Annotated in this window: 52 protein-coding genes and 1 rRNA gene (1 of these 53 cut by a window edge); 24 read left to right on the top strand and 29 right to left on the bottom strand. The window is 66.5% G+C overall.

What is annotated here, in order from left to right; all coding sequences use genetic code 11:
• The first annotated feature begins 29 nt into the window (after positions 1-29).
• Positions 30-142: ribosomal RNA gene (gene rrf / locus ASC83_RS16920) — 5S ribosomal RNA — on the top strand.
• A gap of 324 nt (positions 143-466) precedes the next feature.
• Here rrf and ASC83_RS16925 read toward each other — a convergent pair.
• The 5 genes from ASC83_RS16925 to ASC83_RS16940 form a co-directional block, all read right to left on the bottom strand.
• Positions 467-1,234, bottom strand: a complete 768-nt coding sequence (locus tag ASC83_RS16925) for a class II glutamine amidotransferase (RefSeq protein ID WP_056065199.1) — start codon at positions 1,232-1,234, stop codon at positions 467-469.
• A 91-nt stretch (positions 1,235-1,325) separates the two neighbouring features.
• Entirely contained in the window at positions 1,326-2,783 is a 1,458-nt protein-coding gene (locus ASC83_RS16930; protein WP_056065201.1) for a DHA2 family efflux MFS transporter permease subunit, read from the bottom strand.
• Between the two features lie 59 nt (positions 2,784-2,842).
• Positions 2,843-3,064 (bottom strand): 4-oxalocrotonate tautomerase, encoded by a 222-nt coding sequence (locus ASC83_RS16935; protein ID WP_255356922.1) that lies wholly within the window; start codon positions 3,062-3,064, stop codon positions 2,843-2,845.
• 13 nt (positions 3,065-3,077) lie between these two features.
• Positions 3,078-3,329, bottom strand: coding sequence for a cysteine-rich CWC family protein (locus ASC83_RS23665; RefSeq protein WP_082522517.1), 252 nt, complete (start codon positions 3,327-3,329; stop codon positions 3,078-3,080).
• A gap of 202 nt (positions 3,330-3,531) precedes the next feature.
• Positions 3,532-5,742, bottom strand: coding sequence for a malate synthase G (locus ASC83_RS16940; protein ID WP_056065203.1), 2,211 nt, complete (start codon positions 5,740-5,742; stop codon positions 3,532-3,534).
• A gap of 230 nt (positions 5,743-5,972) precedes the next feature.
• Between ASC83_RS16940 and ASC83_RS16945 the strand changes: the two genes are divergently transcribed.
• The 3 genes from ASC83_RS16945 to ASC83_RS16955 all read left to right on the top strand — a co-directional run bounded on the left by ASC83_RS16945 (position 5,973) and on the right by ASC83_RS16955 (position 9,663).
• Complete coding sequence (locus ASC83_RS16945) at positions 5,973-7,898, top strand: acyl CoA:acetate/3-ketoacid CoA transferase (RefSeq protein ID WP_056065205.1); 1,926 nt, start codon at positions 5,973-5,975, stop codon at positions 7,896-7,898.
• A 151-nt stretch (positions 7,899-8,049) separates the two neighbouring features.
• The gene (locus ASC83_RS16950; RefSeq protein ID WP_015016104.1) at positions 8,050-8,985 is read left to right on the top strand and encodes a LysR family transcriptional regulator; all 936 of its coding nucleotides are present in this window, start codon (positions 8,050-8,052) and stop codon (positions 8,983-8,985) included.
• A gap of 30 nt (positions 8,986-9,015) precedes the next feature.
• Complete coding sequence (locus tag ASC83_RS16955; RefSeq protein WP_056065207.1) at positions 9,016-9,663, top strand: response regulator transcription factor; 648 nt, start codon at positions 9,016-9,018, stop codon at positions 9,661-9,663.
• A gap of 147 nt (positions 9,664-9,810) precedes the next feature.
• Here ASC83_RS16955 and ASC83_RS16960 read toward each other — a convergent pair whose 3' ends face one another.
• The gene (locus ASC83_RS16960; protein ID WP_056065209.1) at positions 9,811-12,486 is read right to left on the bottom strand and encodes a PAS-domain containing protein; all 2,676 of its coding nucleotides are present in this window, start codon (positions 12,484-12,486) and stop codon (positions 9,811-9,813) included.
• Positions 12,487-12,728: 242 nt separating this feature from the next.
• Here ASC83_RS16960 and ASC83_RS16965 point away from each other — a divergent pair, with 242 nt between their 5' ends.
• A complete protein-coding gene (locus tag ASC83_RS16965) occupies positions 12,729-14,099 on the top strand; it encodes a dicarboxylate/amino acid:cation symporter (protein ID WP_056065211.1) in 1,371 nt (456 codons plus the stop codon).
• Positions 14,100-14,271: 172 nt separating this feature from the next.
• Positions 14,272-14,718: a DUF2214 family protein gene (locus ASC83_RS16970; RefSeq protein WP_056065213.1), complete on the top strand. Its 447-nt coding sequence runs from the start codon at positions 14,272-14,274 to the stop codon at positions 14,716-14,718.
• Between the two features lie 95 nt (positions 14,719-14,813).
• Here the strand turns inward: ASC83_RS16970 and ASC83_RS16975 are convergent, their stop codons facing one another.
• On the bottom strand, positions 14,814-15,107 hold the full coding sequence (locus tag ASC83_RS16975) for a PsiF family protein (RefSeq protein WP_056065216.1): 294 nt from the start codon (positions 15,105-15,107) through the stop codon (positions 14,814-14,816).
• A gap of 84 nt (positions 15,108-15,191) precedes the next feature.
• Positions 15,192-15,716 (bottom strand): hypothetical protein, encoded by a 525-nt coding sequence (locus ASC83_RS16980; RefSeq protein ID WP_056065782.1) that lies wholly within the window; start codon positions 15,714-15,716, stop codon positions 15,192-15,194.
• Between the two features lie 110 nt (positions 15,717-15,826).
• Here ASC83_RS16980 and argS point away from each other — a divergent pair, with 110 nt between their 5' ends.
• The 6 genes from argS to ASC83_RS17010 all read left to right on the top strand — a co-directional run bounded on the left by argS (position 15,827) and on the right by ASC83_RS17010 (position 22,125).
• The gene (gene argS, locus ASC83_RS16985; RefSeq protein ID WP_056065218.1) at positions 15,827-17,536 is read left to right on the top strand and encodes an arginine--tRNA ligase; all 1,710 of its coding nucleotides are present in this window, start codon (positions 15,827-15,829) and stop codon (positions 17,534-17,536) included.
• 15 nt (positions 17,537-17,551) lie between these two features.
• Complete coding sequence (locus tag ASC83_RS16990) at positions 17,552-18,208, top strand: SPOR domain-containing protein (RefSeq protein ID WP_056065220.1); 657 nt, start codon at positions 17,552-17,554, stop codon at positions 18,206-18,208.
• Between the two features lie 112 nt (positions 18,209-18,320).
• Positions 18,321-18,977: a thiol:disulfide interchange protein DsbA/DsbL gene (locus ASC83_RS16995; protein WP_056065222.1), complete on the top strand. Its 657-nt coding sequence runs from the start codon at positions 18,321-18,323 to the stop codon at positions 18,975-18,977.
• Positions 18,978-19,085: 108 nt separating this feature from the next.
• Entirely contained in the window at positions 19,086-19,745 is a 660-nt protein-coding gene (lptA, locus tag ASC83_RS17000; protein WP_056065224.1) for a lipopolysaccharide transport periplasmic protein LptA, read from the top strand.
• A complete protein-coding gene (gene lptB / locus ASC83_RS17005) occupies positions 19,742-20,524 on the top strand; it encodes an LPS export ABC transporter ATP-binding protein (protein ID WP_056065226.1) in 783 nt (260 codons plus the stop codon). Before lptA ends, lptB begins: the two co-directional genes overlap by 4 nt.
• A complete protein-coding gene (locus ASC83_RS17010) occupies positions 20,524-22,125 on the top strand; it encodes an RNA polymerase factor sigma-54 (protein WP_056065228.1) in 1,602 nt (533 codons plus the stop codon). The genes lptB and ASC83_RS17010 overlap by 1 nt, the downstream gene beginning before the upstream one ends.
• A 62-nt stretch (positions 22,126-22,187) precedes the next feature.
• Here ASC83_RS17010 and ASC83_RS17015 read toward each other — a convergent pair whose 3' ends face one another.
• On the bottom strand, positions 22,188-22,667 hold the full coding sequence (locus ASC83_RS17015) for a glutaredoxin family protein (protein WP_056065230.1): 480 nt from the start codon (positions 22,665-22,667) through the stop codon (positions 22,188-22,190).
• 239 nt (positions 22,668-22,906) lie between these two features.
• On the opposite strand from ASC83_RS17015, the gene ASC83_RS17020 reads away from it, so the two are divergent.
• Genes ASC83_RS17020 through ASC83_RS24015 form a run of 4 tightly spaced genes read left to right on the top strand, consistent with a single transcriptional unit; the run spans position 22,907 to position 25,462 of the window.
• Positions 22,907-23,389 carry a thioesterase family protein gene (locus tag ASC83_RS17020; RefSeq protein ID WP_056065784.1) on the top strand — a complete coding sequence of 161 codons (483 nt, stop codon included), beginning with the start codon at positions 22,907-22,909 and terminating at the stop codon, positions 23,387-23,389.
• Positions 23,386-24,678: a class I SAM-dependent RNA methyltransferase gene (locus ASC83_RS17025; protein WP_056065232.1), complete on the top strand. Its 1,293-nt coding sequence runs from the start codon at positions 23,386-23,388 to the stop codon at positions 24,676-24,678. Before ASC83_RS17020 ends, ASC83_RS17025 begins: the two co-directional genes overlap by 4 nt.
• Positions 24,668-25,153 carry a putative toxin-antitoxin system toxin component, PIN family gene (locus ASC83_RS17030; protein ID WP_056065234.1) on the top strand — a complete coding sequence of 162 codons (486 nt, stop codon included), beginning with the start codon at positions 24,668-24,670 and terminating at the stop codon, positions 25,151-25,153. Before ASC83_RS17025 ends, ASC83_RS17030 begins: the two co-directional genes overlap by 11 nt.
• Positions 25,154-25,189: 36 nt before the next feature.
• Positions 25,190-25,462 carry a hypothetical protein gene (locus tag ASC83_RS24015; protein WP_156379548.1) on the top strand — a complete coding sequence of 91 codons (273 nt, stop codon included), beginning with the start codon at positions 25,190-25,192 and terminating at the stop codon, positions 25,460-25,462.
• 89 nt (positions 25,463-25,551) lie between these two features.
• On the opposite strand, the gene ASC83_RS17035 is transcribed toward ASC83_RS24015, so the two are convergent.
• Positions 25,552-26,376 carry a hypothetical protein gene (locus ASC83_RS17035; RefSeq protein WP_082522509.1) on the bottom strand — a complete coding sequence of 275 codons (825 nt, stop codon included), beginning with the start codon at positions 26,374-26,376 and terminating at the stop codon, positions 25,552-25,554.
• An 8-nt stretch (positions 26,377-26,384) separates the two neighbouring features.
• On the bottom strand, positions 26,385-28,127 hold the full coding sequence (locus tag ASC83_RS17040) for an FMN-binding glutamate synthase family protein (protein WP_056065239.1): 1,743 nt from the start codon (positions 28,125-28,127) through the stop codon (positions 26,385-26,387).
• Positions 28,128-28,343: 216 nt separating this feature from the next.
• Here ASC83_RS17040 and ASC83_RS17045 point away from each other — a divergent pair, with 216 nt between their 5' ends.
• The 3 genes from ASC83_RS17045 to ASC83_RS17055 all read left to right on the top strand — a co-directional run bounded on the left by ASC83_RS17045 (position 28,344) and on the right by ASC83_RS17055 (position 30,726).
• Positions 28,344-29,201 carry a YecA family protein gene (locus ASC83_RS17045; protein WP_056065241.1) on the top strand — a complete coding sequence of 286 codons (858 nt, stop codon included), beginning with the start codon at positions 28,344-28,346 and terminating at the stop codon, positions 29,199-29,201.
• 24 nt (positions 29,202-29,225) lie between these two features.
• Complete coding sequence (locus ASC83_RS17050) at positions 29,226-30,044, top strand: sterol desaturase family protein (protein ID WP_056065242.1); 819 nt, start codon at positions 29,226-29,228, stop codon at positions 30,042-30,044.
• Positions 30,045-30,165: 121 nt separating this feature from the next.
• The gene (locus ASC83_RS17055; protein ID WP_082522510.1) at positions 30,166-30,726 is read left to right on the top strand and encodes an IPTL-CTERM sorting domain-containing protein; all 561 of its coding nucleotides are present in this window, start codon (positions 30,166-30,168) and stop codon (positions 30,724-30,726) included.
• A gap of 55 nt (positions 30,727-30,781) precedes the next feature.
• Here ASC83_RS17055 and ASC83_RS17060 read toward each other — a convergent pair whose 3' ends face one another.
• The 8 genes from ASC83_RS17060 to ASC83_RS17095 form a co-directional block, all read right to left on the bottom strand.
• The gene (locus tag ASC83_RS17060) at positions 30,782-31,282 is read right to left on the bottom strand and encodes a nuclear transport factor 2 family protein (protein ID WP_056065246.1); all 501 of its coding nucleotides are present in this window, start codon (positions 31,280-31,282) and stop codon (positions 30,782-30,784) included.
• Positions 31,283-31,366: 84 nt separating this feature from the next.
• A complete protein-coding gene (locus ASC83_RS17065) occupies positions 31,367-33,262 on the bottom strand; it encodes a cyclic nucleotide-binding and patatin-like phospholipase domain-containing protein (protein ID WP_056065787.1) in 1,896 nt (631 codons plus the stop codon).
• Between the two features lie 217 nt (positions 33,263-33,479).
• On the bottom strand, positions 33,480-34,385 hold the full coding sequence (locus ASC83_RS17070; RefSeq protein WP_056065248.1) for an alpha/beta fold hydrolase: 906 nt from the start codon (positions 34,383-34,385) through the stop codon (positions 33,480-33,482).
• A gap of 108 nt (positions 34,386-34,493) precedes the next feature.
• Complete coding sequence (locus ASC83_RS17075; RefSeq protein WP_056065250.1) at positions 34,494-35,021, bottom strand: CinA family protein; 528 nt, start codon at positions 35,019-35,021, stop codon at positions 34,494-34,496.
• Positions 35,021-35,545: a phosphatidylglycerophosphatase A gene (locus ASC83_RS17080; protein WP_056065252.1), complete on the bottom strand. Its 525-nt coding sequence runs from the start codon at positions 35,543-35,545 to the stop codon at positions 35,021-35,023. Before ASC83_RS17080 ends, ASC83_RS17075 begins: the two co-directional genes overlap by 1 nt.
• Positions 35,546-35,563: 18 nt before the next feature.
• A complete protein-coding gene (locus ASC83_RS17085) occupies positions 35,564-36,043 on the bottom strand; it encodes a universal stress protein (protein ID WP_056065254.1) in 480 nt (159 codons plus the stop codon).
• A gap of 110 nt (positions 36,044-36,153) precedes the next feature.
• On the bottom strand, positions 36,154-37,824 hold the full coding sequence (locus ASC83_RS17090) for a DUF4139 domain-containing protein (protein ID WP_056065256.1): 1,671 nt from the start codon (positions 37,822-37,824) through the stop codon (positions 36,154-36,156).
• Between the two features lie 68 nt (positions 37,825-37,892).
• Positions 37,893-38,777 (bottom strand): LysR family transcriptional regulator, encoded by an 885-nt coding sequence (locus ASC83_RS17095; RefSeq protein ID WP_056065258.1) that lies wholly within the window; start codon positions 38,775-38,777, stop codon positions 37,893-37,895.
• 142 nt (positions 38,778-38,919) lie between these two features.
• Here ASC83_RS17095 and ASC83_RS17100 point away from each other — a divergent pair, with 142 nt between their 5' ends.
• The 3 genes from ASC83_RS17100 to ASC83_RS17110 all read left to right on the top strand — a co-directional run bounded on the left by ASC83_RS17100 (position 38,920) and on the right by ASC83_RS17110 (position 42,644).
• On the top strand, positions 38,920-39,960 hold the full coding sequence (locus ASC83_RS17100; protein ID WP_056065260.1) for an NAD-dependent epimerase/dehydratase family protein: 1,041 nt from the start codon (positions 38,920-38,922) through the stop codon (positions 39,958-39,960).
• Positions 39,961-39,993: 33 nt separating this feature from the next.
• A complete protein-coding gene (locus ASC83_RS17105; RefSeq protein ID WP_056065263.1) occupies positions 39,994-41,175 on the top strand; it encodes a hypothetical protein in 1,182 nt (393 codons plus the stop codon).
• A 128-nt stretch (positions 41,176-41,303) separates the two neighbouring features.
• Positions 41,304-42,644, top strand: a complete 1,341-nt coding sequence (locus ASC83_RS17110) for a ferric reductase-like transmembrane domain-containing protein (protein WP_235509405.1) — start codon at positions 41,304-41,306, stop codon at positions 42,642-42,644.
• Between the two features lie 22 nt (positions 42,645-42,666).
• Here ASC83_RS17110 and ASC83_RS17115 read toward each other — a convergent pair whose 3' ends face one another.
• The 7 genes from ASC83_RS17115 to apaG all read right to left on the bottom strand — a co-directional run bounded on the left by ASC83_RS17115 (position 42,667) and on the right by apaG (position 49,633).
• Positions 42,667-43,218: an RNA polymerase sigma factor gene (locus ASC83_RS17115; protein ID WP_056065265.1), complete on the bottom strand. Its 552-nt coding sequence runs from the start codon at positions 43,216-43,218 to the stop codon at positions 42,667-42,669.
• Between the two features lie 6 nt (positions 43,219-43,224).
• Positions 43,225-43,428: a DUF2892 domain-containing protein gene (locus ASC83_RS17120; protein ID WP_056065267.1), complete on the bottom strand. Its 204-nt coding sequence runs from the start codon at positions 43,426-43,428 to the stop codon at positions 43,225-43,227.
• Between the two features lie 121 nt (positions 43,429-43,549).
• Positions 43,550-44,524, bottom strand: coding sequence for a thiamine-phosphate kinase (gene thiL, locus ASC83_RS17125; protein WP_056065269.1), 975 nt, complete (start codon positions 44,522-44,524; stop codon positions 43,550-43,552).
• A 56-nt stretch (positions 44,525-44,580) separates the two neighbouring features.
• Complete coding sequence (locus ASC83_RS17130; RefSeq protein WP_056065271.1) at positions 44,581-45,708, bottom strand: YbdK family carboxylate-amine ligase; 1,128 nt, start codon at positions 45,706-45,708, stop codon at positions 44,581-44,583.
• Positions 45,698-46,960, bottom strand: coding sequence for a cation:proton antiporter (locus ASC83_RS17135; RefSeq protein ID WP_056065273.1), 1,263 nt, complete (start codon positions 46,958-46,960; stop codon positions 45,698-45,700). Before ASC83_RS17135 ends, ASC83_RS17130 begins: the two co-directional genes overlap by 11 nt.
• A gap of 158 nt (positions 46,961-47,118) precedes the next feature.
• The gene (locus ASC83_RS17140) at positions 47,119-49,137 is read right to left on the bottom strand and encodes a site-specific recombinase (RefSeq protein ID WP_056065276.1); all 2,019 of its coding nucleotides are present in this window, start codon (positions 49,135-49,137) and stop codon (positions 47,119-47,121) included.
• A gap of 88 nt (positions 49,138-49,225) precedes the next feature.
• The gene (gene apaG / locus ASC83_RS17145) at positions 49,226-49,633 is read right to left on the bottom strand and encodes a Co2+/Mg2+ efflux protein ApaG (protein WP_056065793.1); all 408 of its coding nucleotides are present in this window, start codon (positions 49,631-49,633) and stop codon (positions 49,226-49,228) included.
• A gap of 88 nt (positions 49,634-49,721) precedes the next feature.
• Here apaG and rpe point away from each other — a divergent pair, with 88 nt between their 5' ends.
• Entirely contained in the window at positions 49,722-50,402 is a 681-nt protein-coding gene (gene rpe, locus ASC83_RS17150; protein ID WP_056065278.1) for a ribulose-phosphate 3-epimerase, read from the top strand.
• A gap of 69 nt (positions 50,403-50,471) precedes the next feature.
• Here the strand turns inward: rpe and ASC83_RS17155 are convergent, their stop codons facing one another.
• From ASC83_RS17155 to ASC83_RS17165, 3 genes are all read right to left on the bottom strand, one after another.
• Entirely contained in the window at positions 50,472-50,864 is a 393-nt protein-coding gene (locus ASC83_RS17155; protein WP_056065280.1) for a hypothetical protein, read from the bottom strand.
• A gap of 127 nt (positions 50,865-50,991) precedes the next feature.
• Positions 50,992-53,169 (bottom strand): HAMP domain-containing sensor histidine kinase, encoded by a 2,178-nt coding sequence (locus ASC83_RS17160; protein WP_056065283.1) that lies wholly within the window; start codon positions 53,167-53,169, stop codon positions 50,992-50,994.
• The gene (locus ASC83_RS17165; protein ID WP_056065285.1) at positions 53,166-53,864 is read right to left on the bottom strand and encodes a response regulator transcription factor; all 699 of its coding nucleotides are present in this window, start codon (positions 53,862-53,864) and stop codon (positions 53,166-53,168) included. The genes ASC83_RS17160 and ASC83_RS17165 overlap by 4 nt, the downstream gene beginning before the upstream one ends.
• A 230-nt stretch (positions 53,865-54,094) precedes the next feature.
• On the opposite strand from ASC83_RS17165, the gene ASC83_RS17170 reads away from it, so the two are divergent.
• Positions 54,095-55,426 carry the 5' portion of an SPFH domain-containing protein gene (locus tag ASC83_RS17170; protein ID WP_056065287.1) on the top strand. It continues 18 nt past the right edge of the window, so 1,332 of the gene's 1,350 nt are visible here — the first part of the coding sequence; the start codon lies at positions 54,095-54,097; its stop codon lies off the right edge, out of view.

Consider the following 55,426-nt stretch of genomic DNA (forward strand, 5'->3'; position numbering starts at 1 on the left):
CTGCCCAGCCTGCCCAGCACCAAGTTATGCCTGATGACCATAGCAAGTTGGTCCCACTCCTTCCCATCCCGAACAGGACAGTGAAACGACTTTGCGCCGATGATAGTGCGGGTTCCCGTGTGAAAGTAGGTCATCGTCAGGCTCTTACAGCCCAGAAAACCCCAGTCAGATATGACTGGGGTTTTTTGCTTTGCAGACATCGAAAATGTGCCAACGGCAATAGGCGCTACTCAACGCTTCCGGGTGACACGGTCTACTCGATGGGCCTCTGCCTCATCGGGCTGCAAGACGGGCGCGCATACATGAGCCACTCGGGCCGCTCAGATCAGCGCCGACGAGTTGGTACAGATCCATTCGCTCCCATCGAACACAGCGTGAACCGATCGGGAGAACCTCGCGAGAGGCGGCGTTCATTCCTATGGCGCGTGCAATTTGCCGTTTCTACCGCGCCGATGCATCGCCTGCATCAGATAGGCAGCCGCCGACCTTGCTCAAACACCAGCAGTTCGCCTTTTCCGAAGGCGGTCCACGTTTCGTTGGTCGTGAGGGGGCTGGTCACGATCACTGCCACCTGATCGTTCACGCCAGTCTCCTTTGAAAAATCCAGCTGGAGGTCTTCGTCACTCAGCTGCGCAGCGCCGAAGGGATGGCGGCGCTCTATGTAGTGCAGGTGGGTGGAGGCGTGTGCCCACAACGCCTGTCCATTGGAAAGCAGGAAATTGAATGTGCCGTGGGGCGCTATGCGCGCAGCGAGTTCCTTGAGCGTTAGCGTCAGCTCTGGAACAGAAGGCACGCTGGCGTGCGATTTGGCCAACTCCTGCATGATCCAGCAAAACGCATGCTCGCTGTCGGTATCGCCTACGGGGCGGAAATGCGAATGCAGGCGAGGGCGGAAGTCTTTCAAATCTCCGTTGTGGGCAAAGACCCAGTAGCGGCCCCACAGCTCACGCACGAACGGATGGCAGTTCTGCAGGCTCACCATGCCTTGGGTGGCCTTGCGGATATGGGCGATGACGTTTCGGCTCTTGATGGGGTAACGGCGAATGAGTTCGGCCACCGGCGAGTCCACGGCCGCCAGATGGTCCACGAAGTGCCGAAGCCCCTTGTCCTCAAAAAACGCGATTCCCCAGCCATCGGTATGGTGGTCGGTCTTACCGCCGCGTTGCGCAAAGCCCGTGAAGCTGAAGGTCACATCGGTGGGTACATTGCAGTTCATGCCGAGGAGTTGGCACATGGCGGAGGTTCCGTTTCTTTGATTTCTTGAAAGGCTTGATGGGGCAATGCGCGCATCCGCCTTCAAGCATCAGGACAAGGCATGCCTGCTGTCAATCTGGCCGCGCCTCGCGCAGCTGCCAGGCGGCCACCAGCGCCAGCCCGCACAGAAAAGTCAGCATCAAAAAGGTTTCACCGAATGCTGCGATGCGCGCCGGGTTGCTTGCTCCGGCCGTCAACGAGGCGCCATGTGCGCCGAGTCGCCATTCGAGCACGATGCCGCACAGGCTGACCCCGGCTGCGCCGCCCAGCATGCGCAAGAAGCCAATGGCGCTGGAGCCCTGAGAAATGAGCGACTTGTCCAGCGGGCGCATGGAGCCCAGATTCAGCGAGGGCAGAATGAAGCCGAGTCCAATGCGTCCCAAGATCGCAAAAGCGACGAGCATCCACAGCGACGAGCCAAGGCCCACAAACACCATCAGCCCGAACGACAGGGCCAGCAAACCGAGCCCGGTGCTGACCAACAAATGGGTGGGCTGCCGGTCCGCCAATCGGCCCACCATGGCGATGGTGGCGGCCAGAACGAACCCTGCCGGCAGCATGAGGGTGCCCACGTGCGATGCCGACAGCTCCAGCCCCAGTTGCATGAACACCGGCAACAGGTAGGTAGAGCCGAACAAGGCGGTGCCGTAGATGAATGCCACCACACTGCCCATGGCGAACTGCCGGTATTGGAAGAGGCGCAGGTCCATGAGCGGCTTGCGTCCGGTGCGCAGCAGCCTGCGCTGCCAGGCAATGAAACAGGCGACGGCCACCACCGCACCCACCAGCAAGCCTACCGCCTCGACGTGAGAGCCGCCATGCAGCGACACCAGGCCGTTCAGCAGGCATAGCGTTCCCACCGTGCCCAGCAGAAGGCCTCGCCAGTCCAGCGCCTGGCCTTGCCGATTGGCCTCAACCCCTCCAGGGGCGGTGACCGGTACAAACTTGTACGCCAGCCAGATGGAGGCCAGGCAGAGTGGCACCACCATGAAAAAAATGGAGCGCCAGCCAAACCAATCCACCAGCAAGCCGCCCATGCTCGGGCCGATGGCCGGTGCCAGCACGACGCCCATGCCGAAGATGCCGCTGGCGCGCCCCTGCTCATGGGGCTGGAAGGCATACAGGATGATCACGGCCGGGATGGGCTGCACCACACCCGCTGCCAGCCCCTCGGCGACGCGTGCTGCCAGCACCAGGCCAAAGTCGCGCGCCAAGCCGCCCCCCACGCCGCCAATGAGCAGGAGCAACATCGCGCCCACATAAGTCGCGCGGTAACCGTACCGCGACAACAGCCAGGGGGTGGTGAGCATGGACACGGTGGTGGCCACCATGAACCCGGAGGTGACCCATTGGGCGCGCTCCTGGCCCAGTGAAAAGTAGTGGCTCATGTCCGGTATCGCCACGTTGACGATGGTGGAGGACATGATGGAGGCCATGGTGCCGACCATCACGGACAGCAACAACAGCCACCGGTAGCGCTCGCCATAACGCTCGCGCAATACGGCCAGAGACCCCGAAGCGGTGCTCATGAAGCGATCCAGCAGAGAGGCGATGCCACGGGGTCAGTGACGGAGGGAGGCTGCACCACTCAGGATGTGCGCTCCAGCCACAACTTGCCGCCCGTGGCCCAGTTCTCGCGCTTCACATCGGTGATCAGGATGTCCACCGACTCGGGCGAGCCGCCCAGGATCTCGACGGATACGCGGGTGATCTCTTCCACCAGCTTCTTCTTTTGCTCGACCGTGCGGCCTTCTATCATTTCGATGTGGTACGTAGGCATGTCTTGTCCCTTCGCGCGCTGTGAAAACAGCGAAAAGCCCAAATCATATCGGCGAAGGCGGGTGGCCTGCGGCGGAGGGTTGCTGTGCGTCTGGCGCCGGCGCGCCGCAAGCCGCGCAGATACAGACCTTGCCGCGTGCCTCCTGCGGCAAAGCGGCCAAGGCCGCAGGGTCGATGGTCTGCGTCATGCACCAGCAGCTTTCTGCTGGGCGACCCGCTGCGATAGCGCACTGATTGGGCTGCCCGCACAGCGGGCAGGCAGACGGAACGGGGTGGGTAGGTGGTGCTGCAGGCATAGGCGTGAGCGCGTGGGCGTCGGTGCCAGTGTACGGCGCAGCTTGCCCCAAACGCGGTCGCCGCTTCTCACACAACTGAACAAGGTGAGCCGGAGTACTGCCTGAAAGAAAAATAGCTGCTAGTGCACATGTTGATTGCGCTAGCAGCTATCAAAAGTAGAGCGGGCAGCGCCGTGAATACGGCACTGCCTGCAGTCGGGAATCAGGCCGCTTGTGCTGCCTTCAGCTTCAGGCGCCAGGCGTGCAGCAGTGGCTCGGTGTAGCCGCTGGGCTGTTCCATGCCCTTGAAGACCAGGTCACACGCTGCCTTGTAGGCCATGCTGGTGGCAAAGTGTCCGGCCATGGGCTGGTACAGCGGGTCACCCGCGTTTTGCTGGTCCACCACGGCGGCCATGCGCTCGAAGGTCTCGCGCACCTGCGCTTCTGTCACCACGCCATGGTGCAGCCAGTTGGCCATGTGCTGGCTGCTGATGCGCAGCGTGGCGCGGTCTTCCATCAGGCCCACGTTGTGGATGTCGGGCACCTTGGAGCAGCCCACGCCCTGGTCCACCCAGCGCACGACGTAGCCCAGAATGCCCTGGGCGTTGTTGTCCAGCTCCTGCTGCTTCTCGGCGTCGCTCCAGTTCGGGGCGGCGGCCACGGGCACGGTCAGCAGGCCGGTCAGCAGGTTGTCACGCTCGGCGTTCACATCGGTCTTTTCCAGCTCGATCTGGATGTCGCTCACCTTCACCTGGTGGTAGTGCAGCGCGTGCAGCGTAGCGCCCGTGGGGCTGGGCACCCAGGCGGTGTTGGCACCGGCCTTGGGGTGGGCGATCTTCTGCTTGAGCATCTCGGCCATCAGGTCGGGCATGGCCCACATGCCCTTGCCGATCTGCGCCTTTCCGCGCAGGCCGCACGACAGGCCCACGAGCACGTTGTTCTTCTCGTACGACTGGATCCAGGCGCTGGTCTTCATGTCGCCCTTGCGCACCATAGGACCAGCGTGCATGGCGGTGTGCATTTCGTCGCCGGTGCGGTCCAGGAAGCCGGTGTTGATGAAGGCCACGCGGGCCGATGCGGCGGCGATGCAGGCCTTCAGGTTGACGGATGTGCGGCGCTCCTCGTCCATGATGCCCAGCTTCACGGTGTTGGCAGGCAGGCCCAGCAGTTGCTCCACGCGGCCGAACAGGTCGCTCGCAAAGCCCACCTCGGCGGGGCCGTGCATCTTGGGCTTGACGATGTAGACGCTGCCCTTGCGGGAGTTGCGGATGCCGTCTTTGCCGTGCCCTTGCAGGTCGTGTAATGCAATGGCAGTGGTCACTACCGCGTCCATGATGCCTTCGGGGATCTCGCGCTGCGTGCCCTGTGCGTCGGTCCAGAGGATGGCCGGGTTGGTCATCAGGTGGCCCACATTGCGCAGGAACATCAGCGAGCGGCCATGCAGGCGTACTTCGCCGCCTTGGGGGGCCGTGTAAACACGGTCAGGGTTCAGCCCGCGCGTGAAGGTCTTGCCGCCCTTGGCGACCTGCTCGGTCAGCGTGGCCTGGATGATGCCCAGCCAGTTGCTGTAGCCCAGCACCTTGTCTTCTGCGTCCACGGCGGCCACGGAGTCTTCCAGGTCCAGGATGGTGGAGAGGGCCGCTTCCAGCACCAGGTCGCTCACGCCCGCAGCGTCGCTCTGGCCGATGGGGGTAGACCGGTCGATCTGGATATCCAGGTGCAGGCCGTTGTGCTGCAGCAGCACCGATGAAGGCGCTGCTGCGCTCCCCTGGTAGCCCTTGAACTGCGATGCGTCCTTCAGGCCTGTGGTGCTGCCGTTGGCGAATGACACCACCAGCTGGCCGCCTTCCACTTTGTAGCCAGTCGAATCCTTGTGCGAGCCCGAGGCCAAAGGCGCCGTGTCGTCCAGCACCTGGCGCGCAAACGCAATCACCTTGGCGCCGCGCACGGGGTTGTAGCCCTTGCCTTTTTCGGCGCCGCCTTCTTCGCTGATGGCGTCCGTGCCATACAGCGCGTCATACAGGCTGCCCCAGCGCGCGTTGGCGGCGTTGAGTGCATAACGTGCGTTCAGGATGGGCACCACCAGCTGCGGGCCGGCCTGCGTGGCCAGCTCGTCGTCCACGTTGGCGGTGGTCGCCTTCACATCGGCGGGCTGGGGCACCAGGTAGCCGATCTTTTCGAGGAAGCTGCGGTAGGCCACCATGTCCTTGATGGGGCCGGGGTTGGCCTTGTGCCAGGTGTCCAACTCGGTCTGCAGGCGGTCGCGCTCGGCCAGCAGGGCGATGTTGCGCGGGGCCAGGTCCGACACGATGGCGTCAAAGCCCTTCCAGAAGGCGGCGGCATCGACACCCGTGCCGGGCAGCACCTTGTCTTCGACAAAGCGGTACAGGGAGGTGGCCACTTGCAGGCCGTGGACTTGGGTGCGTTCGGTCATGGGGTGCCTCAAGAAGAGTGGTGAAAACGGAGATCAATGAAAAACGGTGCCCGCAACAGCAGGCCATGGACAGACTGTATTGCAAATGTTTGCCCACATAAATACGCTGAAAATCTCTAAACCAGTGACTTTTACGCAAAACTGGTGACAGTCCGTAGTCACCCTGAATGGTGCTTTCGCCCGTTACCCACTACGCTGCGCGCACAACAAACCCACCGGGAGACAAACCCATGCAGGCACCCCTGGACGCCAGCGCGCTCAACGCGGCCCACAAGAACAAGATCGTGAGCGCCGCCGATGCCGTGCAGCTCATCCACGATGGCGACACCGTGGCCACGGGCGGCTTTGTGGGCATCGGCTTTGCCGAAAGCATTGCCGTGGCGCTGGCCCAGCGCTGGGAAACGACCCAAACCCCGCGCGACCTCACGCTGGTCTACGCCGCAGGCCAGGGCGACGGCAAGCAGCGGGGCCTCAACCACCTGGGCCACGCCGGCCTGCTCAGGCGCGTGATCGGCGGGCACTGGAGCCTGGTGCCGCGCATCCAGAAGCTGGCGGTGGACAACCAGATCGAGGCCTGGAACCTGCCCCAGGGCGTGATCACGCATTTGTTCCGCGACATCGCTGCAGGCAAGCCCGGCACGCTCACGCGCGTGGGCCTGGACACCTTTGTGGACCCGCGCCACGGCGGCGGCAAGCTCAACGCGCGCACCACCGAAGACTTGGTGCGCATCCTGCCCATCGACGGGCAGGACTACCTGTTCTACAAGGCCTTTCCGATCCACGTGGGCATCATCCGCGCGACCACGGCCGACGCCGACGGCAACCTCACCATGGAGCGCGAGGCGCTCACGCTCGAAGCGCTGGCGATTGCCATGGCCGCGCGCAACTCGGGCGGCGTGGTCATCGCCCAGGTCGAGCGCATCGCCGAGCGCGGCACGCTCAACCCCCGGCAGGTGAAGGTGCCCGGCGTGCTGGTGGACGCCGTGGTGCTGGCCACCGAGCCCGCGCACCACCACCAGACCTTTGCCGAGCCCTACAGCGCCGCGTTTGCGGGCGAGCTGCGCGTGCCCATGGACACGCTGGAGGCCATGCCGCTCACCGAGCGCAAGATCATCGCCCGCCGCGCGGCACTGGAGCTGCGCCCGCACCAGGTGGTCAACCTGGGCATCGGCATGCCCGAGGGCGTGGCCAACGTAGCGGCTGAAGAGCGCATCATCGACCTCGTCACGCTCACGGCCGAGCCCGGCGTGATCGGCGGCATCCCCGCCGGCGGGCTGAACTTCGGCGCGGCCGTGAACCCGCAGGCCATCATCGACCAGCCCAACCAGTTCGACTTCTACGACGGCGGGGGCCTGGACATCGCGATCCTGGGCCTGGCGCAGGCCGACCAGCACGGCAACCTCAACGTGAGCAAGTTCGGCCCGCGCCTGGCGGGTGCGGGCGGCTTCATCAACATCAGCCAGAACGCCAAGACCGTGGTGTTTGTCGGCACCTTCACGGCGGGTGCGCTGCAGGTGGAGGCGGTGGACGGCCACCTGCACATCCTGCACGAAGGCGGCGCGCGCAAGCTGGTGCGCGAGGTCGAGCACCGCACCTTCAGCGGCGCAGAGGCGCTGCGGCGCGGCCAGCGCGTGTTGTATGTGACCGAGCGCTGCGTGTTCCGCCTGGTGCCCTCGGGCGAGGTGGATGGCGGCGGTGCGCTCGAGCTGATCGAGTTGGCGCCCGGCATCGACCTGCACCGCGACGTGCTGGCCCACATGGCATTCACGCCGCGCATCAGCCCCGGCCTGCAGACCATGGACCTGCGCCTGTTCGAGCCCGGCCCGCTGGGCCTGCGCGAGCAGCTGCTCAACCGCCCGCTGGTGCAGCGCTTTGAGCTGGACGCCGCGCGCCAGCTGCTGCACATCGACTTCTCGGGCCTGCAGATCAACACCGCCCGCACCATTGACGCCATCGAGCAGGAGGTGCGCCGCCTGCTCGCCCCGATCGCCGCACAGGGCGAGCGCGTGGGCGTGATCGTGAACTACGACCACTTCACCATCGCCCCCGACCTGGCCGACGCCTACACCGCCATGGTGCAGGGCCTCACGCGCGACCTCTACACCGAGGTCAAGCGCTATGGCACCGTGGGGTTCCTCAAGTCGCGCCTGGTGTGAAGTGGGGGTGATGCTGGTTCACTATTATTTATGTAGCTGCTCAAGCATATTCCACTAGCGCATGCGGCCTATTTGGCTTCAAAACCGATCACAGGCCGTGCCCGAGTCCGCCACCAGGCCCTTTGCCGCTTTATCCCCATAATCAGCGCCCATGGACAAACTCAAGGCCTTCGAATCGTTTGTGTCGGTGGCAACACGCGGCAGCCTCACCGCTGCGGCCAAGGCCGAGGGCGTGGCGCCGGCCATCATGGGGCGGCGACTCGATGCGCTGGAAGAACACCTGGGCGTGAAGCTGCTGGTGCGCACCACGCGCCGCATCAGCCTCACGCATGAGGGCAGTGCGTTTCTGGAAGACTGCCAGCGCCTGTTGTCCGACGTGGCCAATGCCGAGGCCAGCGTGTCTGAAGGGGGCGTCAAGGCCACGGGCCATTTGCGCATCACCGCACCGGCCGGCTTTGGCCGCCGCCATGTGGCGCCGCTGGTGCCGCGTTTTCGCACGGCGCACCCGGATGTGACGATCTCGCTCAACCTCAGCGACCGCGTGGTGGACCTGGCGGGCGAGGGCTATGACTGCGCCGTGCGCGTGGGCGACCTGCCCGACTCGTCGCTGGTGAGCGTGCGCATTGCCGACAACCGCCGCCTGTGCGTGGCCACACCCGCCTACCTGCAGCGCCACGGCACGCCGCGCCACCCCAGCGAGCTGGTGCAGCACGACTGCCTCACGCTGTCGAGCGAGGCATCGCAAACACGGGGCTGGGCGTTCCGCATGCCGGTCGAGGGCGGTGGCACCGAGGTCATCCACCTCAAGCCCGGCGGCCCGCTCGATTGCTCGGACGGGCAGGTGCTGCACGACTGGTGCCTGGCGGGCTACGGCATTGCCTGGCGCAGCACCTGGGAGGTGGAGGCCGAGATCGCCGCCGGGCGCCTGGTGGAGGTGCTGCACGATTTTGCGGCGCCGCCCAACGGCATCTATGTGGTGTTTCCGCAGCGCAAGCACATGCCGCTGCGGGTGCGGCTGTGGATCGAACACCTCAAGCACCAGTACGCACAGCCCGCGTTCTGGAAAGGCCCGCAGGCCGGCGGCTGATAGCCCCCGTGGCAGACTGCACAACACTCCATGTCCACCGCGCCCACGCTCCTTGTCGCTGACGACCACCCGCTGTTCCGTGCGGCTGTGCTGCACGTGCTGCGCGAGCGGCTGCCGCAGTTCCGTACGCTGGAGGCGGCCAGCGCCGCCACGCTGGGCCAGGCGCTGCAGGACCACCCCGAGGTCGAGCTGGTGCTGCTGGACCTGAGCATGCCCGGTACGCGCGGCTTCTCGGCCCTGCTGCATGTGCGCGGCGAATACCCCGAGCTGCCCGTGGTCATCATCTCGTCCAACGACCACCCCCGCGTCATCCGCCGCGCCCAGCAGTTTGGTGCTGCGGGCTTCATCCCCAAGTCCGCGCCCGCCGACGCCATGGGCGACGCCATCCAGGCCGTGCTGGACGGCGGCAGCTGGTTTCCGCCCATGGCGGCCGAACGCTCCGAGGCCGACGCCGAACTGGCCGCGAGGCTCGCGCAGCTCACGCCCCAGCAATTCCGCGTGCTGCTGTGTTTGGCCGATGGCCTGCTGAACAAGCAGATTGCGAGCGCGCTGGGCCTGGCTGAGAACACGGTGAAGGTGCATGTCACCGCCATCCTGAAAAAGCTCGCGTGCTACAGCCGCACGCAGGCGGCTGTGCTGGTCAAAAGCCTGGAGACGGAAGACGGCGTGTCTTCCTGAGCTGGAGATCTGCATCAAAACGGCCGTTGTCGCTTATTCAACGAGCTCTGGATGCCACTAAAAGCGTAGCGATGAGCGCGGCCTCTCCAACCGGGCGCAGCACCCTGCGTGAGGCGCCGTGCAAGGGCGGCCTCGCCGCGCAGCGGCTCAGGGGGATGCTCCCTGTCTCAGCAGCGTCTGGCTCACCAGCGCCCGCAGCGCGGGGGCGCGCACCGGCTTGGCCAGAAAGCCCCAGCCGCGTTCGGCGGCCTGGCGGCGCAGGGTGGCATCGCGCTCGGCGGTGACCAGGATCACGGCGGGTGTCTGGCCCCAGCGCTGGCAAAGCTGCGCGAACACTTCAGGGCCGTGGAGGCCGGCGCCCAGGTGCACGTCCAGCAGCACCAGCTGCGGTGCCTGGCCGGGCTGGGCGGCGGCCAGGGCCTCGGGCGCGCCAGCGGCCAGTGGCACCGTGCAGCCCCAGCGCTGCAGCAGGGCCTGCGTGGCGGCGCAGGTAGGGCCGTCGTCATCAATGACCCAGGCGCTGCTGCCTTGCAGGGGGGCGTCGACGGCGGGTTGCTGCGTGGTGGCGGGGGGCGCAGCCTGCTGCGCGGCGGCGGGGTTGCCCAGCGGCACACACACCCAGAACACGCTGCCGCGCCCCAGTTGCGAGCGCAGGCCAATCTCGTGCCCCAGCAAGCGGCCCAGGCGTTCGACGATGGCCAGGCCCAGGCCTGCGCCCCGGTCGTCGGCGCGGCCTTCGTCCAGGCGGCGGAATTCTTCAAAGATCTCGCGCTGCAATGCCTCGGGGATGCCGGGGCCCTGGTCGTGTACCTCGATGCGCAGGTGGTCGCCCGCCACCCGCTTCACCCGTCTGCAGCCCACCACGATGCGCCCGCGCCGGCTGTAGCGGATGGCGTTGGAGACAAAGTTCTGCAGGATGCGGCGCAGCAGGTTGTCGTCGGTGCGGACCACGGCGCGCGTGGGCACGCAGCGCAGTTGCAGGCCCTGGCTTTCGGCCAGCACGCCAAAGTTGTGGCCCAGCACCTGCAGCAGGGGCCCCAGGGCCACGTCGTGGATGTGCACATCGAACTGGCCCGACTCCATGCGCGAGATGTCGAGCAGGCTGTTGAGGATGGCGTCCTGCGCGGCCAGCGCGCCGTCGATGCTGTCCACGGCGTGCCGTTCGACGTCGCCCGGCAGATGGCTGCGCAGCAGCGAGGTGAACATGCGTGCGGCGTTCAGGGGCTGCAGCAGGTCGTGCACGGCGGCGGCCACAAAGCGGGTTTTGGAGCGGTTGGCCTGCTCGGCCTCGCGCCGCGCGGCGTCCAGGTCGCGGGTGCGGTCGGCCACGCGCTGCTCCAGCGCGTCGGCCAGCGATCGCAGCTCGCGTGCGGCGTTCTTGTAGCTGGTGATGTCGGCGTAGCTGGTCACAAAACCGCCCTCGGGCAACGGGTTGCCCCGGATCTCCAGCACCGTGCCGTCGTCCTTGGCGCTTTCGTGCAGGTGGGGGGTGCCGCTGCGCAGGTGCGCCAGGCGGCGTTCGATGGCTTCTTCCACCGGGCCGGGGCCCAGCAGGCCCCGGCGCGCGTTGTGGCGCATCAGGTCTTCGATGGGGCGGCCCACCTGCATCAAGTCGGCGGGGTAGCGGAACAGCTGCACATAGCGCGAGTTCCACGCCACCAGCTTCAGGTCGGCGTCGATGATGACCACCCCCTGGGGCAGGTGTTCCAGACTGCGGGAGAGGCCCATGTCAGCCTGCTGCGCCGCCTGCACGATGCCGTCCTGCGCGGTGCGCAGCTCCTGCGCGTGTTGTTGCAGCACGGTCTCCAGCTCCTGGCGGCTGCGTTGGCGCAGGCGGGCCAGGCGCTGGCGCTGCCGCACAAACAGCACCAGCAGCGACAGGGCCAGCCAGCCGCCGCCCCCGGCTGCGGCCGCCCAGCGGCTGTCGGCAATGCTGCTGTGGGTGGTGTGCACCAGGTGCAGTTGCCAGGGCGTGCCGGGCAGGGGCTGGGTCAGCCACAGCATGCGGCCGGGCGGGGCGGGCATGTCGGCGGACGGTTGCACGCGCACCAGCCGCCCGCCGTTGTCCAGGCGGTCGTCCACGCGCACGTCGAGCGGGCGCAGCGGCTGGTCGGAATATTGCCGCGTGGCGTTCAGCTCGCGGCGCTCCTCGTCGTCCAGCGGCTCCAGCAGGCGGTAGCGCCAGGCGTCCTGGCTGGCGAGAAAGACCACGCCATGCGCGTCCGACGCGAGCACGATGTCGGGTGTCTGCAGCCATTCGCGCTCCAGCTCCTGCAGCGCAATCTTGATGGCCACCAGCCCCAGGATGTGGCCGCTGTCGTCACGGATGGCCTGCGACAGGAAGTAGCCCGGCTCGCCCGTGGTCACGCCAATGCCGTAGAAGCTGCCGCGCCCCTGGGCCAGCGCCTGCTGCACATAGGGGCGAAAGCTGTAGTCCACGCCCACGTTGCTGGTGGCCGTGCGCCAGTTGCTGGCGGCCACGGCCAGGCCGTCGCGATCGAGCAGGGTGAGGGTGGAGGACTGGCTGGCGCCGTTGGCCTGCTCCAGCTTGCGGTTGAGCTGCGCTACCTCGTCGGTGCTCAGGGTGCGGCGCAGGGCGTCCTGCAACTGCGCGTCCAGGGCCAGCACCTCGGGCAGGGTGCGGTAGCGGTCGATGCGCTGGGCCAGCGTCTGCCCGTACAGGGCCAGCTGGCGCTGCACGCTCTCGCTTTCGTCCAGCAAGGACCGGTGCCAGGCCCACTGGCCGGCCGCGAACATGCTGGCCACCGTGCCTGCTAGCAGGATGAGCAGCGTCCAGAACTGGCGAAGGCGGGGCGTGGGCATGGGAATCCAGCGGGGTGGTTGTGCGGCACTAAGGCCAATTGGGTGCGGGTGGGAGTGTGCTGCACCAGGCTGGGGACTAAGTAGTTACCCTGATTTGGTGCACGCGTTCTCCTATGAAGCCGCTCTCGACTAATACCAATAGGTTATCGGCTGAAACAAAGTGCAGCGGTACAAACGGCACCCTTGACGCGCGCCGGAGGCACCCCGGTGGTGCAGACCCGTGACCCCAGGAGACCCGTTCTATGCACAACCATTCCGCTCCCGCAGCCTCGACCTTGAAGCTGCCTTTTTATCGGCAACTGTACTTCCAGGTGGTGTTCGCCATCGTCCTGGGCGTTCTGCTGGGCCATTTCGAGCCGTCCTACGGCGAGGCGCTCAAGCCGCTGGGTGACGCGTTCATCAAGCTGGTCAAGATGATCATCGCTCCGGTGATCTTCCTGACCATCGTGACCGGCATCGCTGGCATGTCGCAGCTCTCCACCGTGGGCCGCGTGTTCGGCAAGGCCATGGCGTACTTCCTGTTCTTCTCCACGCTGGCCCTGGTGGTGGGCCTGGTGGTGGCCAACGTGGTGCAGCCCGGCGCGGGCATGAACATCAATGTGGCCGACCTGGACCAGACGGCTGTGAAGGGCTACGTGGCCAAGTCGCACGAGATGACGCTCACGGGCTTTGCGATGGACATCATCCCCAAGACGCTGGTGAGCCCGTTCGTGGGCGACAACATCCTGCAGGTGCTGCTGGTGGCCGTGCTGTTTGGCATTGGCCTGGCCATGGTGGGTGAGGCAGGCCGTCCGGTGCTGAACTTTCTGGACGCGCTGACGACGCCTGTGTTCAAGGTGGTGGGCATCGTGATGAAGGCCGCGCCCCTGGGTGCGTTTGGTGCCATGGCGTTCACCATTGGCAAGTTTGGCCTGGGCTCACTGGTCAATCTGGCCTGGCTGGTGGGTTCGTTCTACATCACCTCGCTGCTGTTTGTGGTGGTGATCCTGGGCTTTGTGGCGCGCCTGTGTGGCTTCTCGGTGTTCAAGCTGATCCGCTACCTCAAGGCCGAGCTGATGCTGGTGCTGGGCACGTCTTCGTCTGAATCGGCCCTGCCGTCGCTGATGGAAAAGATGGAAAAGGCCGGTTGCAGCAAGTCGGTGGTGGGCCTCGTGGTGCCCACGGGCTACTCGTTCAACCTGGACGGCACCAACATCTACATGACGCTGGCCGCGCTGTTCATCGCCCAGGCCACCAACACCGAGCTGACGCTGGGCCACCAGGTGGCGCTGTTGCTGGTGGCGATGCTGTCTTCCAAGGGCGCAGCGGGTGTGACGGGCGCGGGCTTCATCACCCTGGCCGCCACCCTGGCCGTGGTGCCCGAAGTGCCCGTGGCCGGCATGGCGCTGATTCTGGGCGTGGACCGCTTCATGAGCGAATGCCGCTCGCTGACGAATTTCATCGGCAACGCCGTGGCCACGGTGGTTGTCTCCCGCTGGGAAAACGCGCTGGACCAAGAACGCCTGGACGCGGCGATGAATGGCCATCCGCTGCCGCTCGCGGTGTCTGCGGCAGCGGCGCCCGTGGTGCCGGCGGATGTGCCCGTGGCGACGGTGGCGCGCACTGTTGCCTGATCGCTGGTACCTGCTGTAATAGCGCTCTCAGCGGCGCGGGCTTTCGGGCCCGCGCCGCTTTTTTGCGCGGTGTTTGCGGCAACGCCATCGCGCACAATGGTGGCCCTGCCTGACGGCCGTGTGCGCGCTTGCTGCGGCTCAGAAGCCTCGGGCGCTACAAGGAATCCTCACCATGACCCTCGAAGCCTTCCTGGCTGCCTTTCACCTTCTGGCCATCCTGACCTTTGTGGTTTTTCTGTCCAGCCAGGCGGCGCTGTGCCGTATCGAGTGGCTCAACGCCGCCGTGGTCGAGCGCCTGGCCCGGCTGGATGTGATTTACGGTGTGGCCGGTGCGGTCATGATTGGGAGCGGCGTGGCCCGGTTGATCTGGGGCGTGAAGGGCGCTTCTTGGTACCTGTCGCAGCCCCTTTTTCACATCAAGATTACCCTGGTGCTGGCCATGGTCCTGCTGTCGTTTGTGCCCTCGGCCGCGTTCCGCCGCTGGCGCCAGAACCTGCGCAGCACCGGTGCGCTGCCGCCCGCCGCAGAAGTCGCGCGGGTCCGCCGCCTGGTGATGATCCAGTCGCATGTGCTGCCCGTGGTGGCTGTGATTGCGGTGTTCTGGGCGCGCGGCTGGTAAGCGCAAATACCCCCCAAAAAAAAGCCCGCCCGGCTTGATGCCGGCGGGCTTTTCTTTGTCTAAGCCGGTGGCGCTGCACCGAGTATGAACTTACTTCACTTCTTCAGGCAATCGCTCATGAAGGCCTTGCGCTCGTCGCCCTTGAGGGTCTTGGCCTTGGCATCGGCGTTGCAGGTTTTCATCTTGTCCTGCTGGGTGGCGGGCTTGTTGCTCAGACAGGTCTTCATGAAGGCTTTGCGCTCGTCGCCCTTCATGTCTCCAGCGTCCTTGTTGCAGGTCGCCATCTTCGATTGCTGTTTGGTAGGGGCCTTGGCGTCTTCGGCGGCGTGGGCACCAAAGCCCAGTGTCAGCGCCAGGCCGAGTGCAGTCAGGGAAAGAAGCTTTTTCATGGAATCTCCTGGTGTGAATGCGTTATGGGGGGTCCCGGTGGCATTGCACCATAGAACATGGCGCGCGACAACGCGGACCCGTCATCACAACCCTGCGCGGGCCCTGGTGGCCGCGGCTGCATGAAAGGCTTTCAGTGCCGTGTGGATCTGCCGGGGGTCGTGCGCCAGGCCACCCAGGGCAAACACCACATCCCCCCGTCGCTGCCAGCGTTTGAGTGCCTTGACGATCACACCCAGTGCGGAGTCCCTGTGGCCGGGGCGCAACTTGACCAGGATCACGCCTTCGTAGTCGTCCAGGTGCACACGTTCCATGGCCTCCCAGGTCACGGTGTGCGGGTCGTCCTGGCGCAGATCGGTGATGCCGGTGGCGTCAATGACCACCGCCGGGTCTTGCTCCCGGTAGGCCTCCAGGGCGGACCGGCCCAGGGTTCCGCCCACACAGAAGGAGACGAATGCGGCGCACAGGCAGAGGGCCGTGAGCAGCCGGTCGTTCGATACAGACGCCCAGTACAGCGAGAAGGCCAGGCATACCGCCATCAGCAGCACAAAAGGCACCTGAAACACCAGGGTCCAGCGGCGCCGATAGAGCAGGATGGGCTGGGGTTGCACGCGCAATCTCCGGTTGAAAGGGCATTGCGGCCCATTGTGCCTTTCGCTGCGGGATGCCTCCTGGCGGCGCGTCTGGCGCCCTGCTGCTGGCAGACCCGTAAAATCCACCGATGCTCACAGCCAAAAATGAATTGCTCGCTGCGCTCGCAGCCGAGCTGGAAAACCTGTCCCCCGGCGCTGGCGCCAAGGCGGCCTTTGAATCTCCCAAGGTGGCGGCCCATGGCGACTTCGCCTGCACCGCGGCCATGCAACTGGCCAAGCCCCTCAAGCTCAACCCGCGCGCACTGGGGGAACAGCTCAAGACCGCACTCGAAGCCACGCCCGCCTTTCAGCGCTGGGTGTCCGCCATTGAAATCGCGGGCCCGGGCTTTCTGAACATCCGCCTCCAACCCGCCGCCAAGCAGGAAGTGGTGCGTGAGGTGCTGGCTGCGGGCGAGCGCTTTGGTTACCAAGCCAGCAACGGCCAGCAGGTGCTGGTCGAGTTCGTGTCGGCCAACCCCACGGGCCCGCTGCACGTGGGCCACGGTCGCCAGGCCGCGCTGGGCGATGCCATCTGCAACCTGTTCAGCACCCAGGGCTGGAAGGTGCACCGCGAGTTCTATTACAACGACGCAGGCGTACAGATCGACACGCTGACCAAGAGCACGCAGCTGCGCGCCAAGGGCTTCAAGCCCGGCGACGACTGCTGGCCCACCGACAGCGAGAACCCGCTGGCCAAGAACTTCTACAACGGCGACTACATCGCCGACATCGCCGAGGCCTTCAAGGCCAAGGCCACGGTGAAGGCCGACGACCGCGAGTTCACGGCCAACGGCGATGTGGAGGACTACGACAACATCCGCCAGTTTGCCGTGGCCTACCTGCGCAACGAGCAGGACAAGGACCTGCAGGCGTTCAACCTCCAGTTCGACGAGTACTACCTCGAATCCAGCCTGTACACCAGTGGCCGTGTCGAGGCCACGGTGAACAAGCTCGTCGCCAACGGCAAGACCTACGAGCAGGACGGTGCGCTGTGGCTCAAGAGCACCGACTACGGCGACGACAAGGACCGCGTCATGCGCAAGCAGGACGGCACCTTCACCTATTTCGTGCCCGACGTGGCGTACCACATTGCCAAGTGGGAGCGCGGCTTCACCAAGGTCGTCAACATCCAGGGCACGGACCACCACGGCACCATCGCCCGCGTGCGCGCCGGCCTGCAGGCGGCCGATGTGGGCATCCCCAAGGGTTACCCCGACTACGTGCTGCACACCATGGTGCGGGTGGTCAAGGGCGGCGAAGAGGTCAAGATCAGCAAGCGTGCCGGCAGCTACGTCACGCTGCGCGATTTGATCGAGTGGACCAGCAAGGATGCGGTGCGCTTCTTCCTGCTCAGCCGCAAGCCCGACACCGAGTACACCTTCGACGTGGACCTGGCCGTGGCACAGAACAACGACAACCCCGTGTACTACGTGCAGTACGCGCATGCCCGCATCCAGTCGGTGCTGCGTGCGTGGCAAGAGGCGGGCGGTGGTGATGTGGCTTCGCTCAAGGATGTGGACCTGTCCGCCCTCGAAGGCCCGCAGGCCCAGGCGCTGATGCTGCAACTGGCCAAGTACCCCGAGATGCTCACCGCCGCCGCCGACGGTGAGGCGCCACACGATGTGACCTTCTACCTGCGCGACCTGGCCGCCAGCTACCACAGCTATTACGATGCCGAGCGCATCCTCGTGGACGACGAGGCTGTGAAGAAGGCGCGCCTGGCGCTGGTCGCTGCCACCGCCCAGGTATTGCACAATGGCCTGGCCGTGCTGGGCGTGTCGGCCCCGGCCAGAATGTAAGCAGTTACTACCAATATGAAAAAGCAACAGACGGGCGGGACCATTGTCGGCTTCATCGTCGGGGTCATCGTGGGCCTGGGCGCGGCGCTGGCCGTGGCCGTGTACGTGACCAAGGTGCCGGTGCCCTTCCTGAACAAGGGCAATGGCCGCGGTGCCGACCTGGACGCTGCGGAGTCCCAGAAAAACAAGAACTGGGACCCGAACTCGCCGCTGTATGGCAAGAACCCGGCCCGCCCTGCGGCACCAGCGGTGGCGGCAGCCGCGTCAGCCCCTGCATCGGCCCCCGCCCCTGAGGTGCGCGCCGCCGCGTCGGCCGCCAAGCCTGCCGTGAGCAAGCCAGACGCCAAAGCCGAGGCCAAGGCCGAGAGCAAGCCGGGCGCTGACCCGCTGGGCGATCTGGCCGTGGCCAAGGCCGCGGCCAAGGGCAGTGTGGACCCGTTTGACTACTTTGTGCAGGCGGGCGCCTTCCGCACCCAGGCCGACGCAGACGCCCAGCGCGCCAAGCTGGCCATGCTGGGCTGGGAGGCCCGTGTGAGCGAGCGTGAGCAAAATGGCCGGGCGGTCTTCCGGGTGCGCATCGGTCCTTTCACCAAGCGTGACGATGCCGAAGTGCTCAAAGAGAAACTCGATGGCGCCGGGCTGGAATCGGCGCTGGTGCGTGTGCAGCGCTGATCGGCCTGTGGCTGTGAACAGGGGCCTGTGCATACAGCGCCACCACCAGGGCTGAACTTTTTGTAAAGGGATGTCTCACATCCCGCATACCTGAACCAGGAGAGTCTTTGTCATGAAACGCCGTGAGTTTTCTTTGTCCGCCGCCTCTGCGGTTGCCGCTTCTGCCCTGACGCTGCCAGTGGCCAACCCCGCGATGGCGCAAGCCCGCCAGTTCAAGGAGGGCAAGGACTTCAAGCGGCTGGACAAGCCCGTCACCCCCGATGCGCCGGCCGGCAAGGTCGATGTGATCGAGTTCTTCTGGTACAGCTGCCCCCACTGCAACGCCTTCGAGCCCACGCTGGACGCCTGGGTCAAGGCTGCGCCCAAGGACCTCTCCATCCGCCGCGTGCCCGTGGCCTTCAACGCCAGCTTCGTGCCCCAGCAAAAGCTGTACTACACGCTCGAAGGCATGGGCAAGCTCGAAGCCCTGCACGCCAAGGTCTTCCGTGCCATCCACGTGGAAAAGGCCAAGCTCGCCAAGGACGACGAAATCCTGGGCTGGGTGACCCAGCAGGGCGTGGATGCGGCCAAGTTCAAGGAGGTCTACGGCTCCTTCAGCGTGGCCAACCAGGTGCGTCGCGCCTCGCAGCTGCAGGATTCGTACGGTGTTGAGGGCGTGCCTTCCATGGGTGTGGCAGGCAAGTACTACACCGACGGCACGATGGCAGGCAGCATGCAGACCGTGTTGCAGGTGGTCGAATACCTGGCGGCCACGGCACGCAAAGCCTGACGATGTGCCGACCCTGTCGGCAAGTTGTCCCAAAGGCCCGCTGATGCGGGCTTTTTTTTCGGGGTGGGTACCATCGGGTGGCTACAATCACTGCAAGATTCGTGCCCTATGACCCACCGCCTACTCCCCCTCCTTGTGCTCGCAGCCCTGACCGGCCTTGCGGGCATGGCACATGCCGAAAAGGCTGACCGTGCCAAGCCCATGAACATCGAGGCCGACGCCCTGCGCCACGATGAACTCAAGCAGACCAGCGTGTTCTCGGGCCGCGTGGTGATGACCAAGGGCACCATCGTGCTGCGCGGCGCGCGGCTGGATGTGCGCCAGGACGCCGACGGCTACCAGTACGGCGTGGTCACGGCCGAGGCGGGCAAACGGGCGTTCTTCCGCCAAAAGCGCGACACCGTGGCGGGGGCGCCTGACGAGTTCATCGAAGGCGAAAGCGAAGTCATCGAATACGACGGCAAGGCCGACAACGTGCGCTTCATCACCCGCGCCGAACTCCGCCGGTACCGTGGGTCGGTATTGAACGACGAGATCACCGGCGCCGTGATCGTCTACAACAACCTCACCGATGTGTTCACCGTCGATGGCCAGAAGGCACCAGCCTCTTCTGCCGCAGCGGGCGACACACCAGCGCCCGGTGGTCGTGTGCGCGCCGTGCTGGCGCCCAAAGACCCTCCGCCCGGCGCGGCAGCCCCGGCCCCAGCGCCTGACGCGCCCGCACCGGCGCTGCGCCCCAGCAACAGCCTTGGCGGCGGCGCCAAGTGAGCGGGCCTGCTGTGAGTACCGGTCCTGACTCCCAGGCGGGTAGCCGCCTGGAGGTACAGCATCTGGCCAAATCCTATGGCAGCCGCAAGGTCGTCAAGGATGTGTCGCTGGTGGTGCAAAAAGGCGAGGTTGTGGGGTTGCTCGGCCCCAACGGCGCGGGCAAGACCACATCCTTTTACATGATCGTGGGCCTGGTGCGCAGCGATGCAGGCGATATTCGCATCGACGGCCACTCGGTGGCCCACATGCCCATCCACCGCCGCTCTCGGCTGGGTCTGTCGTACCTGCCGCAAGAAGCCTCGATCTTCCGCAAGCTCACCGTCGAAGAAAACGTGCGTGCGGTGCTGGAACTGCAGCGCGCCGATGACGGCCAGCCGCTGTCGCGCGACGCCATCGAAGAACGCCTGACGGCACTGCTGCAAGAGCTGCGTGTGGACCACCTGCGTGCCTCGCCCGCGCTGGCGCTGTCCGGTGGCGAGCGCCGCCGCGTCGAGATCGCCCGTGCCCTGGCCACCCAGCCGCGTTTCATCCTGCTGGACGAGCCTTTTGCCGGCATCGACCCCATCGCAGTGATCGAGATCCAGCGCATCATCGGCTTCCTCAAGGCACGCGGTATCGGTGTGCTCATCACCGACCACAACGTGCGCGAGACGCTGGGCATCTGCGACCACGCCTTCATCATCAGCGACGGCCGCGTGCTGGCGCAGGGCACGCCCTCCGAGATCGTGGACAACGCCGAAGTACGCCGCGTGTACCTGGGCGAGCATTTCCGCATGTGATGAAGCCTGGACTGTCGCTGCGCGTCTCGCAGCACCTTGCATTGACCCCCCAGCTCCAGCAGTCCATCCGGCTGCTGCAGTTGTCCACGCTCGAACTCTCGCAGGAAGTCGAGCAGATGCTCGACGAAAACCCGTTCCTCGAACGCAATGCCGACGAAGCCCCGCGCGAGGAGTTTGGCCTGGAAGCCGCCGACACGCCCGCGCAGGCCGACGACTACAGCGCCGATGATGCTATGTTTTCAGGAGCTGTCAGCGCAAGCAGTACTAGCGCTGAGAGCCAAAACGAGGCTGAAATCCCCAGTGGAAGTGCCGACGAGCCCGACTGGAGCGGCGACGGCACCGTCGAGATGGCGCCCAACGACGCCGAGTGGGGTGGCGACGCCCCGGCGCGCACCCGCAACGATGCGGAAGGCGACGAGGCCGACGCCACCGAGCTGGCCCGTTCGCACGAATCGCTCACCGCCTTTTTGCACCGCCAGGCACTGTCGCTGAGGCTGTCTGAAGTGGACACTGCCGCGCTGCGTTTTCTCATCGAATCGCTGAACGACGACGGCTACCTGGAAGAGTCGCTTGAAGAGCTGGCCATCAGCCTGGCCGGGCCCGACGACCTGGAACAGATCGAAGAACTGGTGCACCGCTTCACCGTGGCCCAGCGCCTGTTGCAAAGCCTGGAGCCCGTGGGGGTCGGCGCGCGCAATTTGTCTGAATGCCTGACGCTGCAGCTCACCGCGCTGGCGGCCGACGAAGACAGCGACGCCGACCCCGAGACCGTGCAGACCGCGCTGCGCATCTGTCAGCAGCCGCTGGAGATGCTGGCCCGCCGCGACATCCGCCGCCTGACGCAGCTGTGCAGCGAAGGTGGCGTGGCCGGAGAAGAACGCACCCGGTCTGCCATGGCACTTATCGCCCGCCTGGAGCCTCGCCCTGGCCGCCGTTTTGCCGACGTAGAGCGCAACATCATCATCCCCGACGTCATCGTGCGCAAAGCCGGTCGCGCCAACGGGCGGGACGGCCAGCACAACTTCATCGTGCAGCTCAACCCCGACGTGATGCCCCGTCTGCGCGTGCACGACATCTACGCTGGCGCGCTGCGTGGCCACAAGGGCGGCGAAGGCCACCAGGGCATGCAGCAGCGCCTGCAGGAGGCGCGCTGGTTCATCAAGAACATCCAGCAGCGCTTTGACACCATCCTGCGCGTCTCGCGCGCCATCGTCGAGCGGCAGAAGAACTTCTTCACCCACGGCGAGCTGGCCATGCGCCCCCTGGTGCTGCGCGACATCGCCGACGAGCTGGGCCTGCACGAGTCCACCATCAGCCGCGTGACCACGGCCAAGTACATGGCCACGCCGATCGGTACCTACGAGCTGAAGTACTTCTTTGGCTCTGGCCTGGGCACCGAGACCGGTGGCAATGCGTCCAGCACGGCCGTGCGCGCACTGATCAAGCAGTTCGTGTCCGCCGAAAACCCGGCCAAGCCGCTGTCCGACAGCCAGATCGCCGAGATGCTCAAGGAGCAGGGCATCGAGTGCGCACGCCGCACCGTGGCCAAGTACCGCGAGGCGCTCAAGATCGCGCCAGCGAATTTGCGCAAGGCGCTTTAGCGCTCCCGGCGTGGAGGCGCGCGAGTGTTCTCTGGCCGTCCAGGCAACAGTTCAGTGCCGGGCTATTTGCGCGCCATGAATACCGCGTCATATGCTTGTGGCGTGAATCCTGCGATCTTCTGGCCGTTGGTCAGCAAGACCGGTACGCCTCTGGCCCCCAGCTGACTGAACGCCGCCTTGCCAGAAGGCGTGTCGATATCCAGCTCCCGATAGGCGATGCCCTTGCTCGCCAGATAGGCCTTGGCCGCCTTGCAGTAGCCGCACCAGGTGGCCATGTACAGCACCACATCGCCCCGGGGAGCCGCAACCTGTGGAGTGTCCGGAGTGGCTGTTTTGGGGGCAGGGCCCGCCCCCGGTACCACGCTGACCGGCAGGTTTTCCAGCTTCATCGTTTTCTCTACGGCACCGGCCGTGGGAGGCTTGTCGCTGTAAACCACCCTGCCGTCCGTACCCACTGATTTGTACAGCGTCTGGGCGTTGGCTGCCAACGGCACCACGGCCAGCGCCAGGGTGGTCAACAGGGTCCGAACAAAAGGGCGCATGAAGGGGCTCCGGTAAAATCCACTGCCCGAGAGCATACGAGACAGTGGCGCCCGGCCCACAGGACTCGTGCGCAACACTCCCCTGCAGTGGCCTGGGCACCACGCTGTGGATGGGATGGCGTCCCCCTGTGCTTCCCATCTGGCGCCTGGAAGGGCAGACCCTGTCTTTCGCGCAATGCGCTATGTCCGTCGCTGGCACCTGCCTTCGCTTCCTGTTTTGCCCTCCCACTTTCCGCACCATGGCCCGCATCGTCTTCGACCTCCCACCGCACTTCGGCTTTGCCACTGAACTGCAGATCTACATCAGCCACGTGAACCAGGGCGGGCATCTTGACAACGCGCAGTTGCTCAGCCTGGTGTCTGAAGCGCGCGTGCGCTTTTTCCAGTCGCTGGGATACCCCGAGGCCGATGTGGGCGGTCTGTCCATCGTGGTCGGCGACATCGTGGCGCAGTACAAGTCCGAAGGTTTCCATGGCGAGACCATGCGGGTGGAGATGGCGCCAGCGGATTTCAACCGCTATGGGTTTGACCTGGTCTTTTGCATGACCGAGAAGACCTCAGGCCGCGAGGTGGCGCGCGGCAAGATCGGCATCGTCTTCATCGGCAAGGCCGACCGCAAGGTGGCACTGATCCCCGAATCCATCCGCCAATTGCTGCTGGCCCGCGCAGGCACGCCGGATTCCCATGCATTGTCCGAGCGCGTATCCTCCCCATCGACATGAACCAACTCCAACTTTTTCTCCCCTGCGCCGCGGGCGTCGAGGGCTTTCTGGCCGACGAGGTGCATGGCATCACCGGCCTCACGGGGCAAGACCTGCTGGTGGGCCGGGGTGGCGTGCTGCTGCGCGCCTCATGGCGCCATGCCATGCAGCTCAACCTGCACAGCCGCCTGGCCCAGCGCGTTCTGGTGCAGCTGGCGCACCGCCCCTACCGGTCTGAGAACGACCTCTATGCCATGGCCAGCGAGGTGGCCTGGGAGATCTGGTTCACCACGCGCCAGACCTTCAAGGTCGAGGTGACGGCCCAGCACAGCCCGCTGCAGAGCCTGAACTTCGCGGGCCTCAAGGTCAAGGACGCGGTGGCCGACCGCTTCCGCCACAAGAGCGGCGTGCGCCCCGATGTGAACACCCAGTGGCCCGATGTGCGCATTCATCTGCACCTGACCACCGACGAGGCCACGATCTATATCGACACCTCGGGCGAGCCGCTGTTCAAGCGCGGCTGGCGCGAGGACAAGGGCGACGCGCCGCTCAAGGAAACCCTGGCCGCCGCCATGATCGCCGCCAGCGGCTGGGACCCGCATGGCGACAACCCCCAGCCCCTGTACGACCCCTGCTGCGGTAGCGGCACCATCGTGGTCGAGGCCGCACAGATCGCCTGCCGCATCCCGGCGGGCATGTTGCGGCGTTTTGCGTTCGAGAAACTGCTGCCGTTCCAGGCGCATGTCTGGAGTGCTATAAAAAACGAAGCTGAAAGTGCAATATGCACTAGCGCTGTCCCCCTGTTTGGCAGTGATGTCGCCTTCCGCATGGTTGATTTTGCGCAGCGCAACGCCGAGCGCGCGGGCGTGGCCGACACCGTGCAGCTGCGCGGCGGCGACGCCCTGCAGCGCATGCCGCCCTGTGAGCAACCCGGTGTGATGCTGCTCAACCCACCCTACGGCGAGCGCATTGCTGCCGCCGGCACTGCCGGCCGCAACGCCAGCGAACGCGCGGCTGACCGCGCCCAGGGCATGGCCGTGGGCCGCGAAGAGGCACAGACCGAAGACGGTGGCGAGTTCTTCAGCCAGCTGGCCACTCACTGGAAGAAGAACTACAGCGGCTGGACGGCCTGGATGCTCACGCCCGACCTGAAACTGCCCGGCAAGATGCGCCTGAAGGAATCGCGCCGCGTGCCCATGTGGAACGGGCCCATCGAATGCCGCATGTTCCGCTTCGACATGATCAAGGGTGCTGTGCGCGACCGGGCTGCCAAGCCCGCCCCCGACGGCAGCCCACGCCATGAAGGTTGAACTGCCCCTGCCCGCCGAGGCCCCGGCGGACGAGCCGGCGCGCCCTGTGGTGGTGGACACCAACGTGGCGCTGGACCTGCTGATTTTCAGCGACCCGCGCTCCGTCCCCCTTCGCACGCTGCTGGCCCAGGGGCGTCTGGCCTGGATTGCCACGCAGGTCATGCGTGATGAGCTGGAGCGTGTGCTGGCCTACCCGCACATCGTTGAGCGCATGGACTACTACCGCATGGGTGCCGCGCAGGTGCTGGCAGCGTTTGATGCGCAGGCCCGTCTGGTAGATATCGCACCCAAGGTGGCCTATGTGTGCAAGGATGCGGACGACCAGAAGTTCATCGACCTGGCGGCGGCGCACCGGGCAATCTTGCTGAGCAAGGACAAGGCGGTGATCTGCATGCGCAAGCGGTTGGTGAACCTGGGGGCGGATGTGGCGACTGCGCTGGTGCTGGAAGAGGCGCCCGCCACGGCGGTGGCCTGATCACACATTGATCAGTTTTTGGCTGCAAGGATCGGTATGGGACCGTTGGGGTATCTTGTCCTCTCAGGCTTCTTCGCCTACCTCGCTTTTGATGCGTTTCAGTTCAACCGGGCATCCGGCCACAAAGTCTGGGCCATACCGCCATCTTCCGGTCGGGCTGTTGGTGTAGATCCTTTGTCGCGCGCCGAGCAGGAGGGCGCGCAATCGAACGAAATCACTGCAGTGGGGGGCATTCCCGGCCTCTACTGGATTTTTGTCGTGCTCTCGGTGGGCTGCCTGGGGATTGCTGCCTGGCTGTGGCTGGCGTAGGTTGGGGTAGCGCGGTCTAACCCGACGTTTTCTTCCACGGGCATGGCCTGTCGGGTTACACCAGCGGCTAACCCGACCTGCTGGCTGATCTAGCCTTGAGCCAAGAGGTCATACGCCGCCCGCACCCGCTGCAAATCCCGCCCCAGTTTGCGATTGGTGGGAAGATTCCGCATCCACCCCATCCGCCGGACACTGGTGGCCAGCACCGCCTGCATCTCCGCGCTGCCCTGCGCTACCCACGCCGCCCAGCGCTTGCGTCCCTCGGCCAGCGTACCGCTGGCATGCAGGTAAATCGCGGTGGAATGCGCGTAACACAGCGCATCGCGCACATGGCACACCGCCAGCGGCAGCACGGCGGCGGGGTCGTCCTCAAAGTCGATGCAGGCCACCTCGCCATCGGGGCAGCGCACCAGGTTGCGCGCAAAGGCCTGGCTCAGGCAGGTGCCCTGGCGATGCACCTGGGCCAAGGTGTCCAGCCCCTGTTGCCACAGCGCCAGCACAGCGGCCGTGTCACCCGCCTGCACGGCGTGGTCGATCTCGTTGCCCAGCGAATGGGTTTCCTCACCCACGTTGCCCAGGTGGCGCATGGCAAAACCATTCGGCAACGCGGCCAGCACCACGGGCACGCGGATGCCACGCGCTGCCAGGTCGCGCAGGCGCTGCACTTCGGTGGCAATGGCCGTGGGGCCGCCGGGGTTGGGCACGGGGCGCAGGGCGTCCAGCCGCAGCAGGGCTGCCAGCAAGGCCATGGCGCGGTAGCGGCCTGTGCCATGGGGGGCTCCCGCGCGCTTGATCCAGATCTGTTCATCGCCCAGCACATGGGCCATCACGTTGTGCGGCTGGGTGGCGAGTTGTTGCTGCAAAAAGGCGGCGTAGTCCGGGGTGGTGGTGTGGGTGGGGGCGGATGCGTCCATCGTCAGATTCATACAGCAGCGTCCCCTGCCACCGCAGCAGCGGTGCCGACGGCTGCGGCGTGCACCAGCTCGACATGGTGGGGAATGGAGGGCTCCAGTGCAGGCTCGCTGGCCTGAAAGCTGTGCGCGCTGGCCAAGGGCCAGTACAGGCGGAACACGTTGTGCTGCGCGTCGAGCGGGCCGAGCAGCGCGCCCGGTTGCATGCGCGTGATCAGGTTGGACAGCAGGCGCACCTCGGTGTCGCTGATGCGGCGCACGATGTGGTGGGCCGTGATGTCCTTGGGGTGGCGCAGCCCGGCGGCCTGCACCAGCTCCTGCAGCGCGTGCAGCGTGCTGCGATGAAACTGCGCCACGCGCGTGGCCTTGTCGGGCACCACCAGGGCCTGCTGGCGCAGCGGGTCCTGGGTGGTCACGCCCGTGGGGCAGTGCCCGGTGTGGCAGTTTTGCGCCTGGATACAGCCGAGCGCCATCATGAAGCCACGCCCCGCGTTGCACCAGTCGGCGCCCAGCGCCATCATGCGAGCGATGTCGAAGGCGCTGATCACCTTGCCCGCGCAGCCAATGCGCACGCGGTCGCGCAGGTTCACGCCCACCAGGGTGTTGTGCACCAGCAGCAGGCCTTCTTGCAGCGGTGCACCCACGTGGTCGGTGAATTCCACCGGTGCCGCGCCCGTGCCGCCCTCGGCGCCATCGACCACGATGAAATCGGGCGTGATGCCCGTGACCAGCATGGCCTTGACGATGGCAAACCATTCCCACGGGTGGCCCAGGCAGAACTTGAAGCCCGTGGGCTTGCCGCCCGATAGCGTGCGCAGCCTGGCGATGAACTGCATCATCTCCACCGGGTTGCTGAACGCACTGTGGCTGGCGGGCGAGATGCAGGCCTCGCCCTCCTTCACCCCGCGCGCAGCGGCGATCTCGGCAGTCACCTTGGCCCCCGGCAGCACGCCGCCGTGGCCCGGCTTGGCGCCCTGGCTGAGTTTCAGCTCGATCATCTTCACCTGCGGGTCGGTGGCGCTGGCTGCAAAACGCTCTTCGCTGAACGTGCCATCGGGGTTGCGGCAGCCAAAGTAGCCCGAGCCGATTTCCCAAATCAGGTCGCCGCCGTGCACGCGGTGGTGTTGGCTGATACTGCCCTCGCCCGTGTCGTGCGCGAAGCCGCCTTTTTTTGCACCCTGGTTCAAAGCCAGGATCGCATTGGCCGACAGCGCACCAAAGCTCATGGCCGAGATGTTGAACACGCTCGCGTGGTAAGGCTGGGTGCAAGGCGCCACAGACTGCGACGGCGCATCGGGGTTGCCGCCGATCCACACGCGAAAGTCGTGCGACGGCAGCTGTGTGGGTGCGAGCGAGTGGTTCACCCATTCATAACCCTGCGCGCCCACGTCCAGGTGCGTGCCGAAGGGGCGGTTGTCCGGGTCGCCCTTGGCGCGCTGGTACACCAGCGAGCGCTGGGCGCGCGAGAACGGCGCGGCCTCGCTATCGCTTTCGATGAAATACTGGCGCACCTCGGGCCGCACATATTCGAGCATGAAGCGGATGTGGCCGATGACCGGGTAGTTGCGCAAAATGGCGTGGCGCGACTGCTGCAGGTCGTACACGCCCACTGCTACCAGGGCAGCAAACACCAGCACCACGGGCAACCCCACGTGAAAAGCCACCAGCGCAAACAGCGACAGCAGCAGCCCGAAAACGCACAGCGCAAAGGCCGTGTAGCGCACCGGGTACAGGGAGTTCAGTTGGTGGAGCATGGGGGTCCTGGTTCTGGTGGCGGTGCGAGAGGGGGCTACACTGACCGCCTTTTTATCGGGTTGCCATGTTGCGCAAGGCGCTTTTGAGGCCCGGCACCACCCCGGGCCGCCGTACCTCCGCCGCTACACCAGCGCCACGGCACAAGGCCTGCGCATCATAAAAGTAAAACAATGTTTTACCGCCCCCGCTTTCTCGCTTGACGACCGGAGCCCCCCATGACCGAATCCACATCGCCCACTCCCTCCACCGACGATCTTGACGACCCCACGGGCGCCCCGGCCGCCGCACTGGGCCCTGAAGAGCTGGAAGAGATCGACAACATCCTCGACGACCTGCGCTCGCGCGGCGAGGAAATCCCGCAGTGGGAGTTCTGCGACGGTTTCATGACCGCGCTGATCTGCAGCCGCCGCCCCATCGCCCCGGCCGAATACCTGCCCATGCTGCTGGGCGACGGCGCCGAGCTGGATGTTGCCGAAGGCGACCCGCTGCCCCAGTTGCCAGCCTTTGCTGACGCCGCCCAGCAGGCGCGCTTTTTAGAGCTGTGGAACCGCCGCTGGGCCGAAATCGCGACCCAGCTCGACACCGACGTGAAGACGCTGGACGACGACCGCACCTTCCAGCCCGAAGCCATGGACATGCGTGGCGCCGTGGCCAGCCTGACCGACGAGCAGCGTGCCGAGATGGGCGACGACCAGGAGATCCCGTCCTTCGGCCAGGTCTGGGCGCTGGGCTTCATGTTTGCGGTGGAAAACTGGCCCGAAGACTGGGCCGCCCCGCGCGACAAGGAAGCGGCCAAGTGGCTGGATGACGCGCTGGACCGCATCGTTGCCCTGACCGAAGACGACACCGGCAAGCCCGAAGTCTGCATGTACGACGAAGACGGCCCACCCAGCACCAGCCAGGCGCGCGTCGAGGCCTTCGGCGAAGCCATCTGGGCCGTGTACGACCTGCGCCAGCTGTGGAAGAGCATGGGCCCGCGCGTGGAGACGGTGCGCAAGGCGCCCGAGCCGGGGCGCAATGACCCGTGCCACTGCGGTAGCGGCAAGAAGTACAAGAAGTGCCACGGCGCTTAAGGCCTCTTTGGGTACACAAACCTGATGCAGTTCATGCAGGCCGTGATGGATCACTTTGAATGGGGGCAGTACGTATTGCTCTCAGTGGTCCTGGGCTTTCTTGCTTTGACCGAGCACTTCTGGCCTCGCCGTACGGCTGGCAAAGGCCACAAAGGACGGATAAGGGTCAATCTGTTGCTGTATGTGCTGGGTGGTCTGTTGATGTGGTGGGTGGCCGAGCCTGTGCAGACCGCTGCGGTGCGACTTGGGGCGTCCTTGGGGTGGACCGGGTTGGCCGGGGGGGCATTGCCCGATGTTCCCAAGATCGTCATTGGCGTGTTGCTGGTGGATGCAATCCAGTATGTGCTGCATCGTGCTTCGCACGCCATTCCACTTCTGTGGCGAATGCACCAAGTGCATCACGCGGATGCCGCATTCGATGTGACGACCAGTGTGCGCCACCATCCTCTGGAAGTTGTGGCACTTGCGGCTCTGACGCTGATGCTGTGCGCGGCACTGGGCATGCCTCTTGTGTCCTTGTTGTTCTATGCGGTGCTTCAACTGGTGCACACCGCGTTTTGCCATGCCAATGTTGCGATCCCATTGCGCTGGGATCGGAGACTGCGTTGGGTGATGGTGACCCCTGATATGCACCGTGTGCACCATTCCGACCGCATGGATGAAGGCAACAGCAACTTCGGAATGGTGTTCCCCTGGTGGGATCGCCTGATGGGAACATATTGCGCGCAACCAGCGTTGGGCCATCAGGGCATGCACTTGGGGCTGGCCAACGACAACAACAATGATGCCCGGCCTGACGGGTTCTGGCGGGCCCTGATCCAACCCTTTGGCAAGCTGCCCTGAGGCCTCCCTTTCAAGACCGGTGGCACGCGGTCATTTTTTGCAAGACATTTGCAAAACCCTGAAGTACAAACGCCACTCGCTCGATTGAGCGTTCAGAAAATTTGTATTTTTTAAGGGTGATATGTCGAAAGTTCGTTGGATGGGCGCGCTGTTAGTTGGCGCAGGCGCTTTGGCGGCAACAGGTGCGCAAGCAGGCGTTGTTTTTACTTTTAGCAAGGCGTTTGGAGCGCCCAGCGTCTCGGTCGGAAGTGCCACCTCGCTGGCGTTCACCATCAATCGGCTGGGGCCAGCTGCGAACAACATCACGTTCACAGACAATTTGCCGGCGGGCCTGGTGGTGTCCACTCCCAACGGTTTGGTGGGCGACTGTGGGGTCGGCAGCGTGGTGACCGCCGCACCGGGTTCCTCCTCGGTGGCCTTGGCCGGCGGGGTGTTGGCCGGTGGGGCCAGTTGCACGTTTTCTGTTCAGGTCACCGCAACAGCGCCGGGTGTAAAAAACAACGTTACTACGGGCCTGAATTCCAGTTCTGGCAGCGCCCCTGCCGCCAATGCCACACTCAACGTGCTCGCTGCAAGCGCAACCTCGGTTCCGACGCTGAGCGAATGGGGGCTTATGGCACTGTTGCTGGCCATGGCGGCATCGGCATTCAATGCTGTACGTCGCAAGAAAATCGGCAGCTAAAGCGCAGTCGTTTGCACAAGGGGCTTGTGTCGTGTCCTGCGGGCTTCTGTGCGGATCAGAGAGACCGTACTTCCTGCGCCAGAAACTTCTTCAAATTCCCCGCTGCCGTACTCCGCACCTTGCGCTTGAGCGAGGGCGACCAGCCCAGCAGCAAGCCCGGCGCGCCCAGCGCCTGCCGGGCCCAGCGCCAGAAGTTGAAGCGGTCACGGTGCGTGGCAATCAGCCCGTCGGGCGTGAAGGTGAAGGTGCCGTCGATGATGTTATGCACTTTGCGCCCAGTGGCGCTGAAGAGGTAGTGCGCCTCCCAGTGCGCCTTGCCGCCCTGCGCGTCGGCGTCGATGCCGCTGAACTCCAGCTTCCAGTGCTCGGCGGCGCCGGGCTTTTTGGTCGCAGTGCACAGCATGCGCCACATGCCTGCCACCTGCTCACGGCCTTTCAGGGAAAAGGCTTCGTCGTCAAACGTGGCGTCAGGCGCATAGCAGGCGGCCATGGTGGCATGGTCCAGTTGCGCAAACGCGGTGTAGAAGCGTTGCAGGGTCTGGGCGTTGGGGTGCATGGGTTCTCCTCCTCAAGGGCGTCCATGCTACACCCGGGCCGGAACGCTGCATGCCACCTGGGGGACCTGCGCGGCGATGTGCGTTCAGCCGGTGCGCAACCCACCGATGCGCGGCCGCTTGGTGTCGTCCAATGCGTCCAGCACCTGGATGCCGTGCGCATACCCCTGCTGCACGATCTGCTCGAACCGGTTCCACTGCAGCATGCCCACGCGGTCCATGGGGGGGTTGAAGTACAGGTCTGTGAGCTGCTGCGACTGGCGCTGGCGCTGGCGCGACATGCTGTACAGGATGGTGACCTGCATGAGGTAGCTGGCCAGCGAGGGCAGCTTGTAGCGCCGTTGGGCGCGCGGGCGCAGCTTGTCGCGCAGCAGGGCCCAACTGCTGGGGATGTCGTCCAGCTCAATGCTGCGGGGCTTGCGGAAGTTCAGGTCCACACCAATCACCGTGCCCACGCCGCGCATGTTGCTGCGCATCACGTCCACCGGAAAATTGTTGAACGTGCCGCCGTCGCACAGCAGGTCGCCCTCGTGCACCACGGGTGGCAGCGCGCCGGGGATGGAGATGCTGGCCAGCAGCGACTTCACCAGGCTGCCCCGGCGCACCACCTGTTCGCTGGCGCGTGAGTAGTTCGTGGCCACGCAGTAGTAGTTCTTCCACAGGTCTTCCACCTGGGCCGGGAAGCCCACCAAGCTCCCTACGGCCTCGTGCAGGATGTGGCGCAGTCGGCGGCCCTTGATGAGCGACATCAGCGGCAGCAGGCTCCAGTCGCCCGTGGGGTTGGTGCGGAATGCCTCGCGCGCGTTGGCCATCACCGTCGCCAGCGGCTGGTCGGACGCCACATACGCGGCCATCACCGAGCCGATGCTGGTGCCGCCCACGCAGTCGATCTCCACGCCTTCTTCCTGCAAGGCGCGGTAGATGCCCAGGTGCGCAAAGCCGCGCGCGCCGCCGCCCGCCAGCACCAGGCCCACGGCCGTGCGGCTCTGGACGCGGGCCAGGCGCGCCATGTCGCGGTCGAGGGTGGGGCGCACATGCACATGGTCGGCCACGGGGCGGCGGTCCAGCCATTGCTGGGTGCCGCGCGGGCACTGCGTGCCTTCCGGGTGCAGCAGTACCAGGATCTCGGCGGCCTCGGCCAGGGGCGCGCGGCGCAGCAGGCAGTTTTCTTCAATCGGGTGGATGGCGGGCTCGGCCTGTGCGTCGGCCAGCAGCAGCAACTCGTCGCAGTGGCGGCTCACGCGGCGCGTCCAGGGCGTGGGCTCGGGGTCGGCCAGCAGCACCACGAAGTCATTGCGCGCCTCGATCTCGTCGAGCAGCATGGCGATGCGCCGGTTGGCCGTGGCGTCGGCACCTTCACGCTGGGCAATGCCGGGTTCGTGCAATTCGGCATCCACGGTGGTCGAGTCCACCACCCGCACGCGGCCCACCGTGCCGAGGTGGCGCGCCAGGCGCTGGCCAAAGGCCTGCAGGTCCACGCCGTTGCTCACGGGCAGCAGGCCCATGGCCACAGGGCGCTCCTGCGCGGCCGTGTGGGCGGCGGTGCCCGACTGCAGGCGCTGGATGATCTGGCGCGTGAGGGCAATCGACACCTGGGCGCTGCTGGCCAGCAGGGTCTTGAACACGTCCTTGGTCAGGCGCACCAGCACCGAGTCTCGCACGGCGACCACGGTGGCGGCGCGCGGCGCGTCGGTGAACAGGCTGATCTCGCCAATCACCTGGCCCCGGCCCATGTCGGCCACGCGGCGCTGTGTACCGCTATGGCCGTCGTCACTGCGCACGTAGGCGCGCAGGCGGCCGCTGACGGTGAGGTACATCGATTCGCCGGGCTCGCCCTGGGTCATCAGCGTGCTGCCGCCGGGCACCTCCACCCATTCCAGCTGGGCGCGCAGCAGCTCCAGCGCTTCGGGCTCGATGTCTGGCAGAAAGTTGCGCAGGTGCTCGGTGAGCAGTTGGTTCTGGGTCGCGGTAAAGGGAGGCATGGTCACGCAATCGACAAGGCACAGTGGGGCGCTGCGAAAGTTGATGGCTGGCCAGCCACCGGTGCTGGCCAAGGGTTCCGCAGCGTGCGAAGCGGCGGATTCTAGGAACGCGAAGGCCCCTGTGCGCACTGCACGGAACATGGCGCCTGCGCAGCGCGTGAACAAATGCACGGCAGGCCCTTTCGATTGCCCCTTCGGGCCGAATGGGACCGGGCCGTCAGCGCATGAAGCTGCGAAGTGCCTCGGCGGTTTCGCCGGGCAATTGTTCAGGAATGAAGTGCCCCGCCGGCACGGCCTGGCCAGTGACCACGCCCGCACACTGCGCCTGCCAGAGTGCCAGCGGATCGAACAGCCGGTGCACCACGCCGTGCGCACCCCAGATCACGAGGGTGTCGCACGCTATTTTTTCGCAGCGCGCGCGGCTGTCACGGTCGTGGTCCAGGTCGACGCCCGCGCTGGCGCGGTAGTCCTCACAGGCGGTGTGGATGGCTTCGGGTGTGCAAAAGCAGCGTTCGTAATCGGCCAGGGCCTGGGGCTCGATGTGGGCCAGGCCCGCGCTGCCCCAGCCGCCCAGCTTGGCGTGCAGGTAGGCGCGGGCGTTGCCGCCGATCATGGTCTCGGGCAGCGGCGCGGGCTGGATCAGATGGAACCAGTGGTAATAGGCGCGCGCAAACTCCATGTCGGTGCGCGCGTACATGTCGAGCGTAGGGGCGATGTCGATCACGCACAGCTTCTTCACGCGCGCGGCGTGGTCCAGCGCCAGGCGGTGGGCCACACGGCCGCCCCGGTCGTGGCCGCACAGGTAGAACGTGTCGTGGCCCAGCGTGGTCATCACCTCGGCCATGTCCTGCGCCAGGGCGCGTTTGCTGTAGTTGCTGTGGTCGGGCAGGCCGGGCGCGTGGGATGAGTCGCCATAGCCACGCAAGTCGGGCAGCACCAGACAGTAGTCGCGTGCCAATTGCTGCACCACGCGGTGCCACAGCGCATGCGTTTGCGGAAAGCCGTGCAACAGCAGCAGCGGGGGCGCGCCCACGGTGCCGCCGGTGCGCACAAAGATCTCCGCGCCCGAGGTGGTGATGCGCCGGGTGGCAAAGCCGTCAAACCAGGAGGGTGTCGTTGTCATGGCCGTATGGTGTGGCAAGGGGCGGGTGGAGTCCTGTCTTGTGGACGACAGCGGCCGCCCATGCCGGGGCCGGGGCCGGGGCCGGGGCCGGGGATCTTGCCAGCGAGGTCAGGCAGGCAGCAGGCTCAGCAGCCGCTTCACGGCGTATCGCAGCGTGGCCGTGCGCACGGCGGCGCGGTCCCCGGCAAAGTGCTGCATCTCGCTGTGGGTTTCGCCGCCCACGCACCAGGCAAACCACACGGTGCCCACCGGCTTGGTCTCGGTGCCGCCTGTGGGGCCCGCGACGCCGGTCACGGCCAGGCTGACCTGCGCGCGCGAGTGGGTCAGCGCACCATCGGCCATGGCGCGTGCCACAGGCTCGCTCACCGCACCGTGCTGCTCGATCAGGCCGGGGGGCACCCCCAGCATCTCGGCCTTGGCCTCGTTGGAATAAGTCACAAAGCCGCGCTCGAACCACTGGCTGGAGCCCGACAGGTCGGTGCAGGCGGCGGCGATCATGCCGCCGGTGCAGCTCTCGGCAGTGGCCAGCATGTGGCGGCGGGCCAGCAAACGCAGCGATATTTGCGTCAAATTGGCCTCAAGCGCTTGCACTTCCTGCGCTAGCAGCTCACTTTTTGATAGTGACGTGGGTGCCATCAGAACCTCCACAGTGCGATGACCAGCAAGGTACAGAAGGCTGCCACAAAGTCGTCCCACAAGATACCCCAGCCCCCGCGCCAGCCAAAGCCCTTGAACAGGCTGTCGGCCCAGCCCACCGGGCCAGGTTTGGCAGCATCAAAAAAGCGGAACAGCCCAAACGCCACCACCTGCCCCCACAGCCCCATGGGCATGGCCAGCCACAGCACCAGCCAGAAGGCCACGACTTCGTCCCACACGATGCTGCCGGGGTCGGCCACGCGCATGTGGCGCGCTGTGGTGGTGCAGGCCCACCAGCCCACCACGGTGCTGATCACGATCAACAGGCCCATTTGCCGCGGGTTCAGCCACTGCTGCAGCACCAGGTAGGCCAGCCAGGCCCACAGCGTGCCCACGGTGCCTGGCGCCTTGGGGGCCAGGCCCGCGCCAAAGCCCAGCGCCATGAAGTGGGCGGGGTGGGACAGCATGAAGCGCACGCTGGGGCGCAGGGGGGCCAGGGGTGGCAGTGGCTCGGAAGCGGTCATGTCGCGACGGAAAATTGATCAGGCGCTGGCGGCACCGCCGTCTGCCCCGGCAGGCAGGCGCACCAGCAGTACGGGCACGGGGGCGGTGCGGGCAATCTGCTCGGCATCACTGCCCATCAGCACGCGTGCCAGGCCACGGCGCCCGTGGGTGCCCAGCACGATCAGGTCGGCGCCCCAGGCCCGCGCGTGTTCCACCACCAGGTCAGCCACCCGGGCGTCGAGGTTTTCGATCAGCACGGTGTCCACCGGCACACCGCTTTGCGCCACGCGCTCCTTGGCGCGGCGCAGCAAGGCCTCGCCGGCCTGGCGCAGGCGGGGCAGCACCTCCTGGCTGTAAACCTCGGGTCGCTCAAAACCGCTGATGTGGGCCACAGGGTCCATCACGTTCAGCAGGCGAATGCGTCCGCCCGTGGCTTTGGCCAGGCCCGTGGCTTCGCTCACGGCGTGGTCGGCGGTGGGGCTGCCGTCAACGGCAACGAGGAGGTGTTGGTAACTCATGGCGGCGGGCTCCGGGGGGCTCGTTGGCGCCGTGGTAGGCGCTGTGACGGATTGTGACCGACCCGCTGTTGCGCGGGACGTTCAGAGGGCCAGTCACTGTGTCTCCAAGGTCACTGGCGTTCGATCAGCTCCACGTCCTTGGGGTAACGGATGGTGTGCTCGGCACTGAACTGCGCGGTGGCCCCTGCGGCCACGGGCTGTTGCCAGGCCACAGTGCCGGGCGTGCGGTTCCAGGCCGTGTCCGCCGGCTGGGGCTGGTAGCGCGATTCGACCTCGATCTTCTCGTTGCGCGAGACCGGTGCGGCATGCAGCACCTGCAGCGTGATGGCCGTCTTGTGGCGGTTCTCCACGCTGTAGGCCCGGCGCGTCTTGCGCTCCACGCGCGAGCCGGTAAACCCGCTGCTGCCCGTCAGATCCTGCACGGGCTCGGCCCGTACGGTGACCAGCTCATCGCGGCCAAATGACAGGCTGGTGCTGCCGGCTGGGGCGCCCGCACTGGGCGCGCCAAAGTCGATGCGGCCGTTGCCCACAAACGCGCCGTCGCGGTACAGGCCTGCTGGCCCTGCGGGCCACACGCCCGGCGGCTGGGCCATGTGGGCCACCAGGTAGGCGGCTTCTTCCACGGCGGGGGCTGTGCGGGTGATCAGCGTGGCGGGGGCCGTGTGGTTGCCCAGCGCCAGCGTCACGCGCTGGCCGCTTGATGGCACGGTGATGCGCTGCGGCACGGCGAACTCGGTGGCAAAACCCTTGTCGAGGGTGCTGACGTCGAAGGTGGGCATGGCCTCCTCGACCGCGTTGCGCGAGCGTGCCACGGGCGAAGGCGCTGCCGCCATTGCCATCACGGGGGCGGCTGCGGCCACGGGGCGCGGCGGCGGGGCCACATCCAGCGTCCATTCGCGCGGCAAGCGGCCCTGCGTGGCGCGGCCTGGTTGGCCGGTGGACAGGGTCAGTTGAACGTTGCTCCAGTCTTCGCCACTGTTTTGCGCCACCAGCGCCTGGCGCTCGATCAGCACGGTGGATTTGGTGGCATCCAGCGTGGCACGGTAGGTGGGTTGCCAGCCAGGGCCGCGTACCTGGTAAGACAGGCGCAGCTCGGCCTCGCGCTCGGCGGCCAGGTTGAGGGTGACGGACACCACCCGCGCACGCTGGCTGGCCACACGGTCGCGCTCGGCCACCAGGGGCTTGAGGGCCAGCTCCAGCGCCTCCTGCTTGCGTTGCAGTTGGTGCGCGCGTGCAAAGCTGTCCTGCCCGGATTTGCGCAGGACCTCGGCAGTGGCGGTGATCTGTGCGGGCGTCGGTGTGGCAGCACGGGGGGCGGAAGTGGCAGGCGCTGCCGACTCCGGGCCCGCGCCGGTTTGCGCCACGCTGCGCAGATAGCCGTCCACCAGCTGCAGGGCCGAGGCCTCGGCCTTCACCCCCGCGATCTGGTCCTCCAGCTCGCGGATGCGGCCGTCCAGCGGACTGGCGCAGCCTGCCGCCACGTCGCGGTCTTCGGTGAGCACATTGAACTCGCCCACGCGCACGGCGGGGTCGGCGTTGATCTGCAGGCTTTGCACATCCAGCGACGCGGGCAGGCAGGCCAGCGTGAGGCTGCGTGCGCCAGCGGCCACCTTGGCCACGCGCTCTACCGTGGCGCTGCCGGGGTAGACGGTGACACGGGCGATGCGGGAGGTGTCTTGGGCGGCTGCAGACAGCGGGGCCAGGACGGCCAAGCCCAGTACCAGCAGTGCGGGGCGCGCTGGAAGGTGAAGGAAGGGGAATGGGGGGCTCACGGGGCGCATGGGGCTCCTTGGGCGCAATGGACAAAGGGAGTGGGATGCTAGCAGCCAGGCAGTGAGCCGCTGGTGGTTCACAGCACCAGAGGCACCTCCGCCGCCAAAAAGTCATACACCGCCCGGATCTTGCGGCTGGTGCGGATCTCGCGGTGCACCGTGAGCCAGATGGGCAGATCGGGCAGGGGCAGCATGGGCAGCACGGCCACCACGTTCGGGTCGGTGCGGGCCAGGTAGTTGCCCACAAAGCCAATGCCCAGCCCTGCGCGCACAGCCTCCCAGTAGGCCATGAGGTCGTCGGTGCGGAACGCGAAGTGCCCGCGTTCCACCGGATAGCCCATGGCGGCAAAACCTTGCTGGATGTCCTCGTGCCGGTCGTTGCCCACCAGCTCGTGCTGCAGCAGGTCGGGCGGCTGGCGGGGTGTGCCCTTGCGGCGCAGGTAGTCGCGGTGGGCGTAGGCGCCCAGCGTCACCGCGCCGATCCGTTTGGCCACCAGGCTGGCCTGGTCGGGGCGCACCATGCGCAGTGCGATGTCGGCCTCGCGCCGCAGCAGGTTGGTGACCTGGTTGCTGGCCACCAGCTCCACCTGCACCTCGGGCAGCGCCTGGCGCATGTGCGCCAGCACGGGCGGCAGCAGCACGCAGGCCACGGGCTGGCTGGCGGTGATGCGCACGGTGCCCGTCACGCCTTCCTCCGCGCCCGACACGCTGCGTGCGAGCTGGTGGGCGCCCATCTCCATGGCGCGGGCCGATTCGGCCAGCCGCAGCGCCGTGGCCGTGGGCAGCAGGCCGCGCCCGGTGCGCTCAAACAGCACCACGCCCAGCTGCGATTCCAGCTCGGCAATGTGGCGGCCGATGGTGGGCTGGCTGGCGTTGAGCGCACGGGCGGCGCCCAGCAGGCTACCCTGGTCGAGTGCGGCCAGGAAGGACTGCACGAGGCTCCAGTCAAAGGTCTGGTTCATGGCAATAGCGTGCCCGCAATGGGGCGGCAGGAGTGTGGTTGGAGGTATTCATATTTGCATTGCTGATATGAATACTTAGCCAATTGTGTAACGGTGCCGGCGTTTTCACAATCGCTCCATCCCTTGTGAATGGAGCCCTCAGATGATCACCCACACCCGTTTTCCACACTGCACGGACAATCCCTCCACCGTGTTGATCCTGGGCGCCCGGGGGCGGCTGGGACTGGCGGCCACCCGCGCCTTTGCGCAGGCAGGCTGGCAGGTGCTGGCCCAGGTGCGCCCCAGTGCGCAGAGCGCTGCATTGCCCGCCATTCCTGGCGTGTGGTGGATGCCGGTGGCAGTGGAAGACACTGCCGCGCTGGCGGCCCAGGCACAGGGCGCGCAGGTGGTGGTGCATGCGCTCAACCCTGCCTACACCCACAAGGCCTGGCGCGAGCAGGCCCCGGTGCTGATGGAGGCGGCCATCGCCGTCACCCGCCAGCTGCGCGCCACGCTGATGCTGCCGGGCAACGTCTACAACTTTGGCGAAGCCATGCCGCCCGTACTGCGCGAAGACACGCCCCAGGCCGCCACCGGTTTCAAGGGCCGCATGCGGGTGCAGCTGGAGCAGCGGCTGCAGGCCGCCACGCGACAGGGCGAGATACGTGCTGTGGTGTTGCGCGCCGGGGACTTCTTTGGCAGCGGCACGGGCAGCTGGATCGACCAGGCCATTGCCAAGGACCTGCCCCGGGGCCGCATCACCTGGCCCGGCCCGCTGGACGTAGCCACGCCCTGGGCCTACCTGCCCGACCTGGCCCGCACCTTCGTGCGCGTGGCGCAAGAGCGTGACCGGCTGGCCGTCTTCGAGTGCCTGCATTTCGCTGGGCACCACGTTACCGCGCAGCAGTGGCTGCACAGCTTCACGGCCATTGCAGCAGAGCAGGGCTGGTTGCCCGATGCGGGCGCGCTGCGGGTGGGCCAGTTGCCGTGGCCGCTGCTGCGCGTGATGGGGCTGGTGGCCCCCACGTTCGCTGCGCTGGCGGACATGCGCTATCTGTGGCGCACGCCCCACCGTCTGGACAACACCCGCCTGCGCGCGCTCATCGGCGACGAGCCACACACCCCCTTCGATCAGGCCGTGCGCCAGGCGCTGGTCGATTTGGGGCTGGTGTCCACCCGTTCAATCCGCGCCGCGCTGGCCTGACCGCATCACCTCTTGAACCACCGGAGCATTCTCATGAACCGTCGCAACTTCATCCGTTTGGCAGGGGGCGGCACCATCGCCGCCGCTACTGTGGGCACGCTGGTCGCCTGTGGTGCCGTGGGCTCGCACTATCCCGCCGAGGCGGTGGAGGCCTGGAAAGGTCCGGTGGGCGAGACCGACCTGCGCCGCCGTGCCGTGGCCTATGCCATCACCGCACCCAATTCGCACAACCTGCAGCCCTGGCTGGTGGATTTGCGCGAGAGCGGTGTCATCACCCTGCGCACCGACCCTGCGCGGGTGCTGCCACAGACGGATCCGTGGGGGCGCCAGATCCTTATCGGCCATGGCGCGTTTCTGGAGCTGCTGGTGATGGCGCTGGCTCAGCAAGGCGTGGCCAGCGAGGTGTTGCTGTGGCCACAGGGCGAGATGCCTGCGGCCCTGAAGGACTGGGACGACCGTCCCGTGGCGCGCATCACCCTCAAGCCTGGTGGCCAGCCCGACCCGCTGTTTGCGCAGGTGCTGCTGCGCCGCACGCCCAAGACGGATTTCGATACCACCCGGGCCATCGCGCCCGGGGTGCTGGCCCAGTTGCTGGGCAGCGCCCCGGCTGAAGCCCCGCTGCGCGTGGGCGGCACCGTCAGCGCCGACCAGTTGCCCGCGCTGCGCACGCTGTGCTGGGAATCTGCCCGGGTAGAGCTGCTCACGCCGCGCACCATGATGGAAAGCATCCAGCTCACCCGCGTGGGGCCAGGCGAAATCCTGCAGCACCGCGACGGCATCTCGATCAACTCGCCCTTTGTGCGCGCCGTGGACGCTCTGGGCATGTTCGACCGCACCCAGCCCCCGGCCGAAGGCAGCGCCGCCTACAAAAGCGCCATGGGGCGTTTTGAGGGCCATAGCCGCACGGCCATGGGTTTTGTGTGGATCACCGGCCCCAACACCCGCAGCGACCAGATCCATACCGGGCGCCTGTATGTGCGCCAGCAGTTGCAGGCCACGGCGCTGGGTGTGGGCATGCACCCCATGAGCCAGGCGGCGCAGGAGTTTGCCGAAATGGCCCCGCACTTCGAGCACGTGCACCAGCTGGTGCTGGGGCGTCCAGCGCCGCGCACGCCCCAGGAGCCCACCGTGCAGATGTTCTGCCGCATTGGTTACCCGCAGGGCGAGGTGCCTGCCACGCCGCGCAGGCCGCTTGCGCGTTTTGTGCAGGCTTGATTCCGAGGAGGGCAGCACCTGCGCAAAGGGCTGATGCAGATCAACCTCCGGCCACAAGCTGGCGCGCTTTGCCGCTGCTTCACACACTGTTCAGGTGGCGTTCATCGCGGGTTTCTACAGTTGCTGCATTGCAACAATTAGTGGGGCTGGTGATGTGGAAGAAGGTTTTGGGGGGCACTCTGGCGGTGGCCATCGGCGTGTGGATGTTGGCTTTGATCGTGCCCCAGCCTGCACCGCCCGCGTGGGGCGATGTCTGGTGGTGGCGTAACCAGCTGATCCTGCTCACCGGGGTGGCGGCCTGGGGCCTGATGTCGCTGATCATGGTGCTGGCCGTGCGGCCCGCGTGGCTGGAAAAACCGCTGGGTGGCCTGGACAAGAGCTACCGCCTGCACAAGTGGGCGGGCATCGGCGCGATTGTGCTGGCGTTGCTGCACTACGGGCTTCAGCTGTCGCGCAGCCTGCTGGCTGACTGGGTAGGCCGCCCAGTGCGCGCGCCGCGCGCGGATTGGTGGCTCAACACCTTCCGCCACCTGGCCGAGGAGATGGGGGAATGGGCTGTGTGGTTCCTCGCGGCCATGTTGGTCATCACGCTGTGGCAGCGGTTTCCGTACCACGTGTGGCGCTACCTGCACAAGCTGCTGGCCGTGGTGTACCTGGTGCTGGCCTTCCATGCTGTGGTGCTCACGCCGCCCGCTTGGTGGCAGCAGCCTGCGGGTGTGCTGGTGGGCCTGTGCACGCTGGTGGGGGTGCTGTGCGCAGTGCGCTCGCTGGCCGGGGCCATCGGGCGCAGCCGCCGCCATGCGGCCCGTGTGGTGAGCGTGTCGCCCCAAGGGGCTGGGGTGCTGGAAGTGACCTGCCAGGTCAGCCCCGCCAGTCGCTGGAAGCATGCGGCCGGTCAGTTTGCGTTTGTCACCTTTGGCCGTGCCGAAGGGGCGCACCCCTTCACCCTGCTCAATGCTGACCAGGGCAACGGCGTGCTGCGGTTTGCCATCAAGGCGCTGGGCGACCACACGGGGCAGCTGCCCCTGCAGGTGCAGCCGGGCCAGACGGTGAGCATCGAGGGGCCGTATGGCTGCTTTGACTTTCGCGGCGACAGCGCCACCGAGCAGGTGTGGGTGGCCGCAGGCATTGGCGCCACGCCGTTCATGGCCTGGCTGGAGTCGATGCAGTCCACGCCCGCGCTGGCGCCCCGGGTGCACCTGCACTACTGTGTGCGCCATGCGGGCGAGGCGGTGTTTGCCGAGCGCATGGCTGCACTGTGTGCCCGCTTGCCCAGCGTGACGCTGGAGATTCACTACAGCGACAACGCCGGGCCCGTGACACCCGCAGCGTTGCTCGCGGGCACCAGCCCGGCGGCGAGTGTGTGGTTCTGCGGACCGCAGGGTTTTGCCGAGGCGGTGCGCCAGGGCATGGCGCAGCTGGGGCGTTCGCCTGCGCGCTTTCACCAGGAGCTGTTTCAGATGCGCTGAGGCGGTTCTCTGCGCCGCAGCGCTACGTGGTGCCGGTGCGGTCCGTGGGTGCCAGGTACTCCCGCACCAGGGCCCGCGCGCGGTGCAGGCGGCTTTTGGCCGCCTCGCGCGTCACACCCAGCCGCTGCGCCATCTCCTCGATGGTCAGCTCCTCGAAGTCGCGCATCAGCAGGGCCTCGCGGTACAGGGGCGGCAGCGAGTCGATGGCCAGGGCAAGGTCATGGCGCAGTTCGTGGTCGGGGCGGTGCGACCAGGCGAGGTTGTCTTCCACCTGTGCCAGCGGCTCGCCCTTGAGCCAGGCCAGCATGGGCTGCATGCACAGCCGCTGCACGATGCGCACCACCCACCCGCCGAACGCCGCCACCTCGCGCAGCGCGCCCACGCGGCGGTACACGATGATGAGCGCCTCCTGCACCACGTCGTCCGTCGCCGTGGTGGCCGCGCAGTGGCGCAGCGCGTAGCGGCGGATGTCGGGACGGGTGAGGCGCAGCAGCTGCTCCATGGCCGCCGCGTCACCGCTGCGTGCAGCGGGCAGCAACTGGGCCACGGTGGGGGCTGGGTGGGTGGTGGCCATGGGCGGTCACTCGACAGGTTTGCGGCCCACCATGGCACAGGCGGGGCAGTAGCCAAACGCTCCGCTCAGGATGCTGCCAACGCCCGAGGCGGCCAATGCCAGGCCCAGGGGCGATGCGGACATCCACCACAGGCCTGCAGCGATGAGGGCGACGCCCCCTGCAACGCGCAGCAGGCTTTCGGGGCGGGTGATGTTCTTGCGGTACAGCATGGTGAAAAACTCCTTGGTGGGGAAATGAAGGCGCCGACACAGGGCGCCTTCCCTACCAAGAGCGGCTGGTTGCGCAAAAGGATTCATGGGTTGCAAAAAAATTTTTGCCTGCCACCACCCGTCACCGGAAATGGTCGAACGAGGCGTAACGGTTCTCCACCGCCTGCCCCTGCGCGTCCACCAGCCTCAGGCCTGGCTCAGCCAGCACGGTGCCGATGCGGGTGACGGGCGTGCCGCTTGCCTGCGCCGAGGCGGCCACCGCGTCACGCCGCGCGCGCGGGGCGGTGAAGGCCAGCTCGTAGTCGTCGCCGCCCGCCAAGGTGCATTGGTGGACCAGTTCAGGGGGCAATGGGCTGGTTGCGCTAGTCGAATATGTCTTTGCTGCTATCAAATGTATAGTTTTTGAGGTGTCGATGCAGGCCCCTGCCCCCGAGGCTTGGAGGATGTGCGACAGGTCGCCCAGCAGCCCGTCGCTCACATCCATGGCGCTGGTGGCCACGCCGCGCAGGGCGAGGCCCAGGGCCACGCGCGGGGTGGGGCGCTCCAGCCGCTGGCGGGCGCGGGCCAGCGCCTCGGCGGGCAGGGCGATGTGGCCGAGCAGCGCCTCCAGCGCCAGCCTGGCGTCGCCCAGCGTGCCACTCACGTAGATGTCGTCGCCGGGCTGTGCGCGGCTGCGCAGCAGGGCCTGGCCGGTGGGTACCTCGCCAAACACGGTGATGCAGATGTTGAGCGGGCCCTGCGTGGTGTCGCCGCCCACCAGCTCGCAGCCGTGGGCATCGGCCAGCGCCAGCAGCCCGCGCGAGAAGCCCGCCAGCCAGGCCTCATCGACCCGGGGCAGTGACAGGGCCAGCGTGAACGCGAGCGGCTTGGCACCACACGCCGCCAGGTCTGACAGATTCACGGCCAGCGCCTTGTGGCCCAGGGCTTCGGGGTCCACGTCGGCAAAGAAGTGGCGGCCCTCCACCAGCATGTCGCTGCTGATGGCCAGCTGCATGCCGGTGCGCGGTGCCAGCAAGGCACAGTCGTCGCCCACGCCCAGCACGGCGTGGCGAACGGGGCGCGTGAAGTAGCGCGCAATCAAGTCAAATTCACCCATGCCCCGATTGTGAGTGGGATAAGAGCGGGCAGCTGGTGGAGGGGCGTGCCAGATTCTCAGCCGGCTGCCGCGCCGCGAAAGCGCTGCGCTGCCTGGCGGCTTACCTCGGCCAGCAGCTGCTCTTCGCTCTGGCGCTGGCGCAGCCAGCGGGCATCGTTCTGCCCCGCCTCGACCTCGGTGCGCAGCATGTGCATGGCGCTTGATGCGCCCTGTACGGCCGCGTGGCCTGCGATCTTGTCCATGGTGCGCAGGATGTGCTCGCGCAGCGGCATGTGGTCGCCCGTGGCCGGGTCCACATACACCGCGTCCATGCCAAACCGGCAGGCCTGGAAGCGGTTGTAGGTGTACACGAGGTAGTCGTCCTCTTCGGGCATGAAGGGCTGGTCGGCCAGGAACCACGCGCCCAGCGACTGCACGTAGCCCGCGAGGGCCGCAGCGCGCTCGATGGTGAGCGGCGTGTCGAACACGCGGATCTCGATGGTGCCGAACTCGGGCTTGGGGCGGATGTCCCAATAGAAGTCCTTCATGCTCTTGACCACGCCCGTGCGGGTCATCTTGTTGAAGTAGGTCGTGAAGTCGTCCCAGGTCAGTGCCATCGGTGCGCGCCCCGACAAGGGGAACGCGAACACCGAGTTGAGCCGGGCCGAGTCAAATGCCGTGTCCTGCCCTTGCACATAGGGGCTGGACGCCGACAGCGCAATGAAGTGCGGGATGTAGCGCGACATGCGGTGCAGCATCAGCAGCGCCGCATCCGCATCCGGGCAGCCAATGTGCACGTGCTGTCCGAAGATGGTGAACTGCTTGGACAGGTAGCCGTACAGCTCGGACAGCTCGCGAAAGCGCGGCTTGTCGTAGATGCGGCGCTCGTGCCACTGCTGGAACGGGTGCGTGCCGCCACCCACCACGGCAATGTTGAGCTTGTCGGCGCTTTTGACCAGCGCATCGCGAATGGGCGTGAGCTGGCCCAGCACCTCGCTGGCCGAGTGGCAGATGCCAGTGGAGATTTCGATCATGCTGTTCGTCATCTCGGGCACCACGCTACCGGGCAGCGGGGTTTTCTTCATGAGGCGCAGCATGTCCTCGGCGTAGGGCGCCAGGTCGTAGTCGTTGGTGTTGACCAGCTGCAGCTCCAGCTCGACGCCCAGCGTCAGCGGCTCGGAATGGGTGAAGGCTTCAAGACTCACGGGGGGACTCTCCGTTGTTGTTGCTGCGGGTCAGGGGTGCCCAGGGTTTGGAGCTTTCGCCCGCACGGTAGATGGCCACGGTGGCAATGACGGCACCAAATACCTCCATCAGCAAGATGGCGGGCAGCGCCACACCCGCGATCACATGGCCGGTGGAAGGCGACGCGAGCACAAACTGCGAGGCGATCAGCAGGGCGATGGAGGACATGGGGGTCATCGCGCAGCCCACCCACAGCGCCTGCTTCCAGCTGGCGCCGCTGCCCACATTGCCCAGCGCCACGCCGGTGGCCTTGGCCAGCAGGCGCACGGCAATCAGGGCCAGCACCACGCCGGCCACGGGCGCGCTCCAGTCGGCCTGGGCCGCCACGGTGGAAACCAGCACGAACATCAGCATGGTGAGCAGCGACGATGCATTGCCCAGTTGCCGCGGCCAGGCCCAGGGGCGCGGGTTGAGCTGCTTGAGCAGCATGCCCCCTAGCAGCGCGGCCAGTGGTGCCGAGCCCCCCATGTGAGCGGCCACTGCCGTGCCTGCAGCCACCAGGGCCAGGAACAGCATGGAGGTGTTTTCGCTGGTGGGGCTCATGAAGCGCAGCGCCATGCGCAGCACCAGGGCCAGCACGGCGGCCACTACGATCGATACGCCCAGCACCACCACCACGGGCGACACGGCCTCCAGCACTGTGAGGCTCTGGCGGTTGATGAGTTCTGCCTTGGCGCTGCCCAGGGTCAGGGCATACAGCGTGGAGAGCGTGGTGAGCACAATGGCGCGTTCGGTCACCGGGCCGGCGGCACGGGTGTCGGCCACCACACGGGTCAGCACCGCGGGAGATGCCGCCAGCGCCACCAGGGCCAGCGGGCCAGCCGCCTGGGGCGGCAGCTGCAGCCACACCAGCACCCAGTACACCGCGAAATAGGTCAGCACCGATTCGGCAATGCTCTGCACCAGCACCATGGGGTTGTGGCGGAACCAGCGCAGCGGTATACGGCCGCCACATTCGAACAGCACAATGGCCACGCCCAGCTCCAGCAGGAACAGGCCAATGCCCTGCAGCGGCCAGACCGCGCCGCTGAAGCCTGCCAGGCCGGCTGCCGTGCCCACCAGCGAATAGCCCACCACCTTGGGCAGGCCGGTGTGGCGTTGGGTGAGATAGCCTGCCATGGCGGCTACCGCCAGCAGCAGTGACCATTGCACCGTGGGCAGCCCGGCCGAGGGGCGCAGCCACTGCGCCCAAAAGCTCAGGATTTCATTCATGTCATCGGACCTCTGCGTCAGACGGGCGCTGCCCGTTGGAGTGGAGGCCCCTGCGCACAGGCCCTCCGCAGATGGGACGGGGTGCGCTGGGGCGTTGGGCCCTTGAATTTACAGGCGGAAACACTCCGCCCTTGTAGGACAGAGGCGGCGGTTTCGCCTCAGCCCTGTGCCGTTGTCACCAGCGGCCCCCGCCGCTCGGGCACAAAAAAGCTCAGCGGCGCGGTGCGCAGGCGGGCGCGGATGGCGGCATAGATGCGCGAGCGGTCCACGCCGCTCACGTTCTGTGCACGCAGCGCCAGACTGAAGGCCAGATAAAAGCTCACCGACACATTCAGTGCGCCCAGGAACGGGAGCGAGGCTACCGCCCACCAGAACGCGGGCAACTGCAGCACCTGCAGACCCAGCGTGGCGCCGGCGGCCGCCACCTGCCCAGTGGACAGGGTGACGTGCCGTACATCCAGCCCCAAGCCGAAAAACGCAGCGAAAGCAGGCACCAGGCCCAGCATGAAACCCAGCGAGATGTTGGCTGCAAAACCCGACAGGTTCTCGCGCAGGAACCTCGCCCAGCGCGCGGCGCGCTCGGCTCCCAATAGCCCGGTGATGCGCGGGTTGTAGTGCAGGGCCGAGTCCATGCGGTGCAGCACAAACCAGTTCTCTGTCCAGCCCGCGATGATGCTGGAGGCAAACAGCAGCACCCCGGTAAAGGCGGCAAAGAACAGCGACGGCCCCAGCAGGTGCAGGGACTCGAACACATGCTCGGCCTGCTTCTCGCTGATGGCCGGGTGGCCCGTGGCCAGTGCAATCAGTGCAGCCAGCGCCAGGACGGCCGGGAACACCACCAGCACGTTGCCCAGCACAGCAGCCACCTGCGAGCGCACCAGGTGCGTGATCTCGTCCACGAACGACTCGATCGCATCGCCGGTGCCCAGCTCCTTGAGCTTGGCCGCCATGGCAGGCGCGGTCATGGCAGGTTGTTTGGTGGCCACCGTGAAGTGCAGCAACTGGATCAGCACAAAGCTCACGGCATAGTTGATGCCCGCCATGAAGCCGCCCCAGAAGGCCGAGAGCGCGAGCGCATACAGGCCAAACTTGATCAGTGTGGTGAAGGCCATCAGCGCACCGCCGCCTGCCGCCTTGCGCAGCATGGAGCGGTATTCGGCACTGGTGCGGGTGATGTAGTGCTCGCCCGTTTCGGCGCTGCGCTCGGCCACCTTGGCCGCCAGCAGCGAGGAGTTGGAGGCCAGCAGCGCGCGCAGGCTGCGCCGCTCTTGTCCCACCATCACCAGCTGTGCCATGAGTTGCGCCGCAGTGACTGCGGGCTGCGCGGACAGCAGGCAGTCGAGCAGCACGCGCACGCGCAAGATGCGCTCCCGCAGCTGCCGCAGCCTGAACACCAGCCCCACCGAAATGCCGTTGTCCTCGAAATGCGTATAGACGGTGGCAGCCGCCGCGCGGCAGGCCTCCAAGCGTTCGCGCAGGCGCTGGGCGGATGCGTCCAGCCGGTCGGGGGTGCGCAGTGCGTGCAGCACCTCGACCCGCAGGCTTTCCACGTCGCGGATGAGGGCGTGGAAGGGTTGTGCCTCCCGTGCAGATTCGCTCATGCGCAGCCGCAGTTCGGGTGCAAAGCCGGTCGAGAGGATTTGCCCTGCACAGTAGGTGATGGCGTCCAGCAAGGCGCGGTGCCAGCGTGTCGCGCCGCCCGGGCGCTCGTCGGCGTTGTCCTGGGCCAGCAACATCACCAGGCGGTTCAGGGTGGCTTCATCCAGCGCGGCCAGCCATTGCGCGTCGAACGCACTGGGCAAGGCCAGCATGAACAGTTCGGACGCATCGATGGTCTCTGGGCTGCCTGGCAGCAGCTTGGTGCGCAGGCGTTCGGCCATCTCGCTGACCAGGGCGGTGCGGGGTGCAAAGCCAAAGTCCGCCAGCAAGGTGGTGATGTCTACCTGGTCCACCAGCGTCGCCCACCAGGCCTGCAGCCGCTGCTGAATATCGGGCCGTGCCGCGACCGCATCGATGAAAAGCTGCACCCGGCCCACCGCGGCAGGCACCGAATCACGCTTGCCGCGCACCCAGTCCAGCAGGTGGATGAGCCAGAGGTGGCGATGGGCCAGGTCGGCGGCAGGGTCCAGCGCCGCCAGCAGGTGGGCCAGGTCTTTGGGCTCGGCGGAATTTTTCATAGGTGGCCGGCCCCCATAGGAAAAGCCGCCCATCCGATGGATAGCGGTCCCATGGAAGGGTGGGCATGGGGGCTGTGGGAATGGTTCTTCAATGCAGCACCCGGTCGCTCAGGGGCTCACCCGACGGGCCGTGGCTGATCGCCTCCAGCACGAACAAGGGCACCGGGGTATTGAAAGGCTCGCCATCTTCTGCCACGCAATGGAAGGTGCCGTGCATGGTGCCACTGGAGGTGCGCAGGCGGCAGCCGCTGGTGTACTGGAACGACTCACCCGGCTTGAGCAGTGGCTGCTGTCCCACCACGCCCAGGCCCTTGACCTCTTCGGTGTGGCCGCGCGCGTCGCTGATGATCCAGTGTCGCGAGATCAGCTGGGCGGGCGCGTCCCCTGCGTTGGTGATGGTGATGGTGTAGGCGAAGCTGAACACCCCGGTGTCCGGCGCAGACTGCTCGGGCAGGTATTCGGGCAGCACTTCCACGTCAAACTGGTACTTTGGCATGGGCCGCATGGTAACCGTGCCGCCCCGTGTGTGGGCAACTCCCAAGTGCCAAAACCCCAGTGGTTCTGCGCTTTGCGACAATCGAGGGATGAGCCGCACATTCCAAATCGCCCCCTCTATCCTTTCCGCCGACTTTGCCCGCCTGGGCGAGGAAGTGCGCAATGTCATTGCCGCTGGCGCCGACTGGATTCACTTTGACGTGATGGACAACCATTACGTGCCCAACCTGACGTTTGGCCCCATGGTCTGCCAGGCCTTGAAGCCCCACGCCAAAACGCCTGTGGGCGTGGCCGTGCCGATTGACGTGCACCTGATGATCCAGCCCGTGGATGCCTTGGCCGCTGCCTTTGCCGACGCGGGTGCTGACTACATCAGCTTCCACCCCGATGCCTCGGGCCATGTGCACCGCAGCATCCAGGCCATCCGGTCCAAAGGCGTCAAGCCTGGCCTGGTGTTCAATCCCGCCGAACCTCTGGATGTGCTGGACTGGGTGATCGACGACATCGACCTCATCCTCATCATGAGCGTGAACCCCGGTTTTGGCGGCCAGAGCTTTATCGACTCCGCGCTGCGCAAGATCGAAGCTGTGCGCAAGCGCATTGATGCTTCTGGCAAGGACATTCGTCTGGAAGTCGATGGCGGCATCAAGACAGACAACATACGCCGCGTGGCTGACGCGGGTGCTGACACCTTTGTCGCGGGCAGCGCCATCTTTGGCAAGCCGGACTACCGGGGCGTGATCGACGCGATGCGTGTGGCCTTGGGCTGATCGCCTGGGTCGCTGCGAAGATTGGGCGCGGATGCCTTTGTGACAGACCGCACCTAATAGGGGGTCAGGCTACTGTTGCGCAGGCACGGTGATGGTGGTCGTAGTCGATTCGCGCAGCACGCCGCCGCCGGATACCGAGCCACTCGCCGGGCTGCTTTGCACGCGACGCATGCAATCCGCCTGGTCAGCAGCCGTCTGGAACGCTGCACAACGCTGGGTGGAGTTGTCGGTGGCGGCGGCTCCAGGGTTGCTGAGATCGCCCTTGCGGGAAGCGTCCAGTGCGTTGTTGGCCTCGCGCAGGCAGGTGGCCAGGCTGTCCTGGGTGTTGTTGGTCATGCACTTTTCCCGCTCCTGCTCGTAGCGTGCCCGCGCGTCCTGCGGCGGCGTTTGAGCGGATGCGCCCGCACAGGCCAGCAGCAAGGTCGCAGTGAATACAGAGGTGGCAAAGCGAAGGCGTTTCATGGAGGGCTCCTGAGGCAATGGCAGACGAAGGTCTGAACCTATGCCTGCAGGGTAGGCGCCGGGGCCATGTGCCCCTGTCGGACAGAGCCGCCCTTGCCCGTGCGCGCGCTTCGCGTCTTGGGCTGGGTCAGCCCAGTCGCTGAAAGGTCAGGATGAAGGCCACGCCATCAGACGTGTTGCGCGCATTAATGGTGCCGCCCATCTTGGCCATGTAGGTTTTGGCCACAAACAGCCCCTGGCCCCGGTGCTCGCCCTCGCCCAGCGGGGTGGGGCTGGCGGGGTCGGAAACGCCCAGCTCAAAAATCCGCTCCAGCAGTTCGTCTGCAATGGTGGAGCCCTGGTTGTGCAGCGTAGCGCTGGCGGTGGATTCTGACGCCGTGAGCGTCAGCCTGATGGGGCTGCCTGTGGGGCGATAGCGGTCGGCATTGCGCAAGATGTGGGTCACCACGTCTTCGAGCGCAAACTCGTCGGCCCGCACGATGACCGGGCCAGGGTGGCTTGGGCCCAGGTCGTACACCACATCCAGAATGCTCGCAAAGTGGGCGTTGTCGGCCACGTTGCGCAAGAAGGCATCCAGGTCCAGCCGCCCCTCGGGCACATCGGCGGCCTGCAGCGCTTCGGCGGGCGATGCCGTGCCATACAACACATGGATGGCCTGCTGCATGCGCTGCACATAGCGGTGGCCGGGGTCTTGTGGGCCGTTCAGCGCCATCAGCGACTGCAGGGGCGACATGATCTCGTGCCCTACGGCGTGCCACATGTCGCGCTCTTGTTGGGCGCGCAGCTGCTCGCGCTGCAGGTCGTCCTTCACGCGCTGCAGCAGGTCGGCCAAGCCACCGGCCAGAATGCCCAGCTCGTCCGAGCCGCGCAGGTCCGACACATCCAGATCGCCCAGCCGGGGGCCGGTGTGGCCAGGCTGCACGTTGTACGACACGGCGGCGGCGCGGCGGGTCAGGGCTGTCACGCGGCGGATCAGGCCCACCTCGACCACCAGCCAGGCCAGCGCAATGGCGCCCAGCATGGCACCCAGGTACCACGACAGGCGCGTGGCCACAGCGGCCAGGCCTTGCTCCACGCCGCGCAGGTGGCCGGTGAAGTTGACCACGTAGTTGCCGGTGGGCGTGTCCAGAATGTCCAGGGCCGTGGGGGCGGCGGGCGTGGCTGCTGCCGTGCCCACACCTGCGGCCTCCAGCGGCAGCCAGCGGATCAGGCGCAGCAGCCAGGGGGCAGATGGATCGGCCTGCACTTCGATGCCCTTGAGTGTGATGGCGCTGGCCTCGTCACTGCCCAGCTTGCGGATCTGCACACGCTCGCCCGGCAACAGGCTGCGCGAGAGGTCGCCCAGCGATGCGGCCAGCTGCGCGCCGGGCGCGTCGCTGTCGAACAGCGGTTTGGTGTCCTCGCCCGGCGCCAGCATCTCCACCCGCACACGCATCTGCCCCAGGTCTTCCGGCGGCCAGACCAAGCGCTCGTCCTTGCGGAACAGGGCTTCGCGGAACAGTTCGACCGGCAGGCGGATGGAGTAGTGGGTGCGGCGCAGGCAGTCGGAGGTGATGGCGGCCCCGCCAGTGGGTTGTTGCACCGATGGGGGCGGCAGGTCGCGGCACTGGCCGTTTTGCCACAGCCAGCCGCGAAAGTCGCGCACCGGCCGCGCGCGGGCGTCGAGCTGCGGCGTGCCGTTGTCCACAAACCCCGTCAGGCGCCCGCGCACGGCCGCGCTGCCCTGTGGGGTCATGGCCTCATACGGCGCAATCCAGCGGTAGGTGGTGCCCCGCATGTCGAGGCTGATGCGCGCGCGGTGCGCCTCGGCGGGCACCAAGGCGCCGCGCTCGCGGGGTATCAGCTCGCCGGCATAGAAGCTGCCCACCAGGTAAATGAAGCCGCCCGCATAGGGGTTGTTGCCAATCGCTGCGCACACTGATGCGCCATCGGGGTACTGCACGGAGCAGCCCGCCATCTCCACGGCTTGCTGTGATTTTTGCGGGTCGTCAAAGTCGATGGCCGCATAGGGCAGCAGCAGCGGCGCCAGCGGCGTCACGCCCTGGCCGAGGTGGCTGGCGTTGAGCAGCGCCAACTGGCCCGAGGGGTGGCGCAGCCGCGCCATGACCTCGGCCTGGCTGCGCACAAAGCCATGTTGGTAAGCCTGCCAGGCGCGCTCTTTTTCGTCCTTGAGCACTACCACGCTCAGCGCCACCGTGGCCAGGGCCAGCAGCACGAACACACTGCGCACGAGGATGCGCAGGCGGAACGCGGGCAGGCCCAGTCTAGGCATTTCCAGCGCGGGGCGGCGCAGCAGGCGCTTCATTTGCCGACCCAGCGGAACCCGCGCATGGGCACGTTTTCTATTCCCTCAAATCCAGGATCGACTTCACGCAGCGCCTCGCGAATGGTGCTCACATGCTTGCGCACGTTGTCGCGGTTGCGGCCGCTTTTCACCACCTCGAACAGTTCGTCATACGACACCACCTCGCCACTGCGCTGGTGCAGCGTGGCCAGGATGCGCTGGGCCGTCAGTGGCAGGTTGATGCGCTCGCCGCGCCAGGTGGGGGTGCGCTGCCACAGCGGGTCCAGCACCAGTGCATCACCCACGGGGGCTGAGGGCGCGCTGGCTGGGGCCTGGGCCTGTGTGGCACGCAGGATGTCGAGAAAGGTCTCGATGAAATCGGCCTCTTCGAACGTGGTTTTCTGCAGGTAGTCCCACGCGTCCAGCGCCTTCATGATGCTGCGGTAGATGGCCGCAGGCATGGCCGACACCACCAGCACCGGCGTGCCCTGGCGCAGCTTGTTGATGGCGTTGATGAGGGCCACGCCCGCATGGCGCTCGCGGCCTAACTCAATGTCCAGCACCACCGCGTCGTAGTGCTCGCGGGCCAGCGCGGCCTCGGCCTCGTCGCGGGTAAACCACTGGTCGATGACGATGCCGCTCTTGGCGCTGCGTATCCACCCGGCCAACTGGTTGCTGGTGGGCAGGTCGTCTTCGATCACGGCAATGCGGGTCATAGGCAGGGCGGGGCAGTAGAGGGGTGGGTGGATTATCCCGGCGCCCCGTTCTGGGCGGTGTGAGTTTTTCTTCCGGGACCGGAAGGTTCGTGCGACCGGTGTGAGCGCATTGGGGGCTGCGCCGCATTGTTGCTTCCGGGGTGGATCCGAACAATCGGTCCTCAATGAGCAAGCCACAGCGGCGGCTCAGAAACGACAACAACACCGAACCAACCCGAGAGAGAAACACCATGAAAGCCACCTGGAACCGCATCGTGCAGACCCTGAAGGGCCGTCGCTCTACCCCGTTGTCCGAAGCCGGCATGGAGCCCGTGCTGGACGCTGAATCGCAAAGCCCTGTGGCAGCCGATGCATGCGGTGCCGATGGCCCTCGACTGAACTGGGCCTATCTGCTGCCCACCGCCCGCACCGTGCGCTGGTTGACTGCTGGCGCTATGGTGGCCGCCGCAGGCCTGATGGTGTACCGCAATCCGCCGGTGCAACACCTGGCGCAAGGCGACCTCGGTGTGCGCCTGAACCAGTTCACCGGTGCCGTGAGCCTCTGGCGCGATGGCAGCGTGTGGGTGGTGCCCGGCCTGCACACGGTGCGCGTGTTCTCGCTGCGTGACCAGAGTTACCGCCCCGAAGCCATGCGCCAGGCCACGGGCAGTGCGCCGCTGCAGTCGGTGGAAGGCCTGTCGCTGGGGCTGGACCTTAGCGTGCGCTATGCCCTGGACCCCAACTCGCCCGCCGTCAAGGCCGGCAACCTGCCCGACAACGTGGGTGTCGACATCGTGGAGCCTGCCGTGCAGGGTCTGGTCTACAAGGTGTTTGCCCGCTACACGGTGCGTGAAATCTTCTCGTCCAAGCGCGCCGAAATTGCACAGACCATCGAAACCGAACTGCGCGCCCGACTGGCGGCCGATGGCGTGACGCTGCGCAGCCTGCAGATTGGCAAGGTGGACCTGCCCGCCGAATACCGCCGTGGCATGGACAGCCTACTGGCCGAAGAGCTGGCGTCCGAAAAAATGCGCTACACGCTGGAGCTGAAAGACAAGCGCGTGAAGGAAACCGAGCTGGACGCCAACGCCGACAAGGTGCGTCGCGAAGTGGCCGCCGAAGCCGCCGCGCGTGAGCAGGTCATCGCCGCCAAGGCCCAGGAAGAGGCCATGAAGCACGTGCTGCCCTTCAAGCAGCGCCAGATCGAACAGCGCCAGCTGGAGGCCGAAGCCGAGCGTGTGGCCCGCGTGAAAGCTGCTGAAGGCGCCGCCCAGGCCCGCCGCATCGAAGCCAACGGCGAGGCCGACGCCCGCCAGAAGCTGGCCGAAGCCGAGGCCTACCGCATGGACCGCGTGGGCAAGGTCAACGCCGAGCAAATGGCCCGCGAAGGCGCGCTGGTGACCAAACACCCGCTGCTCATTCAGAAGACGCTGGCCGACAAGCTCTCGGACAAGATCCAGGTCATCATCGCGCCCCCGCCCACCAATGGCGACTTCATCGGTGCCGCGCTGCTGGGCGGTAACCGCAACGCCCAGGCCGGTGCCGCGCAGGCTGCTGCCGTGGCCGACGACGCCACCACCACC

Origin of the sequence: Acidovorax sp. Root402, assembly GCF_001425125.1 — a bacterium.
Lineage (GTDB): Bacteria > Pseudomonadota > Gammaproteobacteria > Burkholderiales > Burkholderiaceae_C > Acidovorax > Acidovorax delafieldii.

Excerpts from the sequence above, each read along its gene's own strand:
- ASC83_RS17075 (WP_056065250.1), bottom strand. The coding sequence starts at position 35,021 with ATGGCACCCACGTCACTATCAAAAAGTGAGCTGCTAGCGCAGGAAGTG.
- ASC83_RS17095 (WP_056065258.1), bottom strand. The coding sequence starts at position 38,777 with ATGAACCAGACCTTTGACTGGAGCCTCGTGCAGTCCTTCCTGGCCGCA.
- ASC83_RS16990 (WP_056065220.1), top strand. The coding sequence starts at position 17,552 with ATGAAAAAGCAACAGACGGGCGGGACCATTGTCGGCTTCATCGTCGGG.
- ASC83_RS17120 (WP_056065267.1), bottom strand. The coding sequence starts at position 43,428 with ATGCTGTACCGCAAGAACATCACCCGCCCCGAAAGCCTGCTGCGCGTT.
- ASC83_RS17060 (WP_056065246.1), bottom strand. The coding sequence starts at position 31,282 with ATGCACCCCAACGCCCAGACCCTGCAACGCTTCTACACCGCGTTTGCG.
- ASC83_RS16975 (WP_056065216.1), bottom strand. The coding sequence starts at position 15,107 with ATGAAAAAGCTTCTTTCCCTGACTGCACTCGGCCTGGCGCTGACACTG.
- ASC83_RS16960 (WP_056065209.1), bottom strand. The coding sequence starts at position 12,486 with ATGCCCACGCCCCGCCTTCGCCAGTTCTGGACGCTGCTCATCCTGCTA.
- ASC83_RS16955 (WP_056065207.1), top strand. The coding sequence starts at position 9,016 with ATGTCCACCGCGCCCACGCTCCTTGTCGCTGACGACCACCCGCTGTTC.
- ASC83_RS17135 (WP_056065273.1), bottom strand. The coding sequence starts at position 46,960 with ATGAATGAAATCCTGAGCTTTTGGGCGCAGTGGCTGCGCCCCTCGGCC.
- rpe (WP_056065278.1), top strand. The coding sequence starts at position 49,722 with ATGAGCCGCACATTCCAAATCGCCCCCTCTATCCTTTCCGCCGACTTT.
- ASC83_RS17105 (WP_056065263.1), top strand. The coding sequence starts at position 39,994 with ATGAACCGTCGCAACTTCATCCGTTTGGCAGGGGGCGGCACCATCGCC.
- ASC83_RS17085 (WP_056065254.1), bottom strand. The coding sequence starts at position 36,043 with ATGAGTTACCAACACCTCCTCGTTGCCGTTGACGGCAGCCCCACCGCC.
- ASC83_RS24015 (WP_156379548.1), top strand. The coding sequence starts at position 25,190 with ATGGGACCGTTGGGGTATCTTGTCCTCTCAGGCTTCTTCGCCTACCTC.
- apaG (WP_056065793.1), bottom strand. The coding sequence starts at position 49,633 with ATGCCAAAGTACCAGTTTGACGTGGAAGTGCTGCCCGAATACCTGCCC.
- ASC83_RS17035 (WP_082522509.1), bottom strand. The coding sequence starts at position 26,376 with ATGGACGCATCCGCCCCCACCCACACCACCACCCCGGACTACGCCGCC.
- ASC83_RS17155 (WP_056065280.1), bottom strand. The coding sequence starts at position 50,864 with ATGAAACGCCTTCGCTTTGCCACCTCTGTATTCACTGCGACCTTGCTG.
- ASC83_RS16995 (WP_056065222.1), top strand. The coding sequence starts at position 18,321 with ATGAAACGCCGTGAGTTTTCTTTGTCCGCCGCCTCTGCGGTTGCCGCT.
- ASC83_RS16945 (WP_056065205.1), top strand. The coding sequence starts at position 5,973 with ATGCAGGCACCCCTGGACGCCAGCGCGCTCAACGCGGCCCACAAGAAC.
- ASC83_RS17010 (WP_056065228.1), top strand. The coding sequence starts at position 20,524 with ATGAAGCCTGGACTGTCGCTGCGCGTCTCGCAGCACCTTGCATTGACC.
- ASC83_RS17045 (WP_056065241.1), top strand. The coding sequence starts at position 28,344 with ATGACCGAATCCACATCGCCCACTCCCTCCACCGACGATCTTGACGAC.
- ASC83_RS17160 (WP_056065283.1), bottom strand. The coding sequence starts at position 53,169 with ATGAAGCGCCTGCTGCGCCGCCCCGCGCTGGAAATGCCTAGACTGGGC.
- argS (WP_056065218.1), top strand. The coding sequence starts at position 15,827 with ATGCTCACAGCCAAAAATGAATTGCTCGCTGCGCTCGCAGCCGAGCTG.
- ASC83_RS17020 (WP_056065784.1), top strand. The coding sequence starts at position 22,907 with ATGGCCCGCATCGTCTTCGACCTCCCACCGCACTTCGGCTTTGCCACT.
- ASC83_RS17025 (WP_056065232.1), top strand. The coding sequence starts at position 23,386 with ATGAACCAACTCCAACTTTTTCTCCCCTGCGCCGCGGGCGTCGAGGGC.
- ASC83_RS17055 (WP_082522510.1), top strand. The coding sequence starts at position 30,166 with ATGTCGAAAGTTCGTTGGATGGGCGCGCTGTTAGTTGGCGCAGGCGCT.
- ASC83_RS23665 (WP_082522517.1), bottom strand. The coding sequence starts at position 3,329 with ATGCCTGCAGCACCACCTACCCACCCCGTTCCGTCTGCCTGCCCGCTG.
- ASC83_RS17100 (WP_056065260.1), top strand. The coding sequence starts at position 38,920 with ATGATCACCCACACCCGTTTTCCACACTGCACGGACAATCCCTCCACC.
- ASC83_RS17080 (WP_056065252.1), bottom strand. The coding sequence starts at position 35,545 with ATGACCGCTTCCGAGCCACTGCCACCCCTGGCCCCCCTGCGCCCCAGC.
- ASC83_RS16965 (WP_056065211.1), top strand. The coding sequence starts at position 12,729 with ATGCACAACCATTCCGCTCCCGCAGCCTCGACCTTGAAGCTGCCTTTT.
- lptA (WP_056065224.1), top strand. The coding sequence starts at position 19,086 with ATGACCCACCGCCTACTCCCCCTCCTTGTGCTCGCAGCCCTGACCGGC.
- ASC83_RS16925 (WP_056065199.1), bottom strand. The coding sequence starts at position 1,234 with ATGTGCCAACTCCTCGGCATGAACTGCAATGTACCCACCGATGTGACC.
- ASC83_RS17030 (WP_056065234.1), top strand. The coding sequence starts at position 24,668 with ATGAAGGTTGAACTGCCCCTGCCCGCCGAGGCCCCGGCGGACGAGCCG.
- ASC83_RS17015 (WP_056065230.1), bottom strand. The coding sequence starts at position 22,667 with ATGCGCCCTTTTGTTCGGACCCTGTTGACCACCCTGGCGCTGGCCGTG.
- ASC83_RS17070 (WP_056065248.1), bottom strand. The coding sequence starts at position 34,385 with ATGACAACGACACCCTCCTGGTTTGACGGCTTTGCCACCCGGCGCATC.
- ASC83_RS17050 (WP_056065242.1), top strand. The coding sequence starts at position 29,226 with ATGCAGTTCATGCAGGCCGTGATGGATCACTTTGAATGGGGGCAGTAC.
- ASC83_RS16950 (WP_015016104.1), top strand. The coding sequence starts at position 8,050 with ATGGACAAACTCAAGGCCTTCGAATCGTTTGTGTCGGTGGCAACACGC.
- ASC83_RS16970 (WP_056065213.1), top strand. The coding sequence starts at position 14,272 with ATGACCCTCGAAGCCTTCCTGGCTGCCTTTCACCTTCTGGCCATCCTG.
- ASC83_RS17090 (WP_056065256.1), bottom strand. The coding sequence starts at position 37,824 with ATGCGCCCCGTGAGCCCCCCATTCCCCTTCCTTCACCTTCCAGCGCGC.
- ASC83_RS17140 (WP_056065276.1), bottom strand. The coding sequence starts at position 49,137 with ATGAAAAATTCCGCCGAGCCCAAAGACCTGGCCCACCTGCTGGCGGCG.
- ASC83_RS17065 (WP_056065787.1), bottom strand. The coding sequence starts at position 33,262 with ATGCCTCCCTTTACCGCGACCCAGAACCAACTGCTCACCGAGCACCTG.
- ASC83_RS17040 (WP_056065239.1), bottom strand. The coding sequence starts at position 28,127 with ATGCTCCACCAACTGAACTCCCTGTACCCGGTGCGCTACACGGCCTTT.
- thiL (WP_056065269.1), bottom strand. The coding sequence starts at position 44,524 with ATGGGTGAATTTGACTTGATTGCGCGCTACTTCACGCGCCCCGTTCGC.
- ASC83_RS17165 (WP_056065285.1), bottom strand. The coding sequence starts at position 53,864 with ATGACCCGCATTGCCGTGATCGAAGACGACCTGCCCACCAGCAACCAG.
- ASC83_RS16940 (WP_056065203.1), bottom strand. The coding sequence starts at position 5,742 with ATGACCGAACGCACCCAAGTCCACGGCCTGCAAGTGGCCACCTCCCTG.
- ASC83_RS17115 (WP_056065265.1), bottom strand. The coding sequence starts at position 43,218 with ATGGCCACCACCCACCCAGCCCCCACCGTGGCCCAGTTGCTGCCCGCT.
- ASC83_RS16930 (WP_056065201.1), bottom strand. The coding sequence starts at position 2,783 with ATGAGCACCGCTTCGGGGTCTCTGGCCGTATTGCGCGAGCGTTATGGC.